62 protein-coding genes (1 of these 62 running past the window's edge) are annotated in these 57,671 nt (G+C 40.7%); 32 read left to right on the forward strand and 30 right to left on the reverse strand.

Going from position 1 to position 57,671, the window contains the following annotated elements; all coding sequences use genetic code 11:
• Positions 1-257: 257 nt before the first annotated feature.
• From RMY00_RS31975 to RMY00_RS31995, 5 genes are all read right to left on the reverse strand, one after another.
• A complete protein-coding gene (locus RMY00_RS31975; RefSeq protein WP_322651387.1) occupies positions 258-416 on the reverse strand; it encodes a hypothetical protein in 159 nt (52 codons plus the stop codon).
• 7 nt (positions 417-423) lie between these two features.
• Positions 424-993 (reverse strand): hypothetical protein, encoded by a 570-nt coding sequence (locus RMY00_RS31980; RefSeq protein WP_322651388.1) that lies wholly within the window; start codon positions 991-993, stop codon positions 424-426.
• Positions 994-1,502: 509 nt separating this feature from the next.
• Positions 1,503-3,842: a DnaB-like helicase N-terminal domain-containing protein gene (locus RMY00_RS31985; protein WP_322651389.1), complete on the reverse strand. Its 2,340-nt coding sequence runs from the start codon at positions 3,840-3,842 to the stop codon at positions 1,503-1,505.
• A 70-nt stretch (positions 3,843-3,912) separates the two neighbouring features.
• The gene (locus RMY00_RS31990; protein WP_322651390.1) at positions 3,913-4,257 is read right to left on the reverse strand and encodes a hypothetical protein; all 345 of its coding nucleotides are present in this window, start codon (positions 4,255-4,257) and stop codon (positions 3,913-3,915) included.
• Positions 4,250-4,534: a hypothetical protein gene (locus tag RMY00_RS31995; RefSeq protein WP_322651391.1), complete on the reverse strand. Its 285-nt coding sequence runs from the start codon at positions 4,532-4,534 to the stop codon at positions 4,250-4,252. Before RMY00_RS31995 ends, RMY00_RS31990 begins: the two co-directional genes overlap by 8 nt.
• A 56-nt stretch (positions 4,535-4,590) precedes the next feature.
• Here RMY00_RS31995 and RMY00_RS32000 point away from each other — a divergent pair, with 56 nt between their 5' ends.
• Entirely contained in the window at positions 4,591-4,965 is a 375-nt protein-coding gene (locus tag RMY00_RS32000; RefSeq protein ID WP_322651392.1) for a KGK domain-containing protein, read from the forward strand.
• Between the two features lie 80 nt (positions 4,966-5,045).
• On the opposite strand, the gene RMY00_RS32005 is transcribed toward RMY00_RS32000, so the two are convergent.
• Positions 5,046-5,459, reverse strand: coding sequence for a hypothetical protein (locus tag RMY00_RS32005; RefSeq protein WP_322651393.1), 414 nt, complete (start codon positions 5,457-5,459; stop codon positions 5,046-5,048).
• Between the two features lie 263 nt (positions 5,460-5,722).
• Between RMY00_RS32005 and RMY00_RS32010 the strand changes: the two genes are divergently transcribed.
• The 10 genes from RMY00_RS32010 (at position 5,723) to RMY00_RS32055 (ending at position 10,871) form a co-directional block, all read left to right on the forward strand.
• Positions 5,723-5,902 carry a hypothetical protein gene (locus RMY00_RS32010; protein ID WP_322651394.1) on the forward strand — a complete coding sequence of 60 codons (180 nt, stop codon included), beginning with the start codon at positions 5,723-5,725 and terminating at the stop codon, positions 5,900-5,902.
• Positions 5,903-5,991: 89 nt separating this feature from the next.
• Positions 5,992-6,162 (forward strand): hypothetical protein, encoded by a 171-nt coding sequence (locus tag RMY00_RS32015; RefSeq protein ID WP_322651395.1) that lies wholly within the window; start codon positions 5,992-5,994, stop codon positions 6,160-6,162.
• Between the two features lie 70 nt (positions 6,163-6,232).
• The gene (locus RMY00_RS32020) at positions 6,233-6,412 is read left to right on the forward strand and encodes a hypothetical protein (protein WP_322651396.1); all 180 of its coding nucleotides are present in this window, start codon (positions 6,233-6,235) and stop codon (positions 6,410-6,412) included.
• 6 nt (positions 6,413-6,418) lie between these two features.
• Entirely contained in the window at positions 6,419-6,784 is a 366-nt protein-coding gene (locus RMY00_RS32025) for a hypothetical protein (RefSeq protein WP_322651397.1), read from the forward strand.
• Between the two features lie 84 nt (positions 6,785-6,868).
• The gene (locus RMY00_RS32030; RefSeq protein WP_322651398.1) at positions 6,869-7,105 is read left to right on the forward strand and encodes a hypothetical protein; all 237 of its coding nucleotides are present in this window, start codon (positions 6,869-6,871) and stop codon (positions 7,103-7,105) included.
• Positions 7,092-7,259: a hypothetical protein gene (locus tag RMY00_RS32035; protein ID WP_322651399.1), complete on the forward strand. Its 168-nt coding sequence runs from the start codon at positions 7,092-7,094 to the stop codon at positions 7,257-7,259. The genes RMY00_RS32030 and RMY00_RS32035 overlap by 14 nt, the downstream gene beginning before the upstream one ends.
• 108 nt (positions 7,260-7,367) lie before the next feature.
• Entirely contained in the window at positions 7,368-7,730 is a 363-nt protein-coding gene (locus tag RMY00_RS32040) for a hypothetical protein (protein ID WP_322651400.1), read from the forward strand.
• Positions 7,727-8,977 (forward strand): hypothetical protein, encoded by a 1,251-nt coding sequence (locus tag RMY00_RS32045; protein ID WP_322651401.1) that lies wholly within the window; start codon positions 7,727-7,729, stop codon positions 8,975-8,977. Before RMY00_RS32040 ends, RMY00_RS32045 begins: the two co-directional genes overlap by 4 nt.
• A gap of 280 nt (positions 8,978-9,257) precedes the next feature.
• Positions 9,258-9,698 (forward strand): hypothetical protein, encoded by a 441-nt coding sequence (locus tag RMY00_RS32050; protein WP_322651402.1) that lies wholly within the window; start codon positions 9,258-9,260, stop codon positions 9,696-9,698.
• A 24-nt stretch (positions 9,699-9,722) separates the two neighbouring features.
• On the forward strand, positions 9,723-10,871 hold the full coding sequence (locus tag RMY00_RS32055) for a tyrosine-type recombinase/integrase (protein WP_322651403.1): 1,149 nt from the start codon (positions 9,723-9,725) through the stop codon (positions 10,869-10,871).
• A 1,242-nt stretch (positions 10,872-12,113) separates the two neighbouring features.
• Here the strand turns inward: RMY00_RS32055 and RMY00_RS32060 are convergent.
• Positions 12,114-12,275 carry a ribbon-helix-helix protein, CopG family gene (locus tag RMY00_RS32060; RefSeq protein ID WP_322651404.1) on the reverse strand — a complete coding sequence of 54 codons (162 nt, stop codon included), beginning with the start codon at positions 12,273-12,275 and terminating at the stop codon, positions 12,114-12,116.
• A gap of 588 nt (positions 12,276-12,863) precedes the next feature.
• Positions 12,864-13,361: a GNAT family N-acetyltransferase gene (locus tag RMY00_RS32065; RefSeq protein WP_322651405.1), complete on the reverse strand. Its 498-nt coding sequence runs from the start codon at positions 13,359-13,361 to the stop codon at positions 12,864-12,866.
• Positions 13,362-13,836: 475 nt separating this feature from the next.
• Here RMY00_RS32065 and RMY00_RS32070 point away from each other — a divergent pair, with 475 nt between their 5' ends.
• On the forward strand, positions 13,837-13,962 hold the full coding sequence (locus RMY00_RS32070) for a filamentous hemagglutinin N-terminal domain-containing protein (RefSeq protein WP_322651406.1): 126 nt from the start codon (positions 13,837-13,839) through the stop codon (positions 13,960-13,962).
• Between the two features lie 60 nt (positions 13,963-14,022).
• Positions 14,023-15,669, forward strand: a complete 1,647-nt coding sequence (locus tag RMY00_RS32075; protein ID WP_322651407.1) for a hypothetical protein — start codon at positions 14,023-14,025, stop codon at positions 15,667-15,669.
• 119 nt (positions 15,670-15,788) lie between these two features.
• On the opposite strand, the gene RMY00_RS32080 is transcribed toward RMY00_RS32075, so the two are convergent.
• Positions 15,789-16,019 (reverse strand): hypothetical protein, encoded by a 231-nt coding sequence (locus RMY00_RS32080; protein ID WP_322651408.1) that lies wholly within the window; start codon positions 16,017-16,019, stop codon positions 15,789-15,791.
• Between the two features lie 289 nt (positions 16,020-16,308).
• Here RMY00_RS32080 and RMY00_RS32085 point away from each other — a divergent pair, with 289 nt between their 5' ends.
• The 5 genes from RMY00_RS32085 to RMY00_RS32105 all read left to right on the forward strand — a co-directional run bounded on the left by RMY00_RS32085 (position 16,309) and on the right by RMY00_RS32105 (position 22,761).
• Positions 16,309-16,866, forward strand: a complete 558-nt coding sequence (locus RMY00_RS32085; protein ID WP_322651409.1) for a GNAT family N-acetyltransferase — start codon at positions 16,309-16,311, stop codon at positions 16,864-16,866.
• Positions 16,867-17,193: 327 nt separating this feature from the next.
• Complete coding sequence (locus RMY00_RS32090) at positions 17,194-18,273, forward strand: formylglycine-generating enzyme family protein (protein ID WP_322651410.1); 1,080 nt, start codon at positions 17,194-17,196, stop codon at positions 18,271-18,273.
• A 197-nt stretch (positions 18,274-18,470) separates the two neighbouring features.
• The gene (locus tag RMY00_RS32095; RefSeq protein WP_322651411.1) at positions 18,471-20,783 is read left to right on the forward strand and encodes a sulfatase-like hydrolase/transferase; all 2,313 of its coding nucleotides are present in this window, start codon (positions 18,471-18,473) and stop codon (positions 20,781-20,783) included.
• A gap of 111 nt (positions 20,784-20,894) precedes the next feature.
• A complete protein-coding gene (locus tag RMY00_RS32100; RefSeq protein WP_322651412.1) occupies positions 20,895-21,767 on the forward strand; it encodes a bile acid:sodium symporter family protein in 873 nt (290 codons plus the stop codon).
• Positions 21,768-21,879: 112 nt separating this feature from the next.
• Positions 21,880-22,761: a class I SAM-dependent methyltransferase gene (locus tag RMY00_RS32105; protein WP_322651413.1), complete on the forward strand. Its 882-nt coding sequence runs from the start codon at positions 21,880-21,882 to the stop codon at positions 22,759-22,761.
• Here the strand turns inward: RMY00_RS32105 and RMY00_RS32110 are convergent.
• Entirely contained in the window at positions 22,741-22,983 is a 243-nt protein-coding gene (locus RMY00_RS32110; RefSeq protein WP_322651414.1) for a PIN domain-containing protein, read from the reverse strand. The genes RMY00_RS32105 and RMY00_RS32110 overlap by 21 nt on opposite strands.
• A 53-nt stretch (positions 22,984-23,036) precedes the next feature.
• Positions 23,037-25,367, reverse strand: a complete 2,331-nt coding sequence (locus RMY00_RS32115; protein WP_322651415.1) for an FAD/NAD(P)-binding protein — start codon at positions 25,365-25,367, stop codon at positions 23,037-23,039.
• Positions 25,368-25,867: 500 nt separating this feature from the next.
• Here RMY00_RS32115 and RMY00_RS32120 point away from each other — a divergent pair, with 500 nt between their 5' ends.
• The 8 genes from RMY00_RS32120 (at position 25,868) to RMY00_RS32155 (ending at position 31,879) form a co-directional block, all read left to right on the forward strand.
• Positions 25,868-26,131 (forward strand): hypothetical protein, encoded by a 264-nt coding sequence (locus RMY00_RS32120; RefSeq protein WP_322651416.1) that lies wholly within the window; start codon positions 25,868-25,870, stop codon positions 26,129-26,131.
• A gap of 149 nt (positions 26,132-26,280) precedes the next feature.
• Positions 26,281-27,990, forward strand: coding sequence for a fumarate reductase/succinate dehydrogenase flavoprotein subunit (locus RMY00_RS32125; RefSeq protein WP_322651417.1), 1,710 nt, complete (start codon positions 26,281-26,283; stop codon positions 27,988-27,990).
• A 175-nt stretch (positions 27,991-28,165) separates the two neighbouring features.
• Entirely contained in the window at positions 28,166-28,861 is a 696-nt protein-coding gene (locus RMY00_RS32130; protein ID WP_322651418.1) for an HAD-IA family hydrolase, read from the forward strand.
• A 58-nt stretch (positions 28,862-28,919) separates the two neighbouring features.
• Positions 28,920-29,702: a class I SAM-dependent methyltransferase gene (locus RMY00_RS32135; RefSeq protein ID WP_322651419.1), complete on the forward strand. Its 783-nt coding sequence runs from the start codon at positions 28,920-28,922 to the stop codon at positions 29,700-29,702.
• A gap of 24 nt (positions 29,703-29,726) precedes the next feature.
• On the forward strand, positions 29,727-30,197 hold the full coding sequence (locus RMY00_RS32140) for a GNAT family N-acetyltransferase (protein ID WP_322651420.1): 471 nt from the start codon (positions 29,727-29,729) through the stop codon (positions 30,195-30,197).
• Positions 30,198-30,209: 12 nt separating this feature from the next.
• Positions 30,210-30,620 carry a VOC family protein gene (locus RMY00_RS32145; protein WP_322651421.1) on the forward strand — a complete coding sequence of 137 codons (411 nt, stop codon included), beginning with the start codon at positions 30,210-30,212 and terminating at the stop codon, positions 30,618-30,620.
• A gap of 33 nt (positions 30,621-30,653) precedes the next feature.
• Positions 30,654-30,881, forward strand: a complete 228-nt coding sequence (locus RMY00_RS32150; protein ID WP_069068766.1) for a 4Fe-4S dicluster domain-containing protein — start codon at positions 30,654-30,656, stop codon at positions 30,879-30,881.
• Positions 30,882-30,916: 35 nt separating this feature from the next.
• A complete protein-coding gene (locus RMY00_RS32155) occupies positions 30,917-31,879 on the forward strand; it encodes a HEAT repeat domain-containing protein (RefSeq protein WP_322651454.1) in 963 nt (320 codons plus the stop codon).
• Positions 31,880-31,956: 77 nt separating this feature from the next.
• On the opposite strand, the gene RMY00_RS32160 is transcribed toward RMY00_RS32155, so the two are convergent.
• A complete protein-coding gene (locus RMY00_RS32160; RefSeq protein ID WP_322651422.1) occupies positions 31,957-32,469 on the reverse strand; it encodes a 2'-5' RNA ligase family protein in 513 nt (170 codons plus the stop codon).
• A gap of 118 nt (positions 32,470-32,587) precedes the next feature.
• On the opposite strand from RMY00_RS32160, the gene RMY00_RS32165 reads away from it, so the two are divergent.
• The 5 genes from RMY00_RS32165 (at position 32,588) to RMY00_RS32185 (ending at position 36,919) form a co-directional block, all read left to right on the forward strand.
• The gene (locus RMY00_RS32165; RefSeq protein WP_322651423.1) at positions 32,588-33,622 is read left to right on the forward strand and encodes an Mrp/NBP35 family ATP-binding protein; all 1,035 of its coding nucleotides are present in this window, start codon (positions 32,588-32,590) and stop codon (positions 33,620-33,622) included.
• A gap of 179 nt (positions 33,623-33,801) precedes the next feature.
• Positions 33,802-33,951, forward strand: a complete 150-nt coding sequence (locus RMY00_RS32170) for a hypothetical protein (protein WP_322651424.1) — start codon at positions 33,802-33,804, stop codon at positions 33,949-33,951.
• Between the two features lie 4 nt (positions 33,952-33,955).
• Complete coding sequence (gene pyrE / locus RMY00_RS32175; RefSeq protein ID WP_322651425.1) at positions 33,956-34,507, forward strand: orotate phosphoribosyltransferase; 552 nt, start codon at positions 33,956-33,958, stop codon at positions 34,505-34,507.
• A gap of 125 nt (positions 34,508-34,632) precedes the next feature.
• On the forward strand, positions 34,633-36,030 hold the full coding sequence (locus tag RMY00_RS32180; protein ID WP_322651426.1) for an amidase: 1,398 nt from the start codon (positions 34,633-34,635) through the stop codon (positions 36,028-36,030).
• A gap of 196 nt (positions 36,031-36,226) precedes the next feature.
• Positions 36,227-36,919 carry a class I SAM-dependent methyltransferase gene (locus tag RMY00_RS32185; RefSeq protein ID WP_322651427.1) on the forward strand — a complete coding sequence of 231 codons (693 nt, stop codon included), beginning with the start codon at positions 36,227-36,229 and terminating at the stop codon, positions 36,917-36,919.
• A gap of 76 nt (positions 36,920-36,995) precedes the next feature.
• On the opposite strand, the gene RMY00_RS32190 is transcribed toward RMY00_RS32185, so the two are convergent.
• The 17 genes from RMY00_RS32190 to RMY00_RS32270 form a co-directional block, all read right to left on the reverse strand.
• Positions 36,996-38,438, reverse strand: a complete 1,443-nt coding sequence (locus tag RMY00_RS32190) for an FAD-dependent oxidoreductase (protein WP_322651428.1) — start codon at positions 38,436-38,438, stop codon at positions 36,996-36,998.
• 352 nt (positions 38,439-38,790) lie between these two features.
• Positions 38,791-39,030: a hypothetical protein gene (locus tag RMY00_RS32195; protein WP_322651429.1), complete on the reverse strand. Its 240-nt coding sequence runs from the start codon at positions 39,028-39,030 to the stop codon at positions 38,791-38,793.
• Positions 39,031-39,091: 61 nt separating this feature from the next.
• On the reverse strand, positions 39,092-40,123 hold the full coding sequence (locus RMY00_RS32200; RefSeq protein WP_322651430.1) for an ABC transporter substrate-binding protein: 1,032 nt from the start codon (positions 40,121-40,123) through the stop codon (positions 39,092-39,094).
• A 46-nt stretch (positions 40,124-40,169) separates the two neighbouring features.
• The gene (locus tag RMY00_RS32205) at positions 40,170-40,931 is read right to left on the reverse strand and encodes a class II aldolase/adducin family protein (RefSeq protein WP_322651431.1); all 762 of its coding nucleotides are present in this window, start codon (positions 40,929-40,931) and stop codon (positions 40,170-40,172) included.
• A 29-nt stretch (positions 40,932-40,960) separates the two neighbouring features.
• The gene (locus RMY00_RS32210; RefSeq protein WP_322651432.1) at positions 40,961-42,070 is read right to left on the reverse strand and encodes an LLM class flavin-dependent oxidoreductase; all 1,110 of its coding nucleotides are present in this window, start codon (positions 42,068-42,070) and stop codon (positions 40,961-40,963) included.
• Between the two features lie 71 nt (positions 42,071-42,141).
• Positions 42,142-43,236, reverse strand: coding sequence for an aliphatic sulfonate ABC transporter substrate-binding protein (locus tag RMY00_RS32215; protein ID WP_322651433.1), 1,095 nt, complete (start codon positions 43,234-43,236; stop codon positions 42,142-42,144).
• Between the two features lie 178 nt (positions 43,237-43,414).
• Positions 43,415-43,600, reverse strand: coding sequence for a hypothetical protein (locus RMY00_RS32220; RefSeq protein ID WP_322651434.1), 186 nt, complete (start codon positions 43,598-43,600; stop codon positions 43,415-43,417).
• Between the two features lie 86 nt (positions 43,601-43,686).
• Entirely contained in the window at positions 43,687-44,925 is a 1,239-nt protein-coding gene (locus RMY00_RS32225; RefSeq protein WP_322651435.1) for an acyl-CoA dehydrogenase family protein, read from the reverse strand.
• A gap of 6 nt (positions 44,926-44,931) precedes the next feature.
• Positions 44,932-45,087, reverse strand: coding sequence for a hypothetical protein (locus tag RMY00_RS32230; RefSeq protein ID WP_322651436.1), 156 nt, complete (start codon positions 45,085-45,087; stop codon positions 44,932-44,934).
• Positions 45,088-45,335: 248 nt separating this feature from the next.
• Complete coding sequence (locus RMY00_RS32235) at positions 45,336-46,133, reverse strand: class I SAM-dependent methyltransferase (RefSeq protein ID WP_322651437.1); 798 nt, start codon at positions 46,131-46,133, stop codon at positions 45,336-45,338.
• 198 nt (positions 46,134-46,331) lie between these two features.
• Positions 46,332-48,269 (reverse strand): TIGR03986 family CRISPR-associated RAMP protein, encoded by a 1,938-nt coding sequence (locus tag RMY00_RS32240; RefSeq protein ID WP_322651438.1) that lies wholly within the window; start codon positions 48,267-48,269, stop codon positions 46,332-46,334.
• Entirely contained in the window at positions 48,250-48,864 is a 615-nt protein-coding gene (gene csx19 / locus RMY00_RS32245) for a CRISPR-associated protein Csx19 (protein WP_322651439.1), read from the reverse strand. Before csx19 ends, RMY00_RS32240 begins: the two co-directional genes overlap by 20 nt.
• Positions 48,857-50,380, reverse strand: coding sequence for an RAMP superfamily CRISPR-associated protein (locus RMY00_RS32250; RefSeq protein ID WP_322651440.1), 1,524 nt, complete (start codon positions 50,378-50,380; stop codon positions 48,857-48,859). Before RMY00_RS32250 ends, csx19 begins: the two co-directional genes overlap by 8 nt.
• Positions 50,370-51,983 (reverse strand): RAMP superfamily CRISPR-associated protein, encoded by a 1,614-nt coding sequence (locus RMY00_RS32255; RefSeq protein WP_322651441.1) that lies wholly within the window; start codon positions 51,981-51,983, stop codon positions 50,370-50,372. The genes RMY00_RS32250 and RMY00_RS32255 overlap by 11 nt, the downstream gene beginning before the upstream one ends.
• Positions 51,980-52,648 (reverse strand): RAMP superfamily CRISPR-associated protein, encoded by a 669-nt coding sequence (locus RMY00_RS32260; protein ID WP_322651442.1) that lies wholly within the window; start codon positions 52,646-52,648, stop codon positions 51,980-51,982. The genes RMY00_RS32255 and RMY00_RS32260 overlap by 4 nt, the downstream gene beginning before the upstream one ends.
• Entirely contained in the window at positions 52,649-54,286 is a 1,638-nt protein-coding gene (locus RMY00_RS32265; RefSeq protein ID WP_322651443.1) for a Cas10/Cmr2 second palm domain-containing protein, read from the reverse strand.
• The gene (locus RMY00_RS32270) at positions 54,283-55,512 is read right to left on the reverse strand and encodes a Card1-like endonuclease domain-containing protein (RefSeq protein WP_322651444.1); all 1,230 of its coding nucleotides are present in this window, start codon (positions 55,510-55,512) and stop codon (positions 54,283-54,285) included. Before RMY00_RS32270 ends, RMY00_RS32265 begins: the two co-directional genes overlap by 4 nt.
• Positions 55,513-55,671: 159 nt before the next feature.
• On the opposite strand from RMY00_RS32270, the gene RMY00_RS32275 reads away from it, so the two are divergent.
• Positions 55,672-57,063, forward strand: a complete 1,392-nt coding sequence (locus RMY00_RS32275; protein ID WP_322651445.1) for a TIGR03985 family CRISPR-associated protein — start codon at positions 55,672-55,674, stop codon at positions 57,061-57,063.
• Positions 57,064-57,258: 195 nt separating this feature from the next.
• Here the strand turns inward: RMY00_RS32275 and RMY00_RS32280 are convergent, their stop codons facing one another.
• Positions 57,259-57,671, reverse strand: partial view of an LLM class flavin-dependent oxidoreductase gene (locus tag RMY00_RS32280; RefSeq protein ID WP_322651446.1) — the 3' portion only. It continues 925 nt past the right edge of the window; only the last 413 of its 1,338 coding nucleotides appear in the window; its start codon lies off the right edge, out of view; it ends in the stop codon at positions 57,259-57,261.

Genomic DNA, 57,671 nt, shown 5'->3' on the forward strand with positions numbered 1-57,671 from the left:
TACTCTTCAGTTTTATTGGGCAATAAAAATTGTGTAAATATTCCAGTTTTATGTAAAAGTGGAACTTTGTAAGCCTTATCAGTAGCTAATTACAGCAATTCTACTTATTCGAAAATTAAAAATATACTACTTTAACCTCTTTACGCGGTTAAACTGGAACTTTTAGTTAAAAGTTAGTTTTTAAAAATTAGTAATAACCGATAGATAATTTTTGTTAAGAGACGAAAATTAAGTTTTGTCACACAGTGTGCAAGCAGCTATCGTAACTTAGAGCTTTTGAGAATCCAAAATCCAAGATTGTATATCATCCCTAGTTCCCAAGCAATCCCTAGATATAGATTGATTTTCATTAATCCTAAACCTACAAAAAATCCAATCAACAGCCCAAGTAATTCATATTTCATAGTTGTAATCATTGCAAAATTAAGTTTTGTCACCTGGCAGGGTGTAGAGATCATTTTTCAAATGCGATCGCACTTGTTTAAAGTATTCTGCTACCTCATCAAAACTAGAGTTGACTTCCTCAAAATCTAACGGGCTACCTTTGACATCACACTCTAAATCTTCAACCGCCTCTCGAAGACCAACTACTGAACGCTGTAATTTGACCAACATCGTCTCAAAGCTTGACTGAGGAATTGCTAGCTCATGAGCAATAGCAAAGAATCCCTCACAGTAAACACTTCCCTTACGAAAAAAGATGCGTTCACCCCAACGGATTACACCTGGCATCTGGGTTGGCACTCGGACACTGGCAACAAATTGTCCAGTTCTCACCTCTAGGCGAACGATTGTATGGTCATCTGGTTGATCTGCCAAACCAAAATCAGTTTCTTTGTAATGGTTGTCTTGTGGATCAGTGTTGGCAGGAAGAAATACCCGATTATCCCAAACGATAATTTCTGGTTTCGTTACGAAGGGTAAGATTCCCAAAGTTTTAGGCGGATCTAAATCAAGTATTACAGGGATAGCAGGGATGTAAGAAGTTTCCATAATTTACAAGTGAAGCTTTTTTAATCCATAAATCTATTAACAGATAAACCGCATATATACCGAATTATTTATCTGTGAATTTTTATCAACATTTCTCAAAAAGGCGATCGCACCACAGGCAGCCACCTTTTTGAAAGTTGTTCAATGGCTATTGAATAAGCTAATCCCTATTGAAAATGCACTAGTTAGGCTGTCTAAAAGTCGTTGAATTTCTTGATCGGACTTGTCCTCGACTTGATTTTCGTTGGTCAATAGCTTTGGTTCAGGATGATTTTTTGCGACATCATTGATCGACACATAATCAGGCAAGACCATAGTTGAAGTAAGCATAATCTCTGAAAGTTGGGGGATTTCACTATACTTCTGGCTTTATTGAAAAATAGCCACAGCAATATTACTGACAAAGCCTTGCTAGCCGAATAAGCTGGACAAGGTTGATACCACCTGCTTTATTTCATTGGATAGTGCGATCGCAGTACTTGGGCCGCGATCGCATTTTTCATGGGCAGCTAAACTTTCCTCAGTTGATGAGGGAAATAGGCTCTTGCAAGTCGTTTTTTGCGATCGTCGGATTTCAACCAGACGCCATCGGATCTAATGGTGGTAATGGTGGCAAAGGTTTCTTTGTTCTTGCCCTCCAGGATTACTACTTTGTCACCGACTATTAAATCGCTCTTGGGGGATTGCTCACAGCATTGCAAATCAGTGAAGGGTAAGCTAAGTCGTCCTCGTCCGGGAACCTGGCAACTGACCTCAGAGAAATCATCAAAGGTTTGAAATGCTTTTACCTCTCGGTTGAACATCTTACTCCAGTAGCTAGCTTTCTCCTGAATCAAAGGCAAGACGATCGGCGATTGGTCATGTGTCTGTTTTGACAGAGTTTTCTCAGCATTTTTTGATTCAGAGGTTAAGGAATGATTAACCTCAACTGTTAAGGAATGTGACAACTGATCAACGGTTGGGTCAATTTTTGGCTCAGAAGTGATCAATTGATCAGAAGTGATCAGATCAGGTTGATCAGTTTTATTCGTTGCTATGACAGGGTTAGAGGTCGATGTGATCAACTGATCAAACTGATCAACAATTTTTTCAGTCTTTACAATTGAAATTTTTAAATTTTCATTGATCACTTGATCACATCGCCCGGAATCCTCACCCTGTAAGGCGTTAAATATGATCAACGGTTGATCACTTCTTTGATCAGGTTGATCAGTTGTGCTTGTTTTTACTCTTGCACCACAGTAGTAAACTAAAGCACGGTTATCACGTAAGCTTCTACCTACTCTTACTAGTCCCTCGTTGACACCTCTTTTTAAATCTCGCCGAACAGTATCCCGATTGAGATTAAGCTCCTCGGCAAGTTCTTGAGCTTCAAAGGGGATACCTTTATGCTGCTTTAGGTATTTGATGCAGCGAGACATAATATTCGTGCTTTGGCTATCCGTTCCGTGAGCGATCGCGCCGTCCTCTAATCGCCCGGTGAACTTCCAGCCCCATGTGTCATCGTCGTACATGAATTTGTATGCGCCTGGCCCACGGCTTCTGCTTTTTTCAATGGTCAGTGCGTTGAATTCTTCAATCTCATTGCGTTGCCGGGTCAGTTTCCACAGCTCATCACAGGAGAATTTAATTGCCCTAGTGCCACGGATCTCCCCGTTAGAGTTGCAGTGGTGGATAAGGAGGAATGTGCAGTTAAATTCTTGCGCTAAATGTCTCAGCCGAACGATGGGTCGGGCGTATTCAGTATCGTTCTCGCTGTAAATTGAACTGGTTGAAACTGACATCAGCGAGTCAATGATGACCAACTGCGGTTGATTCTGCTTGAGCATCTGTTTGAGTTTCCCAAATTCGCCAACTGTCCATTCTTCACAGATGGACAACCTGTCCGAAGTTAGCTCGTCCTCAAAGAAATCTTGCATTTCTAATAGCTTGCTAGTATTTCTGGCCCCTTGGTCTGTTTCAATTAGCAAGACTTTCATCGGTTCAATTTCTGCGCCGTCATAGGTGAAGCGACCGCCAGAGCAGGCGTACTTAGCAAGGGTGAAAGCGAATCGAGTCTTACCTACACCACCGTCACCATAAGCGACTACTACCGATTCAGTGGGGACTAAGCCAGGGACTACCCAATCCTGTTCTCTGTTACCGTACTTAGCAAAGTATTCTCTAGCTGTATAAAGTTGAGTTTTTGATTGACTATCAAGCCATTTAGCATGGAAGTCTAACAATTCTTTTTTGCTACTAAACTTCCATTTCTTAGCCAACTTTCTCATGAGCCAGTCTCGCTGGGCTGCATTTTCAATTTCTTCAATATCTTCTAGTTCTTTACAAAGCCGCTCGAAGGCTATGTCATCAATTTTTTGCCAGTATCCAGTACCTTTGGCGTTTCTTAATTGAGTAAGCTTGAGCATTTTTTGCTCAATATTCTCTAAAATCCATGACAAAGGTTTCTCTGTTTCATGGGCTTTCTGATCTAGCTCTGTGCTTAAACTTACTAACTGTCTTCTGATATGTTTTTCTACTAACATTTCAGCGTAATGATCCGCGTTAGCAGCAGAAACACAGTTCTCAACAAGCATTGCTAGGGTATTGCTTCCGCCAACTTCTTTGTATAATTTCTTGTCTAATAACCAGTTACTAACTGTTAGTGTATCTACTCTTTGTTGCTGTTTATACAAACTGATAGCAGCTTGATAAATCTTCTGGTGAGATTGCACCGTAAAAGCTTCTATTGGTAAGGTATCAGCTACATTGCAAATTACTTGTGAATCAAGTAGAATAGCTCCTAGAAGCGCAATTTCAACATTAACATTGCTAGGTGGAAGTGTGGGAGGCGCAAAAGTATTTATCATATTTTAAATTTGCTATGAGGGGTGATTCAGGTAATCACTCTTTTTTTTTGAGTGTCTGTTTTTTCTACTATTAAAAAGGGTCGATCGCAATCTCAAGACAATCATCAATCCACTGGCTAATGTCGCTAACGGTAGAAAGTGAATTAGCTGATTGCCGCAGCGCTGCTAGCTCATTGGGAAATCCCCCTGAAGCATCCCAGCAAGGGGCATTGATGTAATGCTGACAATATTCAGCTAATAGGCTGATCTCGTCGGCGGTGAGTTGTGGGGAAGTCGAGCTAAAGTATTTAAAAACTACACGGGGCAATTCTCCTGGTACTTCATCCTGCCAATAAAGGGGCAAGCCTAGTGGTGGGCGGTAAAAATTGGGTATTCGCTTGCGCTGGTAGATGGTTACTTCGATTTCGTCACTCATTGGCGAGACTCCTCAAAGCTTGACATTCGGCTTTTATCCCATCAATGAGTTCTGAGTCTGTTCCAAGCAATGCGGGTAAGGAATCCAGAATTGCTGATGCCATAGTTATTGCCTGATGGCGTTCGAGTTTTGGATCTAGGGTGGAGATGTAATCCACGAAGCGATGCAGGCTGTAGCAGGCTAGTCTCGTGGCTTCATTAAGCTCTGGATCGGCGATCGCAATCTTGTCTCCATAGACCACGATCGCAGCTTTTATCTGTTCTTCCGGTGTACTCATTGGTTATTCGGTGTTGGGCATTGGGCATTGGGAAAGATTAGGGAAGGCGGATCGAGTTGGCGCTTGATCCGCCATGTCGTTTACCGAAAGAGAAAATCGAAATGAGTGGTTTGTATTTAGACAATGATGATGTTGTCTGTTTTGGCGGAGAGGGTTACAGCTTTTCAAAAGCACCGACGGCAACAGTCAGTGAAATGAAAAGTTCATTACTGAGTAGTTGGCTAGCAGGACATCTGTCCGGCTGGATTAGTAGCGGAATAGCTTGTCGAGTTTTATTGGCACATGGCGGGGGATGGCAAGCTGGGAAAATTCGATTTCGGATGGAGTTTATCCCAGACAAGCCAAAAGTCCCTCAGCAAAACCCTTCTACACTTGCCAGTAACCCAGAATCGTCGTTAGATGATCTCCGATCGCAACTCAACCCAGAATAATCACAGATACGTCGCCTGCTACAGAAAGTAGGCGACATATCCATGAAAAAGCCGTCCTTACTAGAGCAGGAAGGACGGCTTTATTCATTGTGTTTGTTATTTCCGTTAGGCGACTCTAACTTCTGTGAGTTGGATACCAAATCATAAATTTCTTTCTCAAGTTCTTGAATAGCGGCTTTAAAGTTTTCCTCTTCATCCTTGGTTTCATCTAACTTGGATTCTAATTGCTGTTCAAGTTTTTTGAGATGAGATAGATATCTACCTTCGATCAATTTGAGCCGCTCTAGGATTTTCCCAGGAGGATTATCTCTGTATTTGTTTGTTGGCCCAAGGGGATCTTCCTTTGAGCTATTAGCCTGATGAGATCCGAGCGATTCAGCCCCATAGCTTCGGCTTGAAGCCTGAATTCCTCCCAGTCCTTCTCGCTGATCCAAAACGTTGCTCGCATTGAGTCTTCTGCTAGTTTCTTGGGTCTGGCCATTCGTGTATACCACAACAACACCCTCATTTTATTGTATGAACGAAACTTTTTTGTATGAATAGAACGCTTGACAGGTTTCATTCGTACATTATACTAGCATTAGTTATATCTGTACAAAACTAAGATATACCACCCAAAATCAAAGTTGTATCTGAACAAAAGTGAGATATATCAACCCCAAACCAGGCAGAGATAGCAGCCTGCCGGCACTGAGCGAACGCCAAAGACCTGCTAGGGGAAACTTAACCGCCAACAACTTCCCAGGAACTAACCAACATGACAATTACGGTTCAACAATTGATTGAAAAACTACAAGGATTCCCGGCTAACTCGGAGATAGCGTTTGAAGACCTTGTTAGCGATCAAGAATTTTTTCTTATCAGCCTTAGCTCTGGTGACAACAGGGTAACTATCGTCATTAGCGACGAACCAGAAGAGGAAGGCGAAGAGGAGTAAAGCCGGATAGGCAACTGCATTCACCCGTAAGTCGTAGCGTCGCAGGGTTAGCGGTGAAACTCACAAAAATCTATTAGGGGATAAAGAACATGAAACTTACAGTTCAAGAGTTGATTGAACAACTGCAAGCCTTTCCGGCTCACTTGGTGGTAAACATCGAGGCTGCTGCGGATGGTCAGGAATTATCCATCGTTAACGTTGTCGCTGAGGGCAACATGCTTACCATCGTCACCAGAAGTCAAGAGGAGGAAGAGGAGTAAAGCCAGATAGCAACTGCATTCACCCGTAAGTCGTAGCGTCGCGGGGTTAGCGGTTCCAAGTAAAAAGGCGATGCCCTCTACAAAGCGATCGCCTTTATCAGTGCAAATGGAATTATTACGTAAGGAGATTGTACCAATAACTAAGTCGTTAGGTTATTACACCGCAGCGCTTAATGAAAAAAACGCCCAAATCCTTGCTGTACAAGCGATTGACGACCAAAATCAACCCACTTTATTGAGCGACTATTAACGCACTATGACCGATCAACAGATTAGCGATAAACCCCTTAACGGGCAACGACCAAGCCCCATTAACAGCCGTAAAGGTAAGAAGAAGGAGTGGAAAGACTTAACTATTGACCCACTCTCGGAGGGGCATGAAAGCCATCAAGCCGACTATGTGGTGGGTAAAAACCCAATTACCTGGGCATTGCTCGAAGTCGGTCAACTATTCTCGCGTTCCAAAAGCGGGAAGAACTTACATGTCAAACTCAACGATGGCCGCGCCATCTGTTTAGATAGTCGGCGTCCCATTGAATTTAAGCCATCAATCCGCAACTCTACACAGGTTTGGGTTGTGACTAATTTCAACTCGACTAGTGCAAGTAAAGCCGATTTTTAAAGGCGATCGCCATCCGCACAGGTTCGCAATCGCCTATGAGATTAGTCTCCACCGCAATGAAAACTAAACATCACTCTGTATTATATGACCGAACAACCAAATCCCAGTAATCAAATTCACCAGGTAGGCTTTCCAGAGGGACAGCTACTAGGCAATGGTGCAACGGTGGAGGAGTGCGCCGAAATCTCAGCCGCCTACCTCCAAGGAAAGCCACTCCCCCCCAGTGATAACGAAGTTATCAACCGAATCAATGACCGGCTCACTGAAACAAGCGGTTACGGCAAGTACAGCGACTGGGGGAACAGCAATGACAGAGAATAATGCTCGTAGCCCTTGGTTAGAAGCTGCAAAAGCGATGGCCGAGGATTTAAAAACCCAACCGCCAGAAGTGCAGATAGAGATTCGGCGATTAAGCAGGAAAACTTACCCCGAAACCTGGAGAGCCATACGAGAGAAGGAGGGGGAGCAGAAGTGAATCAAATAAGTATCCTTATTTGCATCATTGGCGCTGTAATCATTGCGATCATTGCACTTTGCAAGCAGGAGGGCAATCGCCCTTTCTACCTCAAAATCGAGGTGCAGTATGGCAGATGAGCAAAAAATTGTCGTCGAGGTTCCAAGCAGTAATGGCTATTTCCCGGTAGCTAGTACAGCCGAACTATCTAGGTTGGAGCGATTCAAAAAAGGATGGAGAGACGCGATCGCACTCCCTGACAATCTGCCAGACTTGGCTTATACCCTTGCTTCTAGCGTGGCGATTCCTGCTTTGTTGACTAGCTGCTGGGTAAGTATACCCATACCTGGATTTATCCGCCTGGGGATGTTGGGAGTTTTAGCGATCGCTGGAATTTTCACAATTTACTTACGGCAAGCTGTACCGGAGGTCAAAGATATTCTGCTGTTACGGGTTGGATTGGTCGCTGTGGGGGTGCTGCTAGGAATATGAGCAGTGATTTACACCCATCCCAGTTACACCAACACTTGCAGATGTACACAATAGCCAAGTGGTCATTCTGGGGTAGTCTAGCCGTCAGCTGTGGCTTATTATTTTTGGGTGCGACTCAAAAACCAGAGTCTAAACCGTGGATACTGGGCGCGTCTGTTGGCGTTCTTGAAGTCGGTCGCAGACATCGCCAAACAGCCAAGTTACTCCAAGAATCACTTGGTGATATCGACACTGCATCACGGGCGAATTTTAAAGCGTGGGCCCGTGCCAACACTCAACCGACAGCACAGTTAGCTGTTACCGTTGGGGCATTGGATGCCAACTGGAAACCCGAAAACCTGATTACAGACCCAGTTGAATACATCCAGAAAAAACAAAAACACGTTGCTTTGGTCGGTGGCACGGGTGACGGGAAGTCAACCTTTACCCAGTACCTATCCTCTAAGATTGGCGGTCGCGTTATCGTCTACGACAGCGACGCAAAACCGGATGATTGGTCATGGATTGATCAAGCTGATGTCATTGGCAGAAAAGGGAATTTCAAAGCCATCGACACCGCAATGGGTAAAGACTTAGAAATCCTTGAAGACCTAGTTCAGCTTAGGGGTGAAGGGGGAGATAACGCGATTGTCGGTCGGGAACGATTCATGATTGCTGAAGAATTCCCCATTTTGGTGGATGAATGCGACAATTCCACCCCCTGGATAAAACGGCACGCTAAACGGGGCAGGCGATACAAACAATTCATTTGTGCCATTGCTCAAAACGACACGGCCGAAAATTACGGATTGCAAGGTGACAAAGACACCCTTTACAGCTGCTTTGTCCTGGTGCGCCTGGGGCAGTTTGGGCGGGACTACGCCAGGACTAAACTTAAAGATCCTCAGTTAGAGCAGTGGCTAAAAGCCGGTGGCAAGAGGCGGTTTATGGTCGATGACTGCCCTTGTGAGCTTGACCTTAGCAACTGGGGAACCACTGCTCAAGCACCTGTGCAAATCTCCGGCGGGGGAAATGACGAGGCGCAATCTCAACCATCAGCCATGAATGAGTATGAGCAATTTATCCTTGACTGGGGTCAACAGCACCCAGGTCAGGTTTTAAAAGCCAGAATACTCTCCCAAGCAACCACCCTATTCGATGGTATGCAACCAGACGAGGTGCGGATCATCTTCGTTTCTATGGCTGACAGGGGACTGGGGGAAGTCGAAGGAAATGGCGATCGCTTGGGCTGGAGGTGGTCAAAGTAATGCCTACAGTTTGCCTACAGTCCGTCTACAGGCTGTAGGCAACGCTTTAGGGGTCAATTACAGCTTAAATAGGCAGTACTTGGGTGAAAGTGCGTAGGCGAAGCCCGTCGTAGACATCGCTCACCACCTCGCCGCTAATCAATCAAGAGTTCGTCTACACCGTCTACATTTTTTTAGCCCCAAATTTTCGGCTGTAGACAGCGTAAATAGCCCCCAGAGAGGATTATAGCGATTGTAGACAAAGTTTTAAAAGTCCAAAAATTTGATTTTTTCAAAAAAAATGAGCATTAAACCTGTCGAATTAGATTTTTGTTGTCCAGAGTGCAATTGCAGCCAGTGGCAGTATGACAAAGATAGCGGGGTTTATTGCTGTGGGCGATGCGATTATGTTGTGGCGTTTGATGAAGATGACCCAGATTACGAAGAAGAAGCGCTAGACCTGGGGACGTGCTGCGGCTGCGGTTGCACTGGAGAAACAGTACGAAATCTCATCATGTTGCAAAAGAAAGCTCCCGTACCTGGTACTGGCTGGGGTTGTGTGATCTGTGGCTTGCCGAGCGATGGCGCTGTCGCTGTTGTCTGCGATGATTGCTTGGCGCGGCTAGAGAAACAAGCTGATGTCATCAAAGAAGTTATGTACGGATATCCAACCGACAAAAAACGGTATTCACTAGCCGCGCTAGGCGAAGATTTTGACCACAAAAACATACCCCACGGCTAACGGAATGAGGGGTAGCTACTAGTTATGGCTGTAACCGTCGATTCCAATACGCAAAAATTGAATATTCGCTTTAGGGTTAATGGTTTTAGTAAGCAATTTTATATCTCTACCGGGCTTAAAAATTCACCCAAAAATAGAACTATTGCAGATTCTCGATGGGAAGAAATTCAGCGAGATATTGCGCTGGGGCGTTTCGATCCAACACTGAAATCATATAAGTTTGGAAGTCATCAAAACGTTGCACTTCCAGTAGAAAGAGAACCCTTATGTAAGCTATGGGATAAATTCTTAGTTTTCCAATCTCAACATTTAGAGCTTTCAACACTAGAAAGTGATTACAAGCAAATAACTAAAATCGTTACCGAGCTTTCAAGTAAGCCAATTAAAGATGCTCCAACAATTAGAGATTGGCTGCTAGCTAAATATAGCTACCATACAGCACACAAATCACTTGCAGCTTTTTCTAGATGCTGTAAGTGGGGTATCGATTCAGGCTTGATTAATTTTAATCCTTTTGAAAAAATGCAGTTACCCAAGCCCAAGAATCCCAGCAATGAAAACGAGGAGAAGGCTTACACCTTAGAACAAAGGGATCTGATCATCTCGGCTTTTGAATCTCACCCTAAATTTTCACATTACAGTAGCCTAGTTAAGTTTTTATTCTGGACTGGATGCCGACCTGGAGAAGCCTTTTCCCTGACGTGGGGCGATGTCAGCCACGAATGCACTCGGATCTCTATTACAAAGGCTTATGCATCTCGCGTCCAGTTGCTCAAAGGAACCAAAAACAACAGAAGACGGGTTTTCCCTTGTGGGAAGGGATCTAAACTGCAATCCCTGCTTGCAGAGATTCAACCGGACTCTCCAGACCCAAGTGAACTGATTTTTCAAAGTAGGGCAGGGCAGAGAGTGAATTTAAACATTTTAGATAAATGTTGGAGGGGACACGAGACTAAGGGCTATCGTTACAACGGCGTAGTCACAGAACTGGCTAACCAAGGTATAATTCCTTATTTAAAGGCTTACAGTACTCGGCATACCTTCGCAACTTGGGCGATCGCTTCTGGGGCATCGCCGGAAAAGGTGGCTTACTGGATTGGCGATAACATCCAAACAGTTTTGAGATACTATTGTCACCCAGATGTTACTAAGTCCGAATGTCCAGATTTTTAAGCTACTCACTTGCTACTCACAATCAACCTAAAAATTCTTGTAATCTAATTAGGAAGTAATTCTCATGCAGTTACAACCGAAACAAGTTAATACAAACAAGCAACGCCTTGAATGCGTGATTTGTCATTATCACATCGATCCAAATGATAAATCTGCATTTTTTACGTTCCCTTGTAATGTTAGAGCCTTTACAGGCGAAAAGTTCAAGGTTTGGAGATGTCCGCACTGCAAGACGATTCATTGTCTAGATGCAGTAGATCTTGACCATTACTATACAAAATACTGAAATCCTCGAATTTTTAGGCACTAGTCAGGGATGGGAGCTTGTAGATTTCTATGAGCGCAGATATGGCGATACACGGAGGTTCGGTTTTAATGTTCGAGCTTGGAACGCTTACGTAAGTCTCTTTGATGGCTCATTGGAAGTTCTTCTTGAGCCGCTCCAAATAGCGAAAGCATTGACCTCTTATAAATTTCTTTTTTACGCTATTTTCGGCTATTGGCTAAGTCTTCATTGTGGGATGGCTATCATGTTCCGCAAAGGCGTTTAATCAAGCGTAGGCGCCTACGGTCTTTTATAGTCCAAGCTAAAATACCTGGAAAAATACTTTAACTGAGCGATCGCGTCCAGAAAAACCACGTAAACTAAAGGTCAGGACAGAGGCATTTTTGATTGCTACCACTTGCAGCCAACCACCAAAAGGATACCAACGCTGGAGATTACAATTGGTTAGTTAGACTAGAAATGGTAGACAGCATAAGTGCCGATACAGTAGCATGTGGGTAGTTAAATTATTTGAACCTAGCGGTAGAGCTAACATACCTGAAAAGCCAAAATTCACAGCAACATTATGCTTAATTTCTACAGTGCCTAAATTCTAGTCTAGATAAAGAGTACTTAAAACCTTTGATTTTTAGGTACTCTATCTAGGGCTTTATTTTATATGCGGTTTACTAAATGCCAGCTAGAAAAAGTTGCCAGCTCTTTCCATACACCTAATCAGCGTTAAATCACTTTGAGCTACTATTGCTGTTGAAATTTTGTCAGTTCAGGAGCTTTGTTAATAATGCGCTGGTAGGTGTAGTAAGCTAATCAGCATTTAAGTTGCATAAAATCAGGGCTGAAGCCCTTACTATGAGCGAACCATTCTAGAAAAATGAATGACAATTAGCTTATCAATACTTGTCAGATTTTGAGGAAAAGGGAAAGAAAAAACCCTCAAACTTACTCTAGATGAATTCCTAATTCACATTTTGTACTTCTTCAATTGGCAGAGACCGAATTAATTCCCGGATTACATCGGTTGCTGGTCTGCCAGTCTTTGAGCAGTATTTTTCCAGCTTCTCTGCTTCACTTGATGTGAGATTGATTGTAAGTCGTTTAGCAGCCCATTTCTTATTCATAATATTAGACAAGTTAGATTTCGCAACTACTTCTCTAATATCAATCACTTAATCTGCTACTGCATGGGTATCAATAATGACTTTTAATTTAAGAGATGATGAAGCAAACTAATATGTTTTTCTAAAAAATAGTGAAAATGTAAAGTTTATTTTAGAGTATGAAGTTTCAGTCTTCTAAAAAGAATAATTATTAAAGCAATATCAAGAAAGTATAAAACACTTTGAGACAAAATAGGTACTCTGATCAAGTAAGTTTTTACCGTTTCTTAAAAAAGCATCGCATTGGCAGCATTTTGATATACATCAGCAACCATTGCCACAACATGAGGTTGCGCGATTAAACTAGAGAACTACATTTTGGCCCTGGCAGCATTACCTGTCGTCGAGAAGAGTGAAAGCGATCGTCTTAACACTACACCCAACACCTACCCCCTACACTCTGCCCTGACTAGGTTTCATTTTTTCAAGCGTGCCATTCGATACAGGCACTTTGGTAGCCCAAATTGTCATTATCTCCTGGGTTTTGAGATTACGCTCCTGGTTCTTAAGAGCGATTACGTCGCTCGAATTACCCAAATCCATAAAGAGTTAGCCATTATACGCGAATACCAAAAATTCAGTGCTTTCATAGATGAACTCTGCCATCTTGCACATACCCATCTTTTGATGTGCTTGAAGTGATGGTTTGTTGTCTGCCTTAATGAACAGTATCCCCTCACGCTCTGGTAAAAAATCTTTCAATTTAGTGAACATTTTCGCAGCAATACCTTGCCCACGTATCGTTTCATCAACACAGATGGGGCCATATAAGTAAGCATCTTTTGTACCAGCGTAGGCTTGTAACATTACCGTTATAATTGGTAAATTAGCAGTTGCCTTTGACCAACTGAGTAAGAATCCTACAACTTGTCCATCTTTGCGGGCTACAACGCTCGGCATTTTAGATATGGTCATCATCACTGCCTCTGGCTCAAGATGGCCTAACAACATACCACCATGTTCCGCGTCATTGGCTTGCGCCAACTTAAGAATTCCAGTAACATCGCTGAGGTTAGCACGGTCAATTACGATATCATTGCGACACATATTTGGTTGAAATAAGTGGGAGAAACACTCAAAATCAAAGAATTTTCTTTAATTTTATGAAAAACACACAGAGCAGAGTAAATCAGATATGTTGGGTGAATTAGCTTTTAACACTCATGTTTCCCTAGCCTGTACTGGGTCATTTGGTTCACCTAACACATCTATGATGCGTCCGTCTTTGAGATGAACTTTCAATCAGCACAGAGAATTGCAGAATTGACAAGTACTATCTACAATCTTATCTGGCTCTAGGGCAATCGCTTGTGTGGATGGGGTGCTGGTGAAGTGGAATAGACCTCTTGCAAAAATCCTTGAATCACCCCTGGAATTAAGGGGGGTCTATTCGACTTATGTAAGAGGTCTAATGAGTAGCGTTCGTCGTCGTCGTAGTTTAAGGGCTATGTTTGTAAAGGTTTGTAAAAATTTTAAGTTTTTGCGAAAAATTTGAGTTTGAGAATGAAATTTTATTAGGTAATTGACTGTTAACAATATTTCTAATATTGATGGCTTAATTCGTACTAATGGCACACCTAACGTGTTTTTTGTAAATCCCAATGGTATCGTTTTTGGTTCTAATGACAGTTTAAATGCCAGTGGTTAATTTGTAGCAACCACTACCTTTAATAAACCACTTGTATAAAGCAAAGTACCCAACAAAACAATGATAACTGGCTTTACCCAACTCAAACCCCAGTTCGTAACTCATTTAGGATTGCTATCTCAAAAGTTTTATTTAATTTATTTGACTTGTGTGAATATTAATCAGCCGCTTCAGTACATTCTCAAACTATGCCTTTTGGCAACAATTGTTAACAGTCTAGCTGTCAATGTTGTTGCTGCTGAAGTACAAACTTTTGGACAAGCTGGTAGAAATGGTGTAAATGGTCGGTCTGGACGAGATGGGAACTCTGTATCAGACCAAATAATTCGCGCTAGCGAACAACTACAACCGATTGATCTTTCAGGTACAGATGGTGAAGCGGGAGAATCTGCTACCTCTGGTGAACAAGCTTCTGGATGCCAACAGCCGCAGGATGTAACAGTGAATGTATGCGGTGCTAAAGGCGGCAATGGTGGTAATGGTGGTAATGGCGGTAATGGCGGTCATGGCGGTAATGCTACTGTTTACTTTGAGTCATTATCTCAACTTAAGAATGTGGTGTTACGTAATCGGGGTGGGAGGGCGGGTGTTGGAGGAAAGGGCGGACAAGCAGGTAGTGGATGTAACTGTACTCAACCGCGCTGGACTGTAAACTATTGCACTTGGGCATTGATGGCGCAACAAATCAATGTAGCTAACGCCCAGTGGAGAGAAATTAACAGAGAATTATTTCGCTGTTCGGGTGATGCGTTCTATGACGAACAACAAAATCGACCCCAGCAGCTTCTAAATTTAGATCCAAACTACCGCTATGGCTGGAAATATATTGGTCTATCACAGCAGAGAAATTTTACTTGTGAGAATGGCCTTATTGGTCAACAGGGACGCAACGGTATAGATGGGGAACCTGGTAGTTACGGTCAAGTATTGTTGGTCAAGGGTACAGAAATTCCTCAAGAACAAATTAGTTATGGCAATCGCGTTAGCTTGTTAGTCGATCAAAGCATTGGGCTAATCAAGAAAAATTTATCGAAAAAAACGGGACTACGGAGTTTACTTGGTACTGGTTCGGATGTCCGAGATAGTTATCGTTTACTAGAAACCGTTCAAAGTTCTTTTAAAGTATCTTGGCAAACTGTTAAACGCCCAGAAGATTTAGGAGATCCTCCGCTCAAAGCTGAAATTACTGAATCGGGTAAATTGCAATTTTATATTCCAGGCACATTGGAATATAAACTCAATAATTTGCAAAACCCAACTGAAATTGTGATTACTGGAGGTATTCACCCTAAACGTTTAGGACGTTTTAAATTTAAAGGATTTGATCGCTTTCCCGATCCCCGCAATTTTACTCTTTTAGATGAAGGTAAGCTTCTAGGCGAGTTAAAAACAGTTAAATTGACAATTATTTTGTCTCAGAACAACTCCAAAGTGAGCCAGATGTCTTACCCACTTGTTCCATATCGACCCTATCCTCACTGGGCCGATGCTTATCAGATCAATTTGGGCGATCGCTTTGATTCTTGGCTTAAACCAGGGCAACCTGTTGAATATGAAATTAGCATTGAACAAACTACCCGTTCAGGAGTCACCTATACATCTGGAATGAAAATTGGCTTCGTTGTAGATAAAGCTTCTCATTCTCCCGATATTCAATACTACTCAGGAACGACACTAACTAATCTTTTAAGGCTTATAAATAAGTAGGCAGACAATACTTCTCGGTTAAGAACAAAAGCAAGGTAAAGTGATATCCCTCTAGGGCAAACGCATCTAAAGTATAAGAATCTTTTAATAGCAAGGGTTTTAGCCTTTTTTAATTTAGCCTATTTTTTCGTCAAGCTCCTTATCCAGCAGGGATCGCGGTACACAAGATCGCCAGCTACAAGGTCTGTGGGTGCGATACTTTGCGCGTCACAAAGTGCTAAGGGTGACTCTTGGATTGGTTCTACGTAGGTGTAGCCTGTCGTAGACATCGCTCGCCAAACATTGATGATGGCAAATCGTTGTTTTAGTAATGTATCAATATCATCATCATTTATAAAGCAATAAGACAAAGGTCAGACGTGTTAATTAGTACAGTTAAATAATTGAGTGGCAGGTATCTATGTCAGTTAAATGAAATATTACAGTTTATCGATCGTTTTAACGTAGTTGTTATATTATACAGTCTTCCTGAAAATATGTATTGATTTGAATATTCCTGTAGTCACAGCAAACCAAGCCACAATATGGAGTTTAGCAAGACGTGCTTCTATATGAATCTGCACTTCGTCCGAGAGGAAAACTGTTTGCTATTTAATCACAGAGCTTTTCATAGATTAAATCTTAGAAAGAGGAAATTTTATGTCAGACAAGTCTAATTTCCAAAACCCGCTTTTAGATGAAATACTAGCTCATTATGAGCGGGATTTGGAAGCTGAACGCTTATCAAAGCGTACAAATCCGATTGAAATTTTAATACGCAGCGTTAAGCAAGATGAATTATCAGCACTGCTAAACCTGTACAAACATCTGAATCCAATGGATGCTCCCTTACCTGACGCATCAACTCTTGAGAAAATATGGAACGAAATATTGAGCGATAGTAAGATTAGTTGCTTTGTAGCAACCTGGGAGGGAAACTTAATTGCCTCTTGTATTTTGACGATCATCCCTAATCTGACGCGAGGCGCTCGTCCCTATGGACTAATTGAGAATGTAATTACTCATCCCGATTATCGTCGCCAAGGTGTAGGAAAGCGCCTGATATATCATGCTTTACAATCTGCATGGAGTCATAATTGTTACAAAGTAATGCTCCTAAGTGGAAGTCAAACCAAGGAAGTACTCCAGTTTTACGAAAAAACTGGGTTTAAGAAGGGTATCAAAACTGGTTTTGTGGCTACACCAATATCTGACTAAGGTGGTGTTAAGCCTTTTCGTAGCTAAATATAGATAGTGCTTGACTTATGTTTTCACAAGATGTAATTTATCAATATTAGATAAAACATCGGTAAATTAATCGGTTTTTAGTACTTTAACCAAAAGGAATATCTTTGTTGTAAATTAACCTAAGTTTAGAGTTAACACTTTCTGCATAGTATCAAACCTTGAAAATTTTATTAAAATATGGATTTTTCCACAATAAATAATATGATGCGAAAAACATATTACCGAAAAATACAACGCAATGGGAGATTGTTCATCTAAAATCTAAAATGATATAAGTTGAAAAAATTAATCTTATTAATGAACTACAGGCATTCAATTATAAATAGCAAAATTGAGAATATTAGAGATGGAAAAAAACATTACTTTCTCACACTAATATTCATTCAGGTAATAGCGATCGCATTCTTATTCATTAATACAACCGCATTGGCAGCCACAGTCAATCCCTGTCCCGAAGGTATGGCGATGATTTCAGGAGGAACGTTCAAAATGGGGTCTGATAATTCCAGTTTTGTGGAAGAGCGATCGCCTGGAGATGTAACGGTGACTAACTTCTGTATTGATAAATATGAAGTAACAAATTCACAATTTAGTGAATTTGTCAAAGCTACAGGATATGTGACAGTTGCAGAGCGTCCCTTATCTCAAGAACAGTTTCCCGATTTACCCGATGAGCAGCGATTACCGGGTTCTTTAGTGTTTGAGATGGCAAAACCGGGTGTCAAAGAAGTTTCCTTTCTGAGTTGGTGGCATTGGACTACTGGCGCGAATTGGCAACATCCTTTTGGCTCTGACAGTGTGATTGCTAGTAAATCCAACTATCCAGTTGTTCACATAGCTTACGAAGATGCCCTAGCTTACGCCAAATGGTCAGGAAAATCTTTACCCACCGAAGCTCAATGGGAATATGCCGCCCGTGGTGGCTTGGATGGTACAACATATACTTGGGGCAATGAATATTCTGAACATAGAGCCAACACTTGGCAAGGAATTTTTCCCTTTTTCAACACCAAAGCCGATGGTTACTCGGGCATTGCTCCCGTCGGTTCTTTTGCACCCAATGGTTATGGACTCTATGACATGACCGGCAATGTGTGGGAATGGACTAGTGATTTCTTTCAAGTAGGACGCGATCGCAAATCCGATCGAATTAATCCTATTGCCTTAAATCAAAGCTTTGATCCCCAAAAGCCTGATGAACCAAAGTTACACGTAATCAAAGGGGGATCGTATCTCTGCGCTCCCAATTACTGTAGCCGCTTCCGTCCGGCGGCGCGGGAGTCAGAATCACCGGATACGGGAACTACTCATATTGGGTTTCGGCTAGTTAAAAATTTGCCTGCTAGCACACTACCTATGAAACCAATTCGCAATTGAATCAAGCCACCAACAAGGGGCGTTAGCGTAGCGGGATGCAGTACGGTTTTAAACCTTCACTTTTTTCATAAATCCAAAATTGTATGACTAATCCTCACAAGAGAGATTCTTTGTATGCGTCTCTGAAGCTAACTTCTGGTGCGTTCGCGCAGGGTCTCCGTTCGCGCAGCGTCCCGAAGGGAAGGAGAATCGCATTTTTGAGTGCCCTAACGCTAATATTTTCTAGTCTCTTACCTCTACCTGCTTGGGCGGACTATGGCGAGAAATTGCCATTACCCCAACCATCTTTTCAAGGCAAAATTGGCATTACTTACAAAGAATCCGAACCAGACTTCCCCAAACCAATTAAGGCTCCAGAAAATGCACCAAATGTGTTGCTGGTGTTGCTTGATGATGTCGGTTTTGGACAAACCAGCACTTTTGGCGGTCTAATCGATACGCCAAATTTAGACCGTCTAGCAGCAAGGGGATTGCGTTATAACCAATTCCACACTACAGCACTCTGCTCTCCTACCAGAGCCGCATTACTCACGGGACGCAATCATCATTCTGTGAATACAGGTGTGGTTGAGGAGTTAGCCACAGGCTATCCAGGCTATACTGCGATTTTACCTAGAAGTGCGGCAACGATCGCCGAAGTATTGCGAAATTATGGATATAACACCGCAGCCTTTGGCAAATGGCACAACACCCCAGACTATGAAACCAGTGCAGCAGGCCCATTCGATCGCTGGCCGACAGGTTTAGGTTTTGAGTACTTCTATGGATTTCTGGGCGGTGATACCAATCAGTGGAGCCCAGCTTTGGTGGAAAATACCCAACATATTCAGAAACCAAATCGCCCTGATTATCACCTCACCCCCGATCTAGCAGACCATGCAATTAAGTGGATTCGTACCCAGCAAGCGATCGCTGCTGATAAACCCTTCTTTACCTACTTTGCCACTGGCGCAACCCATGCCCCACACCATGCGCCCAAAGAATGGATCGACAAGTACAAGGGTAAATTTGATCGAGGTTGGGATAAATTACGCGAAGACATCTTTGCTCGTCAGCTAGCCTTGGGTGTAATTCCCGCCGATACTAAACTGACTCCTCGCCCGGCGGAACTCCCGGCTTGGGATTCTCTCACTCCCACTGAGCAGAAAGTTTATGCGCGTCAGGCAGAAGTATTTGCAGGTTTCCTCAGCCATACCGATGCACAAATTGGTAGAGTCATTGATGCGATCGATCAACTGGGTAAATTGGATAACACCTTAGTCTTTTTCATCGCCGGCGATAATGGTGCGAGTGCTGAAGGCGGCTTAACAGGTAGTATCAATGAATTAAAAGTCTTTAATGGCGTAGCAGAAAGTCCTCAAGAAGTTCTCGCGGCTTTTGATGATTTAGGTGGGCCAAAAACCTTCAATCATTTTCATGCAGCTTGGGCTTGGGCAGTGGATAGCCCCTTTCAATGGACAAAACAAATTGCTTCTCACTTCGGCGGAACCCGCAATGGTTTAGTTGTGGCTTGGGGCGATCGCATCAAAAATCGTGGTGGACTGCGAAGCCAATTCCATCATGTAATTGATATTGCTCCCACAATTCTGGAGGCTGTGGGGATTGAAGAACCAGAGGTAGTCAACGGTGTAAAACAACAACCCATCGAAGGTACTAGCCTTGTTTATAGCTTTGATAATCCTGCTATACCATCCCATCACAAAACCCAGTATTTTGAAATGTTGGGCAATCGTGGCATTTACGATCGAGGTTGGGTAGCAGCCGCCCGTCATGGACGCTTACCTTGGGAGCGTGTCTCCAAAACCAGCTTCGATGAAGATAATTGGGAACTATACGATATTACCAAAGACTTCAGTGAAGCTAACGATTTAGCCAAGCAGAACCCTGACAAGTTAGCGCAACTACAAGATTTATTTTTGAGGGAAGCAAAAAAATACAAAGTTCTGCCCTTGGACGATCGCTTACTTCAACGGTTTGATGTCAAAATCCGTTCCAACCTAATCACAGGACGCAATAGCTTTACTTATTACACATCTGTTGCAGGGATTCCCGAAGGCAGCGCTCCCAATATTAAGAATCGCTCCTTTAGCATCACCGCCGATGTAGATGCTGCCAAAGATGATACTGAAGGCGTTTTAGTCACCCAAGGCGGACGTTTTGCGGGTTGGAGTTTCTTTTTGCAAGAAGGTAAACCCACTTTTGCTTACAACTTGTTAAATAGCGATCGCACAATAATTCAATCTTCTCAACCAATTGCGATCGGCAAATCCCAAATCAAATTTGACTTTACTTATGACGGTGGCGCTCCGGGAGCAGGCGGTACTGGTAAGCTCTCGATCAACGATCAACAGGTTGCCGAAGGCCGCATTGATAAAACTGTAGGCTACCGATTTGGTTTAGATGAAACCTTTGATGTTGGTCAAGATACTGGCACACCTGTGGTAGATACTTACCAAACACCCTTTGCATTCACCGGTAACTTACAGCAAGTCACCCTGGAATTGAAGTAATAGAAATTGGGAATTGGGGATTGGGCATTGGGCATTGGTTATTCTCCTCTGCCCCCCTGCTCCCCAGCCCCTCTGCCCCCTGCCCCTTTGCGTCTCTGCGTGAAAAAAATCATGAACGAAATCTTGTCACTAATCGATAAACTCGCACTTTTCACATTTATCGTGTTCACCATGCTGGGTGCAGGGTTAAGTCTCACCGTACAACAGATTTGGGAACCACTCCGCAACCTTCGCTTAGTCATATCATCGCTGTTAACAAATTTTGTATTAGTGCCAGTTTTTGTATATTTACTATTGCAAGTAGTACATTTAAGTGAACCACTAAGAGATGGCTTACTGATTATGGCAGTAGCATCAGGGCCTCCAGCATTACCGAAACTTGCCCATATAGTCAAAGGCAATATAGCTTTCTCGGTGGGATTAATGATGTTACTAATGCTGGGCACAATTTTTTATATGCCAATTGTACTGCCCTTAGTGGTGGAAGGTGTACAAATTAACTCCTGGGACATTGCCAAACCCTTATTGTTAATGATGGTTAGCCCATTGATCGTTGGGTTATTCATCAAAGCAAAATTGAGTGCGATCGCCCCCATTATCCAACCGATTTTGTTCAAATTATCTAATGCTGGATTGCTTTTAGGTTTAGTAGTCAGGCTGATAGTTCACACTAACGATATCATTGGCTTATTACAAACAGGTGCAATTTTAGTTTGTGCTATATTCATAGTCTTCTCTTTTAGCGTCGGTTATCTTTTGGGCGGCCCTGGTATCGATACCCAACGAGTGCTAGGAGTTGGAACAGCTCAACGCAATTTTGCCGCAGCATTATTAGTAGCTACAAGTAATTTTGAAGATCCCAGCGTCGTGAGCATCATCATGGTGACGAGTCTTTTAATGATGATCGTAGTTCTGATCGCCGGGCCAAAGTTCATAGAACTAGACCAAGGAACCGGTGTAGAGATAGAACAGGTAGAAGGTTGAAACCCTCTCTAAAAACTGTGCTTGGTAAATACGCTAAATCAATAGTTTTACCGTATTATGTATTAGATACACAAATATTAGATCAGATAAAAAACTATATATGAGGTAGCAGATGGTTCAATCACAAACAAGCTCTTTTGATGCAATCAGTCCAACAGCTTTGATGGTAGCTTATACTAGGCAGTTTACTGATATCCCTTATGGCAAGGAATTAGCTCAATTAGTTAATGCCGAAAGCTTCATAGAACAACTGCAACAAAAAAAATTAAGTCAGCCAAGTGAAGTTTCTGTTCTTGTTGAAGCTCGTTACAAAGCTGTTAATCAAGTAATATCTCAACACTTGCAATTTGAGACTACCCAAATTATCGAGTTAGCATCTGGATTATTGCCTCGTGGTATGGCAATGTCTGAAAATCAAAATATCACTTTTGTTGAAAGTGATTTACCTGCAATGATTAGTCAGAAGCAACAACTCGTAAAACGATTGATTAGAGAACGGCATAATTTGTATTTTGAAGCAATTGACGCTACTAATCAACCTAGTCAGTTTCCTTGGAACGTAAATTATTTACATCAAAACCAACCTGTAGTTGTTTTATGCGAAGGATTGTTAACATACCTAACCTTAGCAGAAAAGCAAAAAGTGTTTGTTAATGTTCGTGAGATACTGCGAGTTTACGGCGGTGTATGGATTACACCTGACCTAACCACTTTTGATGGCTTGAATCAACTACGGCAAATTAGTCCTGGGTTGCAAAGACTCAATCAAACTGCAAGTAATGTTTCAGGTCGAGCTATTAATAATTATCACTTTGAAAACATCGGTCATGTGAAACAGTTCGCTTATGAACAAGGGTTTGATATTAAAGAATATAGTATGCTCGAAGTGATGAATCAAATTACTTGTTTAAATCCTTTAGGGATTGAGCCAGAGGTTGTTAAATCAATGTTGGCTATTGGCTCTACTTTTGTTTTAACCCTTCGCAATTCTTGATGTCTTTAACTGGTTTTTTTGTATGTACCCTCTTGCTACTGCTTGCCTTGCACATTCAATGTTTTGAGTATGCCGCCTCGCAATGTAAAAGATATCTGTTAGCGTTGTCGCAGTAGCATAACCAAGAATTTGTCTTGAGGCGATCGCCTGAAATAACAACTCTGCATCATGCAAAAACGCCTCTCTTTCTAGTAGAAAATCTAGAATGATATTCGTACTCAACTACCGCGTAGTCTAAACCAACAACTCAGGTAAATTTATTACTAGAATTCATCTTAAATATACATAGCAAAGTAATCATTGTAGATTTCTGTATTAGTCATAACTGTGAGTTCTATTTGTTTTTGTTCTTCATCTGTTGCCGAAGTCGTAGCTGAATCTAAGCTTTCTTGAGGAATAAAATCACCACAGTATTCATTCGCCGGTACTGTTGCATTCATCTTCTGGGGATAACTCAATTTGAGATTATTCATGATAGTAATGAATTGACTACGGCTGCGATACTCGTTCCGAGTCGCTCCGCGAACGCTAAATCTGGGATTAAGCCGCTTTTCTTCGCCAATAGTGGAAACTGTGCGTCCTTTATAGTCATGGGCAGGATATACCAAGGTATCATCTGGCAAGGTGAATAAGCGTTGTGTCACCACATCATATAAAGTTCCAGGATCACCTCCCTGAAAATCTGTGCGTCCACAACCACGAATAAATAAGGCATCACCAGTTAACAGATGGGTTTTGTTCACTAAATATGTTATGTGACTGGCGCTGTGTCCTGGTGTAAAAATTGTTTCGATGATTACCGATCCTACCTCTAGAATTTCGCCACCGACAAGGGAGCGATCGGCTTTTGTCACAGCAGTATTCTGGGGAACAATCACCTCACAGCCTGTTTTTTGCCTGAGTTTGCCTGCCCCTGTAATATGATCGGCATGGAGGTGAGTTTCTAGACAGTAGCGTAGCTTTAATCCCAGTTCATCTAAAGATTCCAAATCGCGGTCAACTTGCTCTAATACAGGATCGACTAGAACAGCATCTCCTGTCTGTCGATCACCAATTAAGTAAGTATAACTACTAGTTGCAGGGTCAAAAAATTGCCGAAATAGGAAAGTTGATTGCGGTATCTCTGCACTGCCATCGCTTAACAAAGGCATCGTCGGAATAGGGCGTACACGCACTGGTAGCGATTGCAACAACGTCTTAGATAATTCTTGCGCCTGTCCCCGTAATTCTGGCACAGCAATAGTTTCCCACAAGTCGCCCTTGCGGGGAGTTCCCAAGGTATAAAACAGCGTCGAAACGTTACCGTCTGCTGCATATAAAGCACCGTGGCTATCTGTATCTAATCCTAAACCGATGGCATTGGGTCGAATTAATTTCTGCGATCGCAAATCAGTAATCAGAGGATGAGGCGATCGGCGATAATCTGCTGCTACCCCTGTACAATTCACCACCCGCCGAACTTGCAAGATATGATTAGTTTGGGTTTTGCGCCAGCACACGGTAACAGCTACACCGTCCGGCAAAGCTTGATATTCCCGAATCCGCCCGGCAGAAATGGTGAGTTGACCAGAATCTAGCATTTGGGTGACAACATTTGCTACTTCTGGGGCAATGCGGTGACGATGCACATCCCAATAGGGCGTCAGATGACGCAAAAAACGTTGCTGTTCTTCAGTCGGTAGTTTTTGCCAGATTTTCTGAATCATGGGACGCAGAGAATCAATTACTGCTCGCCAGTCGTAGCCTTGAGCAGCCGCAATTTCCACCTCGGCACGCAGCCGACGTAACCAGTCGCGTACACTTTTTGGTGAATTTTCTGGCGTCAAGAAGCAGGCATAAGGTTGAGCCGCCTGATGTTTTAGGGGAAATAATCCGCGTCGGGACACAGCATAAATTTTGCCGCGATGTTGGCGATCGCTTAGAGATAGAACCATGTCCACCATCGTCAGTCCCGTACCAATTAGCAACACAGGTGCATCAGCATCAAGGTCTGCTAAGGCATCGGCTGACCAAGCATTCCGCAGATAATCATCATTACTGTTTGGGTTTTGAATAGCGGGGGGTGCAGAAGGTGAGTTCCCCAATGCCAACACAACTCTGTCTGCGGCAAAACAGCGACCACTACGTAGAGAAATCATTGCGCCTTTTTCTTCAGGCTGTACCCCTACCGCTTCATCGGTGAAGCGTTCTAGTCGCACATCACTGGGCGCTGTGGCTTCTGCTTCTGCTAAAACCGATTGAATGTATAAACCATAAACTTTACGAGGTATGAAAGTACTGGCATTGACTTCTTCTGAAAAAAATGCTGTTAACTCATCGCGGTTGTGCTGAAGCCAACGTAACAAATGCCCTGGAGCATGAGCAAATGCGCTCATGTTGCCTGCCGATACATTCAGCAAATGACAGTTGGTATCGGTGCTGTAGGCGATTCCCTTGCCAATTTGATCGCTACGCTCAATCAGCTTAATTGTGAGGGGTTGGCTGGCAGTTTTTAATAAGTGGGTAGCGACTAGAGAACCACTAAAACCTCCGCCAACAATAGCGATCGTGGTTGGAGTGTGGGCAGTTAAAAAGCTAGGGTTCATGGCGGTCTTAGCTAGAATCAATAGTTATGCTGTCTCTTTACTGGAACTAAATGCTTTTCCAACCCAGCTAAAAAATCAGACTTGATTTATTATAAATTCTTATAATACCTTGATCTCAAGCATTAAATACATTTAATTGATAAATTAACAGTAGTTTGTGGCTTCTTGACAGAATCTGTACAATTATCATCTTAGAAAGTTCTCAAGATATTCATATCTATGACTTACGCAATAACTCTCTGAAACTCTCATTCCTTTGTGTCCTTCTCTGACTAGACGCTGCGCGTAGCAATATCCCCAAAGGAGTATAATGCGGTTCGTTTTTTCATTATTTTGCGTAAGTCTTGTACTTAACATACAACGCAACTTAAAAGAACCTATGAGCTAGTCAAAGAGTTCAGCAAATAATTCAACTGTCACTAATAACAAAACCTCAGCAGAATCTCGTAAGACAAAACAAGCCGCAGCAAAAATTACAACTGGGTATGCCGAGTAAATGGCACCTGAAAAAATCGTTGTAAATGAGCCACCGCCTAAACCAGACTATCCTCGCTATAGAGTTCATCTTAAAGGAGCGGGTACTGTGGGATGACTACCAAGCGGCATTTGAAGACATGATTAACAATTGCTCGACTGCTCATGCCCCCTGGTATGTCGTACCTGCAAACAAGAAGTGGTATCGTAACTTAGTAGTAGCTCGAACGATCGCAGGTACTCTAGAGGCAATGAACCCACAATTTCCACCAGCAGAAAAGGGTTTAGCAAATATTGTAGTTCCAGATTAAGCAGCGATCGCAATTTTCGCATCTTGCATTTGCGGCTTATCCATGTGAATATTCTATCATTAAAATACGGAAATTTGCTCAATTTACCGTAGTACTCATATTGATTTTAGCTTAAATGTTCTACGTATCCTCAACACTCCCAAAAGCTTATGGACATCAACACCCAACAAATAAAAACTGATGTACTTGTCATTGGTGGCGGTACAGCCGGGACAATGGCTGGAATCAAAGCCAAACAAGCCAATCCTAATGCAGAGGTGCTGATTTTAGAAAAAGCTAACATCCGACGGAGTGGTGCGATCGCAATGGGTATGGATGGCGTGAATACCGCAGTTATTCCCGGACATTCCACCCCAGAACAATACGTCCGCGAAATCACCCTAGCCAATGATGGTATTGTCAACCAAAAAGCCGTATATCAAACAGGCAAATTAGGTTATGAAGTCATCCAAGAATTAGAAAGCTGGGGTGTGAAATTTCAAAAAGATGCTCAAGGCAATTATGACTTAAAACAAGTGCATCGTGTAGGTAAATATGTCTTACCCATGCCAGAAGGTAAAGACCTGAAAACCATTCTTACCCGCCAAGTCAAACGCCACAAAGTCAAAGTGACAAATCGCGTCATGGCAACCCGTGTCTTAGTCAAATCAGGACGTGCTATTGGTGCAGTAGGATTTGATGTCAGAAACGGTGATTATATTGTCATTCAAGCTAAAGCCGTCATCCTCTGTACAGGTGCTTGTGGCAGATTAGGATTACCCGCTTCTGGTTATCTCTATGGCACTTATGAAAATCCTACCAATGCCGGAGATGGCTATTCAATGGCTTATCATGCAGGTGCAGAACTCAGCAATATTGAATGCTTTCAAATTAATCCTTTAATTAAAGATTATAACGGCCCCGCCTGTGCTTATGTTGCTGGGCCTTTTGGCGCACATACAGCCAACGCCGAAGGAAATCGCTTCATTAGCTGTGACTATTGGAGTGGTCAAATGATGTTGGAAATCTGGAAAGAATTAAATTCTGGGAAAGGGCCAGTCCAATTGAAAATGACCCATTTGGATGAAGATACAATTGCAGAAATTGAATCCATACTTTGGGCAAATGAACGACCAAGTAGAGAACGCTTTCATCAAGGTAGAAATGAAGATTACCGTACCCACGGCGTAGAGATGCACATTTCAGAAATAGGCTTATGTAGCGGTCATAGTGCCTCTGGTGTGTGGGTGAATGAAAACGCTCAAACAAGCATCCCAGGTTTATATGCAGCCGGAGATATGGCTAGTGTTCCCCATAATTACATGATTGGAGCATTTGTTTTCGGTCGCATAGCCGGAACTCATGCCATTGAATATATTCAAGATTTAGATTTTATTGAAACAGACACAGATTTTTTAGAAGCTGAAAAAGCTAGAATATATGCACCTTTAACTCGTCCGAATGGTGTACCTCACACCCAGGTAGAATATAAATTAAGACGCTTAGTTAATGATTATCTGCAACCACCAAAATCAGGTAATAAAATCGAGATTGGTTTAAAACATTTTGTACAATATCAAGAAACATTAGATGTAATGGGCGCTCGTGATCCCCATGAATTAATGCGTTCTCTAGAAGTGCATTTTATTAGGGACTGTGCAGAAATGGCAGCTAGAGCATCCTTATATCGTCAAGAAACTCGTTGGGGTCTTTATCATTATCGTTTAGATTATCCCGAAAAGAATGATGACGAATGGTTTTGCCATGTGAATTTAAAGAAAGATGAATCAGGGCAAATGGTATTGTTTAAGCGTCCTATAGATCCTTACATTGTGGAAGTAGATACAGTCAAAGAATTATACAATGTTGCAGTTAAATGAGAAGATTTTTTAAAAGTTTTGGGCAAAATGTAGGGTGTGTTGTCACGCAGTGCAACGCACCATCAGCAATTCAATGACTTTTCTAAAATGAGGGATTATTGGAAAATTCGGACAAAATTATTTACCGATATTGAATTGATTTGTGAAAAATTAACTTGAGCCTAAGATAACAAAAATGGGTTATGAAGCTATAATTTTTGATCTCGATAATACACTGTTGAATTTTGAGCTATGTGAACGCCAAGCTATTCTGGGAGCGTTGGAATATTGTGCAGTATCTTTAGATTTAAATGGAGTCAGTGAGGCTATTTTTCTTCAAGTTTTTGAAACTTATAATTCCAAGTATTGGAGACAGCGAGAAATTTTTTCTCCTAATGAATTAATCGAGATGTCTTATCGAAGTACACTTGCTCACTTAGATATACAAACAGATCAAATTAGCAATCTTAGTCAAAGTTTTTGGCATATTTTTAATCATTCTGCTGTAATGGAACCTGATGTAAATGAAGTATTAACTGTTCTCGCACGTAATTATCGTTTGGCTGTTATCACTAACGGTTTTGTATCAGCACAACTACCGAGAATGCAAGCTGCGGGAATTGAGCATTTTTTTGAAGAAGTTGTAGTTTCTGAAGCAATTGGTTTTGCTAAACCATCTCCTGAAATATTTAATCATACGTTATTTAGATTAGATTTAACACCAGCAGAAGTCCTTTATGTTGGAGATTCTCTCACTCATGATTATGCGGGAGCAATGCAAGTTAATATTGATTTTTGCTATTACAACCGAAAACAACAAAGTTTCCTACAAGGAGTGCAACCAAAGTTTATTATAAGCGAACTTTTAAACTTGCTGGAGTTGGTTAACTAACAAGTTTTTGATTTATTCATTTAAAGTTTAAATTATTTTGAAAAATGTTATCATAAATATGTCTATTTATAATTCAATTGGTCAACAATATTCCAAAACTCGCATTCCTGATATTCGCATTGTCAATAAATTAATTGATTTACTCAATTTACCCAAAAATAGCATTATTGCTGATATTGGGGCTGGTACTGGTGGTTACAGCCTAGCACTAGCTAATCAAGGATTTTTTGTTAATGCTGTTGAACCTTCTTTGGTAATGCAAAAACAAGCATTAGAATATCCGCAAGTTAAGTGGTTCACTGGCTATGCAGAAAATTTACCTTTACCAGATAAGTCTGTTGATGGCGTTGTAAGTATCCTAGCAATTCATCACTTTACTAATCTCGAAAAAGCGTTTCAAGAAATGCAACGAATTATTAGAGATGGGATAATAGTTTTACTAAGTTTTGATATTAGATTAGCTCAAAAAATATGGCTTTATGATTATTTTCCGTTTTTGTGGGAAGATGCCTTACGATTTTTACCACTTAATGAACAGATAAACTTAATTCAGAGGAATACTAAAAGGCGTGTTGAAGCCATACCTCTTTTGTTACCATACGATTTATCTGATTTATTTGCAGCAGCAGCCTGGAGGCGACCAGAGTTATATCTTCAAACAGAAGTACGTGCAGGAATATCATCTTTTGCATTAGCAAATCAAGATTTAATTGAGCAAGGAGTACAGTTACTTACAGCAGATTTAAGTAGTGGGGAATGGACGAAAAAATATGGCAATATTCACAATTTGACAGAGATTGATCTAGGCTATCGTTTTATCCATGCAACGTTGGATAACTAAATAATTGTAATTTAAAATTAAATCATGACAAATAAAGTTACTGTAGGTGAAAAAATTAAAATTAGACAAGCTGAGATTAAAGATGTAGAGAGAATTACTAGTCTTTGCCAACAACTTGAATATTCTGTGACAAATGAACAAATAGAAGAGCGCCTTACTAAAATTACAAATGACGATGCTTATATTGTGTATGTTGCTACTCTAGAAGATGAATATGTAATTGGTTGGGCGCACGCTCATATTTGTGATTCAATAGTCATTCCGACTCCAGCAATTCTTTTAGGATTAATTGTAGATAAAGATTATCGTCACAATGGAATAGGAAGTGTTTTAATGCAGCAAATTGAACAGTGGGCTTTTCTAATTGGATGTGAGGGTATTCTGTTACGTTCTAATGTTAAACGTCGAGAGGCTCACTCGTTTTATGAAAAAATTGGTTATAGGAATATCAAACAGTCAGTGACATTTTATAAAAAATTGCAACCTCAAGAGTAAATAATTTCAAAAATGATTACTGGAATTAACCACATTACTTTATCTGTCAGAGATTTAGAGGAATCTATTAATTTTTATACCAATGTGCTAGATTTTCGCTTACTAGCAAAATGGATGAAAGGTGCTTATCTTTCGGTTGGTGATATTTGGTTGGCATTAATTTTAGACCAGAAAGTTCGAGAAAATTCTATACCTGAATATACCCATATTGGTCTGACTGTTTCTATTGAAGATTTTCCTACTCTTAGCCAACGCATTCAGCAATCAGGAGCAAAAATTTGGCAAGAAAATAAAAGCGAAGGTGCTTCTTTATATTTCCTTGATTTAAACGATCATAAACTGGAAATTCATGCTTCTGATTTAAACATTATAATAAAAACTGCTAAAGCATCTCCGTGGGAAGGGTTAGAATTTTTCATTTAAAGTTGATTAATTGAATTAGAGAGTAATAAATGTATGGCTTTAATTACACAAAGGATAGATGTTCCTGTCATCGTTGACGAATCAAAGTGTTTAGAAAAATGCACAGCTTGTATTGAAGTTTGTCCCCTCGATGTATTAGCAAAAAATCCAGAAACGGGGAAAGCATATATGAAATATGATGAGTGCTGGTTTTGTCTCCCTTGTGAAAAAGAATGTCCCACCAATGCAATTACAGTACAAATTCCCTTTTTATTGCGATAGTTTTCTCTTATCCTTTGTGACTTGGTGGTAAAATGATGAATGATGACCTCAAAAATTGGCTAGAAATGCTGCGATCGCCTGATGTAAATGACCGCTTAGTAGCTGTCAAAAGCTTACAACATCTAGGCGATGAAGAAACAATAGATGCTTTAATTATTGCTTTGAAAGATGAAAATGTCGCTGTACAAAAAATAGCCATATCTGCACTTTGGGAAATTGCCGATCCTGTAGCAATTCCTGCTTTAATTGAATGCTTAACTTCAGCAGATTCAGATATTCGCGCTGAAGCTGCATCAGCATTAAATGAATTGGTAACACCAGATGAGTTGTTACTTTTATTAGATAAGTTACAAATTAATGATGTTAATATACAACTAAATATTTTAGTGCTGTTGCGAAAAATTCATGATATTCAATCTCTACCGTATATTTTACCCTTTTTAGAATCAAAAAATTCTGAGTTAAGAGAAGCAGCAATTACTACACTTCGATATATAAATCAACTAAAAAAATGTCCACAAGCTTTGGATTTAATTTTTGACCAAGAACCAATAGTCCGTCGTGCTACTGCTTTAACTTTAGGGCATTTACAAGATACACAAGTAATTACAATACTTGCTCAAGTACTTACAAATGATAGCGACTGGCAAGTTCGCCGGAATGCAGCCAAATCCCTGGCTATTCATGAAAATCAGCAAGCAACTTCAGCATTAGAAATAGCTTTAAATGATGAACATTGGCAAGTACGCAAATCAGCAGCACAAGCTTTGCAGAAAATCCCAGATATTCAAGTTATGCCGAGATTAATTCAAGCATTAACAGATGAATATGCAGATGTCCGCAAAGAGGCTGCGATCGCACTTGGTAATTTAGCTCATCCTGATGTTATTAACCCCCTGCAACAAGCCTTAGACGATCCTGACAAAGAAGTGTCCATCCAAGCGCAACGGGCAATTCAGAAGATTCAAAGAGATAGAATAGTCTCAAGGGAGCAGTAAATAACTAAGGAAAAGCGTAATGGACAATCCATTTTCTGGAATTGGTAACTTAGTAATACCAACCGATTAAAGATTTGCTAATTTCGCAATACAAATTTTTTACTCCAAATTATTGACCTCTGCTCATCAGCAATATTTATTAGGTGGACTTTATCGACAAAACAACGATAATTTAAATTTGATTGCTGTGCTTCTTCTAAAACCTGTAAAAATTGATTTATATCTTTTGTAAGCTTTCCTAACGTTAAGTGTGGAATAAAGGGTAAATTACCTCTGCAATATTTAGCTAATATACCTGTGTATAATTCATTGTGTAATTCTATCATATCTACCTTTCCTTCTTCAACCATTAAAAACAGATATTCGTCCCATGATTTTTGCAATCCTTGGAGACAAATTGGAAATGTTTTCCACTTAATCAAGATATTCTCAATATGAATAATGAGATTGTTTTCATTAATAGACTCGATTATGGGAAATACAAGTGTAATATGTGGTTCTATTAAATAAACTTGTGGATCATATTTTTGCCTTAATTGATTGATATCCTCTGTGTTAATATTGGGGTAATGTACGATTGCGTAAGACATATTGATAAATTATTAAAGGTTATACAGCAAATTCAACTTCTCTACTTCGCATAGCGTGTCTGAGACAGAGGCTACGCTAACGTGAGGTAAAGGAATACCCTTTTAACATTGAGAAGACATGACTACAGCCCATCAGCAAGAAGTCGTCCAATTACTCAAACAGGTTATCGAACCTACTTTAAATAATGACATTGTTAGTTTGGGAATGGTACGAAACTTACGCATAGTTGATGACTATATTTACTTACGTTTATATATTGGTTCTCATCAGCATCAATTACAGCCAGAAATTCAATCTAAATTGTCATTTTTATCTTGGTGTAAAAAAACTTATATTCAAATTTGTACAATTCCTGGTGTTAAAACAACTCTTGCAATTTCTAGTGGTAAAGGTGGTGTGGGCAAATCTACAACAGCCGTTAATCTAGCCTCAGCTTTAAAATTACAAGGTGCAAAAGTAGGACTATTAGATGCTGATGTCTATGGGCCTAATGTTCCCCAGATGTTGGGTTTAGGAAAAGCTGATATTCAAGTGATTAATACTCCCACAGGTGATAAATTTTTACCTTTAGAAGTTCAGGGAATAAAAGTGATGTCAGTGGGTTTACTTGCAGAAGCAAATCGTCCTTTAGCATGGCGTGGGCCTGTATTGCATAAAATTATCATGCAATTTTTGCAAGATGTGGAATGGGGTGAATTAGATTATTTATTGATAGATTTACCTCCAGGTACAGGTGATGCTCAAATTACAATTATCCAAGAAAGCCCAATTTGTGGAGTCATTTTAGTGACAACTCCTCAACAAGTGGCTGTTGCAGATGTACGACGTAATATATATATGTTTCGCCAAGTGGGTGTTCCTGTCCTTGGCATCATTGAAAATATGAGTTATTTAATTTGCGATGATTGTGGTTCACGCACACCGATTTTTGGCAGTGGTGGCGGCGAACAACTGGCCGCAGAATTACTTGCGCCTTTGTTGGGACAAATTCCTATTGATCCCCGCATTTGTAGCGGTAGTGATACTGGAAATCCGATCGCAATGAGTGAATACACTTCACCAGTAAAGGAGGTTTTTACACAAATAGCTATTTCATTAAATAGTACTTTTATGGTACACGATGAGTCTACGCAGCTTGACTCAGAGAAATAAGGAGGAGAGAGTTTTTCGCTAGTTTTTTGAGTATTTTTTTATTTGGAAGTCCCTTAATTAATTCCCTGATTTTGGTGATTGAGTTATGAGACAAACTACGATAAGCTGATGTAATTACCGTAGTTAATCTAAGTAGGAATCTACCATACATCATTCTCTAAAAGCAAGCTATTTAATTAATGACTCAAAAAGCAGAATTATCTCAATTTGCCCACGAGCGAATTAAACGAGTAGTATGCAACAACGCCGTTTGGTGCGATACGATTTGTCGAGTACATGGGCTATCTGGGGAGTTTAAGGATGTATTAAAGTCTCTAAAGGAAGGTTGAATACATGGAAGCTTTTCAAAAAGGAGTTGAAGGCGAAATAGTTAAAAGCGAAATAGCAAAGCAAATTTATACAGTTTCACATCTAGCTGGGTCTTTTAAACTCCGTTCTGGGAAAATCTCAAACGAATATTTTGATAAATATCAGTTCGAGGCAGATCCAATTTTACTTAATGCTGTTGTTAAGCAGATGCTTACTCTCATTCCAAGTGATATCAAAGTACTTGCAGGTCTCGAACTTGGTGGCATTTCGATAGTGACACTCTTATCACACTACTCTGGTTTACCTACTGCTTTCGTAAGAAAAGAAGCGAAAAAATATGGAACTTCTCGATTAGCTGAAGGTGTACAGATTAATAATCGGAAAGTGCTGATTGTAGAAGATGTAGTAACTTCTGGTGGTCAAATCATTATCTCAGCCAATCAACTGCGTCAACTTGGCGCTCAAATTGATTACGTACTCTGCGTTATCGACCGCGAGGAAGGTGCTATTGATAAACTCTTAGCAGAAGGTATTACACTGCTTTCTCTACTAAAGCGGAGTGATTTTCCTAATTAATATTAAGGCTATGACGGTTTTGCTATAGCGAAGCGCAGATCGCACTTATAACATCTGACAATTAGCAACCTTCTCTAAACTCCTTAACTAAGCCGTAGTTTCAATAAATCTATTCAAACCGAAATATGTCAGACATCGCTGATTTTTCTGCTTCTCAACTGTTATCGCTATATCGCGATCGCCAGTTATCACCAGTTGCAGCAACCAAAGCTGCCCTAGAACGGATCAATACTTACAATAACTCAGTTAACGCCTTTGCGATCGTAGATGAAAACACTGCTCTGGCTGAAGCCCAAGCCTCAGAAGTGCGTTGGCTAAATGGAAATCCTCGTGGCTTAGTGGATGGTATACCTTTTACCGTCAAGGATTTACTATTAACCAAGGGTTTACCAACGCGCCGAGGGAGTAAAGCGATAATCTCCCATCAACCTTGGGAAGAAAATGCACCTGCGGTGGCTCGTCTACGGGAACAAGGAGCAGTTTTATTAGGAAAAACCACAACCTCTGAATTTGGTTGGAAGGGTGTCACTGACAGTCCACTGACTGGTATCACCCGCAATCCTTGGAATACAGATTTGACTCCCGGAGGAAGTAGTGGTGGTGCTGCTGTTGCTGCTGCATTGGGCATGGGAACACTGCATCTCGGTACAGATGGTGGTGGATCGTCAAGAACACCGGCGGCATTAACAGGTGTGTTTGGTTTAAAACCGACTTTTGGACGTGTTTCTGGCTACCCATCAGCCCATACTGGATCATTGTTTCATATTGGCGTTTTGGTTCGTACCGTCACTGATGCCGCACTCACATTAAATGTTATCGCCCATTCTGATGTGCGTGATTGGTATGCTTTACCAGATGACAAACAAGATTATACTTCTGAGTTAGACAAGGGTGTAGCTGGATTGAGAATTGCTTACAGTCCCAACATTGGCTATGCTGAGGTTGATGCAGAAGTAGCTGCTTTAGTTAAAGCCGCAGTTGATGTTTTTGCTAAACTCGGTGCGATTGTCGAAGAAGTCGATCCAGGTTTTGTAAATCCTCGCCCTATTTTTCAAACCTTTTGGCAAGCTGGTGCAGCTAAGTTATTGCGTGGCTTTAGTTCAGAACAACAAGCTTTAATTGAAGAGGGTTTGCAAGCTATAGCCAAAGAAGGCGATCGCCTCACCTTAGTAGAATATCTCAGCGCCCAAGACGCCCGTGAAGCATTGGGACGTCAAATGCAAATATTTCATCAAAACTATGACTTATTACTTACTCCCACCTTACCGATAGTTGCCTTTCCTGTTGGACAAAATCGGCCTCAATCATCTATTGATCAGCACCGAGATTGGACACCTTTTACATATCCTTTCAACCTTACACAACAACCTGCTGCATCTTTACCTTGTGGCTTCACCAAAAACGGTTTGCCTGTTGGAATACAAATTGTCGCTGCAAAATATAAAGATTTACTGGTATTGCAAGCAGTTAAAGCTTATGAAAGTATTTTTCCTTTTATCATGCCGTTAGGAGCAAGTCATTGAGGCGAACAGCGTAGATCCCAATCTACAAGCTACTTCGGCTGCGCTCAGTACAAGTCATACCAATTCACAATTCGCAATGACGCTCCTACGTCGCTAACGCTGCGTTAACGCAATTAAAAAACTTAGATACAGCAATGCTTTCAAGGTTTGCATCTGTATCAGATTTTTCGTGAAATGGTGTCAGGTTTATCAGATCATGAACAAACGGCGAGACAATGTTCCTTTTGATCCTTACTACTTTGAGAAGCTCACATATCTAGGTATGAACTTACTGCCCAGCGATACCTTCCGGCACATCTTCCAAACGAATCATTGGCGTGGATCTAATTCAATTTCAGGGGAGGGTGCTAGTAGAAGACAAACACAACAGATTGAAGCTCAACTTCCAGCATTACTTAAAACATTACAAGTGGAGATACTTCTCGATCTCCCCTGCGGAGACTTCAGTTGGATGCAGTTCATAGATTTACCTATTTCAAGTTACATCGGCGCAGATATTGTACCTGAACTGATTACTGAGAACCAGAAGCGTTACGGAAGTAAAAAGTGTCAGTTTCTGACATTGAATTTAACAAGCGACCCTCTACCAAGAGCAAACATATTGCTATGCCGAGATTGCTTTGTGCATTTTTCAATAGCAGACATTTTCTTAGCTCTCGATAATATTAAAAGTAGCCATATTGATTATCTACTAACAACTACTTTCCTCAATTGTGAAGACAACGAGGATATCACGACAGGTGACTGGCGTTTACTAAATTTGGAGAAACAACCTTTTAATTTTCCTACACCTCTACTACTGATAAATGAACAATGTACTGAGGGAGGTGGCTTATATAAAGATAAGAGCTTGGGATTGTGGCAGGTGCAAGACATTACGTTGGTTTAGAGTGATAAATAGCGATCGCATCTGAGTGCAGACATTTTAATTCACATTAGCCGTGAATTATAAACACTACACAGATTTAGCTAACTGCCACCTTGGTTTGCTGTTTCCATACCGCATCTGCATACAATGATGTGTCGAAGTCCGGCGAAATATTGCCGCTAGTGATCCGGGCTTCGTGTAATGACCAGTCAGCAAAGAATAAGTCGTGGCTGATGCGTGCCACTACTGCTGGCACATCGCGGCGGATGCTGGGTACGTCACCGATAGGCAGACCGAAGCTTACGAAGCCAGCAGGATTGAACACATGGATGTCCTTCAGGTAAGGGGCGTTGCCAAGTACTTTCTCTTGGTATTCATGGGCGCTACCAAGGTAAGGGTGGGTGCTGAGTTGATCGTCACGCTGGTCGGCTGGGGCTTCATAGCGATCGCGCCAGAGGGCGATGTGATGTGCAAATTCGGCAAGTTCCGGCCGCTTTGTCGGGTCAACAAAATAGCCAGTACCAGCGATCGCAAAATCGAACTCGAAAACATCATCATTTACTTGAGCAACGATGCGATCGCCTTGATTGTGAGCAGATTTCCAAGGTGCAGATAAGTGCAGGTAGAAGTTAGAGAAAGCTATTACCCGCTCGATTGCGTCTGGTGGTGGTGTAGAGCCAACCTGATTAAACCGCCAAGCTTGGAACCAGCGAGCTGCATCAGGTAGTTGCGGATAGTTGTAGTAAGCGCCAGGATAACCTCGCAGGCGATTCACTGGCAGAGATGCGATCGCTGGCCGTCGTGCGAACAGGTGTACTGCCTTAGCGCCTGATTCCAATGCTACTCCTGCCGCATCGAAGGCCGAGGCCGCAGCACCCAGCACTGCTACTGTTTTGCCACGTAGATTGTTGAAGTCGATTTCATCGGCGGTATGTGCATATAAGGTACGTGGCAGAGATGCCAATACAGGCGGTATATTTGGGCCACCAGTGCCAGCTACACCGTTGGCGAAAATAATTTTACGTGTGGTTTCCACCTGGGCGACACCGTTCACTTCTAAGTGTAGACGAAAGAAATCTGCGTCTGGCTCAATCCGCACCAACTTTGTCTGATACCGAACTGGAATGCCCAGGAAATGCCGATACCAACTGAGGTACTCAGCCCACGCCACTCGTGGAATGCGGTCAAGCGCTGCGTATGCCTCAATACCGTGCCGCGCCTCGTACCATGCTTGAAATGATAGCGCCGAAATGCCCAGTTCTGGCCCTGGCAGATTTTTCGGTGTGCGTAACTTTTTCATCCGCGCCCGCGTCAGCCACACGCCAGCATGAACTTCGTCAAGAGCCTCATCGATGACTGTCACACGGCCAATGCCGGCACGCCGCAGGGCAAATGCGAAGGTGCTGCCACTGCCACTACCGCCTACTATTGTCACATTGTGGTCAATGCCTGGGCGATCGCTTACCCAGTTTTCGGGATCTGGGCCGAGTAGGCGCAACACCTCACGAGCGGCAAAATCGAGGTCAGTCGTTGTTGTCATGTCGGTATTTAAGGATGAAATAAGATTTTATCGAGATTAGTGATACTGAAAAGCATAATATCATGAGGAGCTAATAATTAGTTTATCTAATATTAAGCTTTACGAACAAGATAATTACTGACTGTTAGCGAAGCGGTGCTGATGTCACCCAAATAGTAAGGATTCAGCACCCAGGAGTCAGGAGCCAGAATTTATCAGGAATCTAGAATGATTGGTATATTTAGTCATCAAATGTTCTCCTGATTCTTTAACTATTCTGAATTCTTACAAAGAAGCACCACGGTAAAGGTTACTGCACATTGCAAATTAGTTGAAATTTTCTATTAGTTTGAGTAGCTGATAATGCTTATCTTTATTTATTCACACTCGCCAATAAATAAAAACTTTTTAGTTTGCTGAAAATCCCAAACCATTTTATCTCCTGCTTAAGAACACGCTCACGATCAGCAGATTCTTGTGGTGGTAATTCCCAAATATCACGGATTTCATGTTCTTGCCGATCTGTTAATTGGAGATGATGTGGTAATTGAGACTGTTGCTCAAATAACCAAGGTACTCCATTTAATAATTCTCTTTCTATTCCATGAAACATATTTTTACCCTTATGAAAAATAAGGTGATTTTGACATTTGGCTTTTTACTTCTTGCTGCAATTATTGGCATTTGGTGATATCTTCGTTAAAACTGCTGTCCCAAAGTTGTTTTACATCAACTTTTGTGGAAATTACACCCGCTTGAAAAAAGGTATCAGCAACCTTTTGCTCAGAAGCAATAGCTGCGTCAGAAATAGGAAGTAATTCTTGACGACGCTGTTGTTGCCCTTGCTTGGCATCTTGATAAACGATGCCTTCATCAACATCGATAGTAGTTGCATAATTCTTCGACCATTGCTTGAGATTAGATTCTCGCCAAGTTTGGGATTTCTGCAAACGACAGAGAAAATCAGCAATTACAACTTTCTTTTGGGGATCAGCGATTGCATTGGGTGAAGCAATAATCACAAAGTTACCGCTCAAAATATCTTTTGCAGATTCCAGCACTCGCGCCCCTTCTTTTTTGGCTTGGGGGATGGAGTAACCGTAGGTAGCCCAAGCATCAAGCTGTCCTTTACGAAAAGCCGAAAGCCCATCGGGTATTGATAAAGGAATTGCATTGATATCCTTCATCGTCAGCCCGACTTTTTCCAACATTTTAATCAGAAAGTAGTGGGCAGTTGTGGCTTTAACATAACCCACTTTCTTACCTTTAAGATCAGCGATCGTTTTGGCAGTAGAGTCCTTGGGTACAAGTACAACTTGACTAACCGTAGGCCCTTTGAGAGTGGCAATAATTTTTACAGATGCTTTCGATTCAATCGCAAAAATCGGTGGAATTTCACTAGAAGAGGCTAAGTCAATTGCACCAGCATTGATTGACTGTACCATCAAGTTACCCCCGGTAAACTCAGTAAATTGAGTTGTGTAAGGGAAATTATCTAGTCCAGCTAACTTTAAATTTAGGTCCCAGCCACCTTTATACTTAGCAACACGCAATTGAGTTGTATTCGACACTGCAATTTTAGATGGACTAGGATTAGCAGTGATCGTTGTCGGACTGGTAGACTTAACCTCTGAGCAAGCTGTTGTTGCTACTAACAAGCAACCCAGAGAGAAGAAAAAATTTTGCCGCAGCCAATTGGTAGACACGTTAATTTTTAGGTATAAAAAGACAAGGAAGAAAAATAACTACCAACTACTCTAGTAAGCTTGGTTCTTCGCCCACAATTCGGTCGTAGAGTGGCTGAAAGCTAAACCAACCGCCGGAATGGGTTCCTACTTGGTTATGAGTAAAAGTTGCTGTTTCGTGGTCAATGGGAAGTGGTTTGCCAGCTGCTTCTGCAAGTAGTTGGGCTTGAGCCGATCGCTCAAAAGAAATGTACCAAAAAGCAGCTTCGTCTACTGTCTGTCCCACTGTCAAAAAGCCATGATTCCGTAGGATGACAGCTTTTTTGTCTCCTAAAGATTCAGCAATTCTTTTACCCTCTGAAGTATCTAAAACTACTCCTTTATAGTCATCAAATAGAGCGTGGTCTTGATAGAAAGCACAAGCATCTTGAGTTAGGGGATCAAGGAGGCGACCAAGACTTGACCAAGATTTACCATGCAGAGAATGAGCATGAGCCGCTGCAACTATATCAGGTCGCGCCTCATGAACCTGTGAATGAATGGCAAAAGCGGCGCGATTGACGGGAGCATTACCTTTGACAACTTCGCCTTCTCTATCGACCAAAATCAAGTCAGAAACCCGGATGTGGCCAAAGTATTTGCCAAGGGGATTTACCCAAAAATGGTCAGTAAACTCAGGATCTCTGGCGGTGATGTGGCCTGCTGTTCCCTCACTAAAGCCAAAACGAGCAAACAGCCGAAATGCAGCCGCAAGGCGTTGTTTGCGGTAGAGTCGTTCTTCTTCAACTCGTTCAAAGACTGGCGGTTGTGGTCTAGTGAAATTTGGCATGATTTTCTCTTTCTTGTTTCACAGGGAGATTAAGCTAGGGTTGCTGTTTGTCTTTCTTGTCGTTGCACTTGTTGACGTACCAAAGGAATCACACCTCGACCGTAGGCGATCGCATCTTCCACAGGGTCAAAACCGCGAATCAATAGTGTTGTCACTCCAGCTTTGTAGTAATCGAATAATGACTCTGCAACTTGTTCTGGAGTCCCCACCAAAGCAGTAGTATTACCACGAGCGCCAGTAGCAGCTGCGATCGGTGTCCATAAACGCTTATCATGAATTTCGCTTTCCTTAGCAAAATCCAACAACCGCAATGAACCAACAGCTTCAGGTCGGAAAGAAGCCCCCGGAGATAATTGAATCCCAGCCTTAGCCCGGGTTTCATTGATCCGTGAGAGAATATAATGTGCTTTTTCCCATGCTTTTGCTTCTGTTTCGCCCAAAATCGGACGTAAGGAAACACTAAATCGTAAATCTTTTCCAGGTGGTGCTGCGGCTTTCACCTCTGCGATCCTTTGTTTAATAGCAGCTATGGGTTCTCCCCAAAACGCATATACATTACTGTGCTTTGCACCTACATCCACAGCAGCACCAGAAGCACCACCGAAATATATTGGTATATGCGGTTGCTGTAAAGGTTTAACTTCCGAAAATGCTTGTTTGAGTTGGTAGAACTCCCCTTGATAATCGAAGGGTTCTTCACTCGTCCAAACTCGCCGTACAATATCAAGATATTCATCGGTACGGCGATAGCGAGTATCATGATCGAGCCAATCACCATCGCGCTGTTGTTCGGCATCGCTCCCACCAGTAATAATATGCACTGCAACGCGACCATTAGAAAAGTGATCTAATGTTGCTAATTTACGGGCGGCTAAAGTGGGAGCCATAAAACCCGGTCTATGTGCAAGTAAAAATTTGAGTCGTTCGGTTGCAGCAGCCACATAACTGACTACATTAAAGCCATCTGGCCCTGTAGAACTATAACCAACTAGCACTCGATCAAAGCCACCATCTTCATGGACTTTTGCAAATTTGCGGACATAAGCTAAGTCTATACTTCCCCCCGTCAGAGATACAGAAGGGCCATGTAATTCAGACGCTTCTCGCGTACCAATCATGCCAATAAATTCCACAGACATATTAATTTTGCTCCAAATCTTTGTTATTTAAGTTTTTAGTGGTAGTTATTCTGTGCCTCTTTTCATCTTTCCTACCTAGCGGCGGTAGTTTCTAAAGGACATACTGCCGTTGTAATATCTACTCGTTGCGGAATAATTTTTTGCTCTAGTAACCAGTCAGCTGTTTTCTGAAGCTTGGCAATGTCTTCAGTATTAGGAAATACGTAAGACTCTGGGCCTCGATTTTTAGTCACTTGCTTGGCTACCGCATCAGAGACTTTTAGCTCTTTAACTAAAAAATCTGATGCAGCATTAGTATGTTGATTTAACCATTCACCATCCTCACTCAAAGCAGTGAGAGCAGCTTTCACGGCTACAGGATTTTCTTTAGCTGCATCACTACGAATAACCATAATGCCGTAGGTAGGAGCAGGGTGTGTAGTAGTGATTCTTCGCGCCTTATGTTCTAATTCTGCAATGGAAATATAAGGTTCCCAAACTGCCCACGCATCAACAGAACCTTGATATAGAGCAGGTGCAGCGTCATTCGGTGATAAGTAAACTCGTTGGACTTTATATGAAGGAATATTTTCTTTTTCCAAAACTTTTAATAACAGATATTCCCCTGCACCACCTTGATTAACAGCAACTTTTTTACCTATTAAATCAGTCGGTTTACGAATGGGGGAATCACCACGAACTAAAATAGCATTACTCAAAGAATTTGGGCTAGGACGCTGTACAGAGCCAATACAAAGAGGTTGTCTGGCAGCAATTCCAGAAATGGAAGGAATATCACCACAGCCACCAATATCCGCCCGATTCCCATTAATAACATTTAAAAGCGTAGCGCAACGATCAAATGGCCCACTCCATTCAACTTTAATATTTTGCGTCGCTAACTGACGCTCTAACTCACCTCGTTGACGCGCAATCGGAATAATCCCGCCTTTTTGGTAGCCCAAGCGAATTACACTGTTTTTCTCTGTAGTTTTGGTAGTGAGAGTTTTTGAAGAGGAATCTGAGTTAACTGTGGCATTGATAGCTGTTTGTTGGCTGCAACCAGAAGCTATCAAACCAAGAAAAGACGCTGCAACTGCGAAGGTTGTACTAGCAGTCTGCCAACCCAAAAATGCTAAGTGAGGGCTGGGAAAAGGCGAAAGGTTAAAGGTTAAAGGAGTAAACATCTTTTCCCTTTCCCCCTTGCCCTTTACCCCGCCAAGTTTCCTTGGCGAACTACTAGCAGAATATTTTTCTTTGTACTGAAAGCGGTGTTCTTTGAAATAATTCCCCACAATGGACTCCTTGATATTTTGGGTCAGTTTGGCATTGTAATGAAACGACCAGTCTGTAGTACGCGGGAGGTTAGAAGAACTCCAACCACCGTGATGAATCAATCGGTAAGAACAACCCTAGCAGTACAGGCTGCTGGAGAGCTTGGGATAATGGGCTTTGGAGATAGTCTGTTGGAGAAGCGTAGACGCAAAGCGGCTTGTCGCCAGACATCGCCTCTTTACTTGCTCTCAAAGAAGTAGTATCAATTGCACTCATAGTTCCTCTCAACGGTTTCGGTTGGCTGCGAGATCCCCGATTTCTGATAAATTGCTACAAGTTAAAAGTCAGGGATCTGAACAAAATTAGAAGAATCCTCTTTGTGGCAATGGTGTACCGTTGATCTCGTAGTCGCCGATCGCACGAGCCTTAAAGTGATTTGGATTGTGTGAGGACAAGGTGCGGGCGTTGCGCCAGTGACGATCAAAGTTGGAGCTTTTCTTTGTTGTGGAAGCCCCACCAACTTCAAACAGCAAAGTGGCTGAACGTAGAGCCAAATCATCAACAATCAATTTGGCTTTGGCTGCACTCAGAGAAGTTGCCAGTGCCGCAGCTGTCTCTGCCTCTTCACCCTGAGCTTGGGCAGCAGGGAGGCGATCAAGACCATCAGCGGCCGCTAAAACAATTGCTTCGGCAGCAAAGGCATTGGCGGCAATCTGCCCGACAGTCTGCTGCAAGATTGGATCTTCTGAGGCTTGCTCGGATACAGCATGGTAGAAAGTCCGGGGTCGGGTACGGACGAGGGCTGTTGCATCGCGTAGAACGCTGCGAATAATGCCAGCATTAATTGCTGTTAAAAATAATTGCGGGACAATGTTGTATGGCAGGTTGTCTTTATCTGTGTCTGTCTCAAAAATTACTTCGTCTACTTCTACACGTACATTTTGGAATGTTGTTGTTCCAGTGCCTGTAAGCCTTTGACCGAAGCCGTCCCAGTCGTCCACCAGGTCAATGCCCTCCCGGTTGGTGGGAATGAGTATAAATGCTCTAGTGCCATCGGGTACTAGCACACGCACGAAAATCAAGTCTGCATAAAGGCTGCCAGTGCTGTAATACTTAGTCCCATTTAGACGATAGCCATCGCCATCAAGTGTTAATTTTGTATTCACGACTTGGCCGCCACCAGATCGCTTAACTTCCAGTTCGGTTGAAGCGAGTCCAATAATCGCGCCATCGACGACGGCTTTGAGCCAGCGACGATTCCTTTGGGTGCGCTCAGAACGCAAAATTCGCTCTGTTACAGAGAAATGATTCCGCACAATGTGAGCCACGTTTGGGTCAGCATCCCCCAGCTGAATCACGACCTCAAACAGTTCGCGTGCCGTGCTACCACCACCACCTTCGGCAACAGGGATTCGCAATGCACCCAACCTGGAACGCCGGATCAATTCAACTACATCATAAGGAAGGATGCGATCGCGATCGCGCTTACTTGCCCCCAGAGCAATAAAATCAAAAAGCTGCTGGAGTTCCGGTGAATTTGCTCTCACCGGAGCCGAAAACTGAATTGTCGTATCTGCAAGTTTCTCTGGACTCTTAATCATTAGTTTCTATCTCCGAATATCCTGTGGAAAATCTATGTTGGTGAGTGGTGAAGCAATTACTGTTTCTGGGTGACGCGATGGCACTACAAAGTTGAAGAATGTTTCCAGCCTTGAGGCGATTACATCTGGTAACATATTCAAGCCAACGACTGCACTTGACAACAACCATTCCTATATAAAGGTTTTAGATGTATTTAAGTTTTATAAACTACTAAAAATCTACCGAATTACCGTAGTTTATACTCCCAAATTTTCCCCAAGTTGTCAATCTGTTTTAAGGTCTTTTTGCAGGAAAGACTCAAAGTTGAAAGCCCAAAAGCGTCTAAACTCGCTTGCCGCCAGCGATAACACCAAACTTAATTACGAATTACAAATTATTTAATCATATCTGCAAAATGATTTAGATAAGATTACAACAAGTGGGCTACGTATAAAGTAGTTAAGTAACCTTTAGTAATTTGACCATTGAACTTGGTATTAATTAATTCAGCGATCGCATGAAAAAAACGCGCTTTTGTAATGCGCTCTAAATTTAAATGACCAGAGTAAGTATTTAAGAGGTTGAGATAACTTACACTGTTGTATGTTGCATCCCATCGATAAGAGCGATAGACTACTTCACCAAACAAACCTGTTTGTTCAATCTCACTTGTTTTATTAGGGACTTTCTGCTCACGCAAAGGAGGCTCATCGTCTTTAACCAGTTGAGGAGCTAAACTTTTATATAGCTCCTGTACTTCTTCAAAGAAGCCATGACTAGCATCACTATGTACGTGTTCATTCCAAAATAGCGCGATCGCTCCTTCATCTCTGAGGGCAAGATCCGTTTTTTTGTAAGCAATACTTGGGTCAAGCCAATGAAAAGCAGTCGCCGAAATCACTAAATCAAAAGCATTTTCTTCGGTCATCCAATCCTCAAAAGCGATGTTATGCACTTCTACTTGCGGATAAGCAGCCAGATTTTTTTGAGCAACTTTAGCAAGATTCTCACCCAACTCAATACAGAGTATACGATAACCCCGGCGGGCAAAGGGTAAAGTTGCCTGACCAGTACCACAACCAATCTCTAATATTCTTCCGTTTGGAGTGATTTTTGAGAGAGACACCACATCGTCAAAAAGTGCCTCTGGATATCCTGGTCGAACTTGGTCATATAACAGTGCTACTCGATCGAAAGTGGTTCTTAAGTGACTTATCTCATCTGTCATGTGTTTGTGGTCAAGATAATTCGTAATTATTACCCCACGACTGAAGTCGGTTTTAAAATTAGATACTACAAATATTACTTAATGCGATCGCCTTTAGGTTATATCAAATTTTTTATAGAAATGTTACATAAATCTCAGACAGTTTGAGCGATCGCATCTATAGGCTAAGTTGAGGAAGCGATCGCGTTTGAACAAGGATTAATCTATCACATCTAAAGGAGTTGGTAAGACACGGCGATTTTTGTATTCATTAGGTTCGCCATCTAGTGAATTTTGCTCTCGTTTAATTTCCATATATCGAGTGTTTGATGGTGCTGAATGCCAACTCAGCATTGTTAAAAGCATTTGAATCCTGGGTATGTCTTTAAATTTTCCTGTTTGCTGAAGCTGCTGAAGCACATAATTTTCAAATATCTGTTGATAATCTGGATTATCATCTAGGTTTTCTGCTATTTCCCAACTATTATTATTAAATAATTGAGTGTATCGTACTTTCCGTTTGCTTAAATATAACTTGCTTTCAATTTTTACTGCACCCATACCTAAAGGTTTACCCATCCCTAATGAAAGACGGTAGTTATTATCTGGAGCAATATCAAGAATCCACATTAATGCACCAATTTCAACGTTACTCAAATTTTCAAATTGAATAGTAAAGTTAAATGTAACGCCTGCTTTTATTGGTTGAATCTGAGTTTGAATCTCTTCATTTTTATCGGGTTTAGGATGGTGAATATCGTAATTACTTCCTTTATGCCAATATAGTTTGTGTCCACGAATTACAGTTTCTTCAGTAGGTTGACTTGCATAATGTTTCAGCTTTGATTTCTCAGCTTTAGTTTCTTCTGGTTGTACTAGGTAATGTTGATATGTACTTGGTTTGGGACTAGCAAGAATCTTGGGAGTGATTACACCCTCAGTCATAAATATTTTATCTGGCGGCGTTTCACAAATTGCATCACTCACAGAAATTCTACCTGCACGACTTTGGTTTTTCCCTTCAGGTTGCTTTTTCTGTCTCACAAAACCAAAAATCGCCTCAGCAATATCAATTATGGAATCATCTCGCAAATATTCTGGAATAAAATCTACGACTGTCGCCGCTTTAGCATCACCTTTTGGAGAACAGGGAATGCGGAAATTAGGACTATGACCAAATAATGTAACTATATTTCCTTGTTTTGGTTGACAATAAAATACAGGACGGTCTTCTTGCAACATCCCTAATTTTTCGTCAAAGGGTGGTTTTTGTTGGAAGTCTGTTAAAGCATTGCAATAATGTTTGATTGCATCAGGGTCAATTATATAAGTTTTACTTGGTCTAGGATCAGGAGCAAATACAACACAGTGATAGGTACGTATACTTTCACTATCAGTGTCAGAAGTTTCCTTCATGTTTCCACTAGTAACTAATCTTCCTTGATTTAGTGGGTATTGTTTGGGAATAGTGACATCCTCAACTATATACTGATACTGTCCTTTTGGTCTAATTCTCTTAAAACTAATTGGTATATTTTGGGGTAAATAACCTGGATCATCAAATCTCTTTAATTCGGGAAAATCAGCCGATGATAAATCTTCTTCTTTTACCCAAGCGAATGAGGTTGAGTTATTTTCTCGTGCTGGTATAATCTTCCAAATATCACCATCACGTTTGAGATAACCAGCTTTTACTTGATTTGGTTTTATATATTGTTTGTATGCTTGAGCAAGGGAATCATCTTTAGGTAAAGTGGCAACAGCACGAAAATATAATCGCTGATGATCTGAGACTTGAGTTATTTTGCTGAAACTAATAATTTCGATTAAAGTCCGTAGCATTCCTCGCAAACTACTACCAGGAAGTATGGGTTTTTTCGTGATGAGGTCAATGTAATAAAAATCTGGTGAATTTTTGGCTTCTTTACCAGATTCAAATTCTTCTTTGGTTAATCCACAACGAATGTATAGTGGTGAAGAAGTTGTTAATATACATTCAATTCTGCCAGTATGCCTATCTGGATAATAACAGTTGTTGTTACGTAATTTGCCATTACTTTCTAATTCTGCGGAGACTATTTTATCGGGTAGCTCAACAAAATTATAAGGTGCGATCGCTTTCTTCTTATTTGGAATTTTACGAATGTGCTTTTTCATCGATAACCTTTCTTGATTTAAGTGACACGAGCCGACTAAGATAAATTCGAGCTAAACCTATATTTTCGTCATAATCAATATAGTTATGAACAATAAGATATAGAGGACGATACGATTTTTCAGTTTTATTAAACTCAATCCCAGTCACAGGTACAGCATGACGTAAACCTTGAGAACCATCTGAGACTAAAGTAAATTTATCCTTAACTTCTTCTGCTTGCGTTCCCCAGAGGATTTGCTTTTCGGTAAGAAATTCTGTATCTTTATTATCTTTAATAAGAATAGCTTTTAACCCGTCTTCAGTTCGCCAAAACATGATTTCTGCGCTGTCGCCAAAAACTCGACCTTGTTGTAGGGTTTCATAATTAAAGAGGGGAAATTTATATTTAGGAAATAGTTCTTCTGGTTCAGTCGGTGTAATTAAATTTACTTCTGAGTCAAAATATCCCCAAATAACACCATCTTCTGCATGAGCTAGGAGATATTTTAAGTTATATTCTGAAGACTGAACTTTTTCTTGTAGCCATTTGCGTAAGTCAGTAGTATTAGAGATATTTTGAATATCATCAAGGATTTTACAATCTGGTTTACTCATACTGTTTTACCTGATTTACAAATTCTGTAACCAAAATATTTAATTCCGCTTGTATTTTATTGAGAGAAGATTTTTTATTCAGCAAATCCTCAACTTGCAGTTTGTTATCCTTAAGTTTAAATTTCCATTTCTTGGGTGAATTTGTATACCAATTAATAATTGCTTCTTTACCTTGTAATCTTCCCCGTCCAATACTGCTTGTACTACCTACAGGTAAATCACCAGTCCATAAATCTTTCAGTAATAAAAGCAGTAAGCCGATTTCATATTTTTCTGGTTGGCGTAATTCAATTTTTAATTTTAGTTCTGTTTTTTCGTTTGCGAAAATTGGTTGTTCTTGAAACAATGCGCCGTGTAATGCACCACCTGTAAATCTATCGATCGCAATTCGGGTTTGCACTAAATCGTTAGTTTCTTTAATGATGCTTTCATGAACTATTAATCGACTAGCTTGTGCTTTGAGATTGTTATCGTTAGAAATTAAATCAAGATTATCCTTGTTATCTTTAACAAAACCAAACATCTCATCAATTATTTGTATTCGAGAAGTTTCTCTTTGGTTATTTTCAGCTAGAGTATTTACAATGCGTTCGGCTCGATGACGCAACACACCAGCTAAACTAGTACCAGATAGAATTGATTTAAGTTCGCCATTGCGTCGAGATTTGAGATGTACGTCGTCTGGTGCTTTTTGGGTATCAGCTTGACTGGAACGAATTAATAAGGGACTAGCGAGAGTGAATGTAGCTTGAATTGTGAAGCGATTTCTGTTATCTTTCCAGTCTGATTTTACCTTAATTCCTGCTTTTTGAAATGCTTCTAATATTTTGGGATAGCTGTTATGAGATGAGAATAAACCTGTTGTCCAGTGTTCAAAGTTCAGCCATTCTATAAGATTGTCGAGTTTTTGCCAATCAAATCGCCATACTTGCCATGTTTTCACATGACAGCGACCAAATCCGCGTCTTTTTTTCATACCCAGAGAGATTTCACCATCTTCTAATCCTTGTAAGACGATGAATAATTCTCTAATTAATTGCTCGCGGTCATCTGATTCTCCTATCAATAATTCAAAGTAAAGTTCAAATTTAGTTCCAGCTTCTAATAGTTCCAAATCATATTTAGCTGTGTCTACAGCTGTTCCGGTAAGACTACTGATTTCGACTCCATCTCTTAATTCAGTTTGGATAAATTCGCTGCTGAGTGCATCGTTAACAATTAGCGGACTTTGTTCACCATCATTATCACTGCGATCGCCACCAAACAACAATGATTTTTCTGTAGCATCATAACCATGTTCAAATTCTCGCAAATAGTTCCTTAATGCTCCAGTAATAGATGAACCCATGAGCAATGCTTTATCTTCTATAATATCTCGTAAAATTACTAAATCAGCGTCACCATCAGCATCGCCACTACCTAAACCAGTTGGCGTATCTAAAATTAAAGTGCCTTTAACTATTATGCGTTCAATAATCAAGCGTTGATTGCGAGTTTTGAGGCGTTCACAAATCATCTATATCCTCCTTTTTTGCCTTTTTTGCTAATGCCATAATTAGGCGTAAAGTATATTTTTCTGCTAATTTGCTATTTTGAGCGAATTCATCAATAATACTTCGCTCTACACTAGCAACATTGACTCTTAATTCTTGTTGATTACTCATCCATGACCAAGAATTTGGATGACTTAACCAGGTTTCAAGCTGCTGTTTAAGAGACTGATTATTTCCACCAATTTTGGCATTATCGAATTGACTACTAACCTGTAAAAGTGATACTACTAAATTACAATCACCTGTTGTAAGAGCTTGTCTAGCTACAAATTCTAAACGAGAAAGTTGACTATTACGAATATCACCTTTGATTGAATTACGTCCCAGATATTTTTGCAAAGCTTCATCTAACTTTTTATGCAACAATCTTTCCGCCATTTGTGCGGCTAAATTATGTGAGCTATCTGTTTCTAACTTGGGTACAGAAGTGTCTGAAATAGGATCTGGAACTTTGAGTATAAAGTCTTCTTGATTTAACCAGTTAATAGTAACTCTACCAAAACCTTCAGTTTTTCTTTCTCCAATACCTTTGGTTTCTATTACTTGAATTTGCTCTGACGTTAAAGAATTTTCTAATTTAAAAACAAAAACACTTCCGGCTGCGAGTGCTGTAACTGTCGGTAAAGGTAATCCCCATTTACGATTGAATCCACCGACTATAGTACTACTGCTAAAGCATCTTATCGGCTGAATCTCTCCCCCTAAAATTTTTTTCAACTCTCGTGTTAGGGGTGCGGGTATTTCGTGTTTTGTTGACGGTGGAATGATTGCATATTGCCCCCAGTCGTCGCGTAAAATTAAGTCACTAAGCAATGTAGCTGTCAAAAATTTTCTATCAGTTCTATCATCATCGTCAACAGGAATATTTACTTCGTTCCAATCAGCCGCATCAATGATATTACTAATATGAATTTGAGTGTGTCCATACCCTGCACTCTGAGAACCACCAAGCCAAATATCTGGTGATTTTGCTAATAAATTTCTGATAACCTGAGCATCAGTTTCGCTACTACATAATATTACAGCTTGAAAAGTCTGTTCGCTATCAATAGCTTCATAACGAAATATTTCTCCTTCGCCTTGGCGCGAACGTCCTTTTTTGCGATCGCGGTGATTGTGAATATTAATTCGTCGGTTTTCTTTATAATGAGTTATCATACCGCGTTCCTTAGTCCAAAAACCTTCACCAAAAGGTTTGGGAGTTTCTAGTTCATCTCCTTTATCAAGACTAAAATCATAAACCCGTAAAGGAGACTCATCAGTTAATTCTGTGTTTTTTTCCTTGAACCAAGAACGAGGAATTGGTAGTGTGCGTTTACCTTCTTTGCTTTGCAAATAAGCATTTAAATAACAGGTACTATTCCCATCAAAAAATAACCGCTTAACTTCATCTTTTGCTAAATTTAATTCCGATAAACTATGCTGCTTCATATAGCGTCCAATCACAGCACCCCGAATCATACTACCCGGAATATAAGAATAAGAAACATCACTATTCGGGTCGCCTGCAAATGAAGTTGCAAGTATGGGTTGTTGCGTTCTTAATGATAAAGTGATTACCTTCACTTAACTTCCTCCATAACTTTTCCAAACAAGTTTAGATAGTCATGAGTAATATCTTCCCCCGCATTATCATGGAGACTACATTTTACATGACCTCTTCCTCGATTTCGTCCGCTTCCTATACGTCGCAAAGCTAATACACTTGCAGCTAAAAGAGATAAACTTTCTTGCTTAGGTTGAGTTTCAAAAATTAACTTTGCCTCAAATTCAAGTTGACGTATAACCACACGAAATGAGCGCAAACTACCTTCATCCGCTACACCAATTTGGGAATTAATAGCAGTTTGACGGCGAATAGCGGTTAAAGAATCAAGAATTTCATTGTTCGTTAATTCTTCATTCTTAATTTGCCAAGCTACTGCTGTGCGTAAATCTTCTGGTAAACAAGCATCTCCAACATGGAGAATTCCCATTGTTTCTAAAGAACTACCAGGTATACCAAATAAAGTACAAGCTATATTTTCCCAGTAAGCACGAGCCTCTTTTGGTACGACACTTATTAAATTATCTGACTCTTCGCTTAACAAGCCCTTCAGAGTCCGTCCACGCAAGTAAGGAAATCCATAATTATCATGCTCTACTTCCTGGTCAATTACGCCTGCTACACCGTCACCTCGTCCAAAAGTTGTATCGCTTAAAAGTGTGATTTTTAGTTTATATACAATCAATTAATTACTCCCAATTCCTAAATAAAAGTCCATAGCTTCAATAGCATCAAAGTAACCACACATAGCATTTACCCAACCTTCTTTAATGAGTTTTTCATTTTCACCAGATGATGTAGGATACAATGGTAAATTGGGTAATTTATAAGTTAATAAAAACTGTGCGATCGCTTCACTAGAACCCTTTCGTAATACATCTCGCAACGCCATAATTTTGTTTTGGCGTTCTCTCCATTCATCTCCTTGCTTAAATTCGCTAATAACTTGAGTAAAACCTGGCCAAGTACGCCACTCATCCTGACTCTCTAACCATAACGGACGCATTTCTAAATGCCAAGATTGATTATTTTTAGGGACTTCATATTCACGCCGACGGATTTCTGAGATTGAACCTAGTAAACCACTAGCTGCAAAATGCCAATCAATTGCAGAAAAATAATCTACTCTGTGCTTTTGTCGCTCAGTTTTAACAAATTCCTTTGCTGATTGACATAAATCTTCACTCATTTTATAAGCTCGTGAAAAAGGATAATGAGTTTTGACAATACAAACACCAGCGCAAGCTGTTAAAGGTTTTCCATCAGTGACTTTTTGTTCTTGAAACTTTTGCAAGCATAATGCAGCCAATTCTAAACCTAATCTACCCTCACAAATAAAAGTAATATCATCGCCTCCATAAACTAAAGGACGGAAGGGAAGATAAACTTTATTATTTTTGCTATCCTGCTTTAAATTAAATCCATCAATTTTACCTTCGACTCTCCCTGATTCGATGTTTTTTATGAGAGTTTCAGCCACAGCTTTTAGTGTCTTAATACCTGCTGAGTCAACACTTTTAGAAAACTCGCGCATTACATTAAGGTAATCTCGATTTTCTTTACCCTCACCACACTTTTTAAATCTATCTCCCATACCATTACCATCGATATGAACAACTGCTACATAGCTAGACTCATCTTTAGAACGACCTAGATTATCTGTTCGATTGGGAAATTCATAAATACTTTCGTCAACTACTTCCGAAAAAATCTGCTGAAGTTTTACATTGGCTCTTTTAATAGCTATTAGCTTTTGCCTTGTTTCAGTAGAAATCAAATAGCTATCGAGTGCTTCATCGTCATCATAATTGATGTACTTATCACTTCTATCAACAGCAGGAAGCTGAGTTGAATTGCAAGTAGCAGTAACTCCTAAAGTAAGTAATGGTGCAGAATGTATTCGCTCGTATTTTTGATGCTCTATCTCATTTTTCTTTAAATCTTCCATTATTTCGTATAACTTATCGTTTTCCCAATCAAAATCAGCATGAGCAACTAATAAATTAATTCCTGATGCTTCAGCTAAAACTTTTTTACTCAATATGCGAGTAAACTCAACAGCAATTTTCCGTGACTTAAATAGAATCAGTGCATTTCCACCATTGGCATAAATTATTTCTGCATCAAGTCCGCTAGTTTCAATCGGTTGTTTTTGACGACTTTTAGGAATGCCTAAGTTGTTTTCTAGTATGTCTTCAACCAATTCTTTAGTGGCTTGAGATAAAAGAAACGAAGCACCAATATTTTCGCGTAGACGATTGCTATTGAAAATATAATTTTGCTTGCCAGTTGTATCAACTACAGTGATAGTAAACTGTTTCATTTTGCCCCCCTGTCATTTTCAAAAATCCACTTAATAATGTTGTCTGACAAATTCAGTAAATCTGCACATCCAAAAACAGCAATTTTGTTACCAGAGACTATATTGCTAATTTCTGCTTTGAGTGTATCTGGTTCATCTGAACGGCAAACTAAAGCAACCCTTGCTTCTTCTCCTCCCATTTGTTTAGCTCTTAAATATGCTTCAAAAAGTTTGCTTTTACACAATTTTTTATCACTAGCAGTTGTACAAGAAATTGCAAAAAGCTGATAACCGCGTGTAAATGCTACATCAAATTCAAAGCCATCTTTAGTTCCCTGAAGCGGGATGACAAAATTTAAGCCATAGTCTGTTATTACTTGGCTATTAGCAATCTTTTTAATTTGCTCTAAAACATAATGCTCTAGCCATATTCCATCGAGGAATTTACAAAAATCTTCAATTTCTGTAAAAAGTCCAATTTTCTTAACTTCTGCTAAAGCCAGATTATCGTCACTTGTTAATAGCTGTTTATCTCTAAATACTTCTACTATTTCTGATGGTAATTTATTTAAAGGAATGAACAACTTAGCCAAATCAGTCTTATTCTTCCATTTTCGATTCTCCTTCCGTGCTTCTGGACAAAATATATTATGATACCAATCAAACCACTGAGTTACCTTAGCCTTATCTGCAAACACTTTGACAAGTTCTTGAGCTAATTCTGGTAATTCTGGTTCCTGAGTCGGATTTTTCTTTAAATTCAACCCATGCAACTGGAAAATTCTGGCTAGTGGAATTTGTAGCGTATCTGCTTTAACTTTTAAACGCTCCCGTTCGTTATCTTCTCTATCTATACATATCTCTAATCTCCGAGGGTCAACATAGCTAAAAATAATACCGTTACGTCGTCTGTATACTTTACCAGTTTTATCCTGAATCTCTTCATAAAGCAATGTCCGGTAAGAATGTGCAGACATTGCTTTTGTACCACCTGTATAATTTAGCCCTATTTTTCCGTTGTTGATGCTTTTTAGTTTTGTGTTAATTTCTTTTTGAATGTGGTAAGCATCTGACTCATAATCATTCAGAGGAAGAAAATTTACATTAAACGCACTATCAAAACTATCTTTCAGCCGCTTGGCTTCATCCAAGGTATCTGTCGTATGTACTAAATACGCAGTCCCACCTTGGTGAAGCAATAACTTGGCCGCTACATAGTTGGGTAGGGGGTTTTCACCAACTAGCAAAAATAGATGGTCAACTTTATACTGCTCAAACTGAGTTGCATTCATGGGGTTGAGGTATCAGCTTTCTAAAAATATCCCCCCAGTATTACACAGTATCGGAAGTACCCCCTTCCAATACTTGCTAATCTGGAAAGCGTATCTCCGACGTACTCAACTACCGTGAATCTACGTTTCAGTCATCCCCCATCTCCACAACTATTACAACAACTAGCCAAAGGTTCTTTAGAGCAAAATCAAAATCTTACCCGTGCTATCCGCTTATGGACATTGCTGCATTGGCTTTACAGTGACAAAGGATATACAGCTATTGAAAGTAATTTTACTTATGTAGCTTGGCGTAAAGCTTTTTTTAGTGAAACTCATCAGGACGAAACTAAGCAAGATATTCTTAATCATCAAGATCCGGATTGTGCTTGTCTCAAAACAATCAGACAATGGTTTTTAGAATTGGAAGTGCCTGTAGACGAATGGCAATATTCTCTACAACAAGAAATATCAATATCAAATTCTGAACTAGAGAAGCTACTAGAAGAACGCCTATTTGCTCAAGTTCGGAAATCATTGCAGAGTGATTTAGATTTATTATTCAGTCGAAAGTATTTGCAAAGAGAAAATTCTATATATGGAAGAAGTAAATATTACCAAAGAGTAGAAAAATTACCATTTTTTGAAACTGCCTTTAGCAATAAAAATCAAGCTTACTTGGCAGAAACTCTAGGTATGTTCAGTTTTCTTGACCCCAGTTTACCATTACTGGCTGAAGAATTTTCAGAACAAATAGATGAAGATAATCATCGCGTATTTTTGTATGTTGATTATCTCGTACCAGAATCGAGTCCCATACAAGATGCTGTCGATGAAATTCAAAGCGAGTTACAGTCGCTTTGGAATTCACAAAAAACTGTTCCCATATTATTGACTTATTACAGCGCACATCTTAACTTACAAAAAGAGTGCGCTGTTTACCCTGTTTGTATTTACTTTATGGAAAGAGCTAAATATTTATGTGCCTACGGTAGTACCCCAACAGGCGAAATTAATTGGTACAAATATCGCTTAGATAGAATAATTTCTAAACACATACAAACTTTAGACTGGGAAGACCCGCGCGTTCCGCAATTATTAAGAGAACAATATTATGATAACCAACTACCTACTCCAAAAACTGTGAATGTGAAATTAAAAGAAGTGTGGGGATGTGATTTTTATAAAGATAAAGAGTTAATGATATTGCGGTTTGAAAGATATTTTTATAAACGCTACATCCAAAAAATTAGCATTCATGATGCTTTCAAAATTATTGACTACCAAATTGTGATTAAGTTAATTAAACAAAATACTCTAAATGCAGAACATCAAAAGAATATTCTAGAAACTCTCCAATCTCGTCCAAGCACAGACGCTTATTATCAAGTAGATTACCGAGTAAACGACTATTATGTACTTCGATGGTTGCGAGCTTTAGGTTCCAAAGTTGAAGTATTACTGCCTTTAAATTTGCGCCAACAAATGGCAGAGGAAAGCCGAAATCTCTGGAATTTGTATAAGTAATCAGGCTAAGTAAAACGATTGAGAAAAATCAAATCATGTTAAGAAAAGTGAAATTAAAATTCTTTCGCTCCTTTTTCACATAGTGTCTCGTAGAGAAGGCAACTAAGCAATTTTTGCGATCGCATCTCCATACCAAATAATAGTAAGGAAGTAATTGGATATTTTACTCCCTTATAGTCTCGATCTGACTTGTACTTATACCACTGTAGTCTGGAAGAAGCGATTAGCAGGGCGTGTCAGACCAAGATTTTCACGCAACGTCTTACCCTCGTACTCTTGACGAAAAATCCCACGCCGTTGGAGTTCTGGCACAACTTTATCGACAAAATCATTCAATCCTTCAGGAAGAAAAGGGAACATGATGTTGAAACCGTCAGAACCTTCCTCAATCAGCCACTGCTCCATATCATCAGCGATGCTTTGGGGTGTGCCGACGAAGGACAGTCCGCCGTAACTGCCAATGCGTTGCGCCAGTTGTCGAATAGTCAAGTTCTCACGTTGCGCTAAGGCTATTACTCTTTCTCGTGAAGAGTGACCAGCGTTAGTCAGTGGGATTTCTGGCAAGGGGCCATCAGGATCGAAACCCGAGACGTCGTAGCCAAGCGCAC

The organism is Nostoc sp. ChiVER01 (genome assembly GCF_034531155.1).
In the GTDB taxonomy this organism is placed as follows: Bacteria; Cyanobacteriota; Cyanobacteriia; order Cyanobacteriales; family Nostocaceae; genus Nostoc.

Coding starts and splice junctions, on each gene's coding strand:
- RMY00_RS32085 (WP_322651409.1), top strand. CDS start 16,309: ATGTCAGACAAGTCTAATTTCCAAAACCCGCTTTTAGATGAAATACTA.
- RMY00_RS32265 (WP_322651443.1), bottom strand. CDS start 54,286: ATGAAACAGTTTACTATCACTGTAGTTGATACAACTGGCAAGCAAAAT.
- RMY00_RS32055 (WP_322651403.1), top strand. CDS start 9,723: ATGGCTGTAACCGTCGATTCCAATACGCAAAAATTGAATATTCGCTTT.
- RMY00_RS32210 (WP_322651432.1), bottom strand. CDS start 42,070: ATGTCTGTGGAATTTATTGGCATGATTGGTACGCGAGAAGCGTCTGAA.
- RMY00_RS32120 (WP_322651416.1), top strand. CDS start 25,868: ATGAGCCACCGCCTAAACCAGACTATCCTCGCTATAGAGTTCATCTTA.
- RMY00_RS32240 (WP_322651438.1), bottom strand. CDS start 48,269: ATGAAAAAGCACATTCGTAAAATTCCAAATAAGAAGAAAGCGATCGCA.
- RMY00_RS32090 (WP_322651410.1), top strand. CDS start 17,194: ATGAACTACAGGCATTCAATTATAAATAGCAAAATTGAGAATATTAGA.
- RMY00_RS32160 (WP_322651422.1), bottom strand. CDS start 32,469: ATGTCTTACGCAATCGTACATTACCCCAATATTAACACAGAGGATATC.
- RMY00_RS32190 (WP_322651428.1), bottom strand. CDS start 38,438: ATGACAACAACGACTGACCTCGATTTTGCCGCTCGTGAGGTGTTGCGC.
- RMY00_RS31985 (WP_322651389.1), bottom strand. CDS start 3,842: ATGATAAATACTTTTGCGCCTCCCACACTTCCACCTAGCAATGTTAAT.
- RMY00_RS32065 (WP_322651405.1), bottom strand. CDS start 13,361: ATGTGTCGCAATGATATCGTAATTGACCGTGCTAACCTCAGCGATGTT.
- RMY00_RS32040 (WP_322651400.1), top strand. CDS start 7,368: ATGGCAGATGAGCAAAAAATTGTCGTCGAGGTTCCAAGCAGTAATGGC.
- RMY00_RS32075 (WP_322651407.1), top strand. CDS start 14,023: ATGATAACTGGCTTTACCCAACTCAAACCCCAGTTCGTAACTCATTTA.
- RMY00_RS31975 (WP_322651387.1), bottom strand. CDS start 416: ATGATTACAACTATGAAATATGAATTACTTGGGCTGTTGATTGGATTT.
- RMY00_RS32125 (WP_322651417.1), top strand. CDS start 26,281: ATGGACATCAACACCCAACAAATAAAAACTGATGTACTTGTCATTGGT.
- RMY00_RS31995 (WP_322651391.1), bottom strand. CDS start 4,534: ATGAGTACACCGGAAGAACAGATAAAAGCTGCGATCGTGGTCTATGGA.
- RMY00_RS32250 (WP_322651440.1), bottom strand. CDS start 50,380: ATGATTTGTGAACGCCTCAAAACTCGCAATCAACGCTTGATTATTGAA.
- RMY00_RS32060 (WP_322651404.1), bottom strand. CDS start 12,275: ATGAATAAGAAATGGGCTGCTAAACGACTTACAATCAATCTCACATCA.
- RMY00_RS32185 (WP_322651427.1), top strand. CDS start 36,227: ATGAACAAACGGCGAGACAATGTTCCTTTTGATCCTTACTACTTTGAG.
- pyrE (WP_322651425.1), top strand. CDS start 33,956: ATGGAAGCTTTTCAAAAAGGAGTTGAAGGCGAAATAGTTAAAAGCGAA.
- RMY00_RS32015 (WP_322651395.1), top strand. CDS start 5,992: ATGAAACTTACAGTTCAAGAGTTGATTGAACAACTGCAAGCCTTTCCG.
- RMY00_RS32155 (WP_322651454.1), top strand. CDS start 30,917: ATGAATGATGACCTCAAAAATTGGCTAGAAATGCTGCGATCGCCTGAT.
- RMY00_RS32220 (WP_322651434.1), bottom strand. CDS start 43,600: ATGAGTGCAATTGATACTACTTCTTTGAGAGCAAGTAAAGAGGCGATG.
- RMY00_RS31980 (WP_322651388.1), bottom strand. CDS start 993: ATGGAAACTTCTTACATCCCTGCTATCCCTGTAATACTTGATTTAGAT.
- RMY00_RS31990 (WP_322651390.1), bottom strand. CDS start 4,257: ATGAGTGACGAAATCGAAGTAACCATCTACCAGCGCAAGCGAATACCC.
- RMY00_RS32045 (WP_322651401.1), top strand. CDS start 7,727: ATGAGCAGTGATTTACACCCATCCCAGTTACACCAACACTTGCAGATG.
- RMY00_RS32215 (WP_322651433.1), bottom strand. CDS start 43,236: ATGTTTACTCCTTTAACCTTTAACCTTTCGCCTTTTCCCAGCCCTCAC.
- RMY00_RS32145 (WP_322651421.1), top strand. CDS start 30,210: ATGATTACTGGAATTAACCACATTACTTTATCTGTCAGAGATTTAGAG.
- RMY00_RS32130 (WP_322651418.1), top strand. CDS start 28,166: ATGGGTTATGAAGCTATAATTTTTGATCTCGATAATACACTGTTGAAT.
- RMY00_RS32165 (WP_322651423.1), top strand. CDS start 32,588: ATGACTACAGCCCATCAGCAAGAAGTCGTCCAATTACTCAAACAGGTT.
- RMY00_RS32170 (WP_322651424.1), top strand. CDS start 33,802: ATGACTCAAAAAGCAGAATTATCTCAATTTGCCCACGAGCGAATTAAA.
- RMY00_RS32225 (WP_322651435.1), bottom strand. CDS start 44,925: ATGATTAAGAGTCCAGAGAAACTTGCAGATACGACAATTCAGTTTTCG.
- RMY00_RS32030 (WP_322651398.1), top strand. CDS start 6,869: ATGACCGAACAACCAAATCCCAGTAATCAAATTCACCAGGTAGGCTTT.
- RMY00_RS32135 (WP_322651419.1), top strand. CDS start 28,920: ATGTCTATTTATAATTCAATTGGTCAACAATATTCCAAAACTCGCATT.
- RMY00_RS32180 (WP_322651426.1), top strand. CDS start 34,633: ATGTCAGACATCGCTGATTTTTCTGCTTCTCAACTGTTATCGCTATAT.
- RMY00_RS32050 (WP_322651402.1), top strand. CDS start 9,258: ATGAGCATTAAACCTGTCGAATTAGATTTTTGTTGTCCAGAGTGCAAT.
- RMY00_RS32105 (WP_322651413.1), top strand. CDS start 21,880: ATGGTTCAATCACAAACAAGCTCTTTTGATGCAATCAGTCCAACAGCT.
- RMY00_RS32035 (WP_322651399.1), top strand. CDS start 7,092: ATGACAGAGAATAATGCTCGTAGCCCTTGGTTAGAAGCTGCAAAAGCG.
- RMY00_RS32235 (WP_322651437.1), bottom strand. CDS start 46,133: ATGACAGATGAGATAAGTCACTTAAGAACCACTTTCGATCGAGTAGCA.
- csx19 (WP_322651439.1), bottom strand. CDS start 48,864: ATGAGTAAACCAGATTGTAAAATCCTTGATGATATTCAAAATATCTCT.
- RMY00_RS32150 (WP_069068766.1), top strand. CDS start 30,654: ATGGCTTTAATTACACAAAGGATAGATGTTCCTGTCATCGTTGACGAA.
- RMY00_RS32100 (WP_322651412.1), top strand. CDS start 20,895: ATGAACGAAATCTTGTCACTAATCGATAAACTCGCACTTTTCACATTT.
- RMY00_RS32195 (WP_322651429.1), bottom strand. CDS start 39,030: ATGTTTCATGGAATAGAAAGAGAATTATTAAATGGAGTACCTTGGTTA.
- RMY00_RS32205 (WP_322651431.1), bottom strand. CDS start 40,931: ATGCCAAATTTCACTAGACCACAACCGCCAGTCTTTGAACGAGTTGAA.
- RMY00_RS32010 (WP_322651394.1), top strand. CDS start 5,723: ATGACAATTACGGTTCAACAATTGATTGAAAAACTACAAGGATTCCCG.
- RMY00_RS32140 (WP_322651420.1), top strand. CDS start 29,727: ATGACAAATAAAGTTACTGTAGGTGAAAAAATTAAAATTAGACAAGCT.
- RMY00_RS32020 (WP_322651396.1), top strand. CDS start 6,233: ATGCCCTCTACAAAGCGATCGCCTTTATCAGTGCAAATGGAATTATTA.
- RMY00_RS32025 (WP_322651397.1), top strand. CDS start 6,419: ATGACCGATCAACAGATTAGCGATAAACCCCTTAACGGGCAACGACCA.